The 55,454-nt window shown below is 66.3% G+C and carries 55 protein-coding genes and 1 riboswitch (1 of these 56 running past the window's edge); of the genes, 20 read left to right on the top strand and 35 right to left on the bottom strand.

From position 1 onward, the window contains the following. Window positions 1-202, top strand: partial view of a polysaccharide deacetylase family protein gene (locus AC3A4M_RS21650; protein ID WP_498738539.1) — the 3' portion only. 680 nt of this gene lie to the left of the window's left edge; 202 of the gene's 882 nt are visible here — the last part of the coding sequence; its start codon lies off the left edge, out of view; the stop codon is at window positions 200-202. 38 nt (window positions 203-240) lie between these two features. Here AC3A4M_RS21650 and AC3A4M_RS21645 read toward each other — a convergent pair whose 3' ends face one another. The 5 genes from AC3A4M_RS21645 to AC3A4M_RS21625 all read right to left on the bottom strand — a co-directional run bounded on the left by AC3A4M_RS21645 (window position 241) and on the right by AC3A4M_RS21625 (window position 2,726). After that, window positions 241-705 (bottom strand): hypothetical protein, encoded by a 465-nt coding sequence (locus AC3A4M_RS21645; protein WP_498738537.1) that lies wholly within the window; start codon window positions 703-705, stop codon window positions 241-243. A 132-nt stretch (window positions 706-837) separates the two neighbouring features. Beyond that, on the bottom strand, window positions 838-1,185 hold the full coding sequence (locus AC3A4M_RS21640) for a GNAT family N-acetyltransferase (protein ID WP_498738535.1): 348 nt from the start codon (window positions 1,183-1,185) through the stop codon (window positions 838-840). Between the two features lie 98 nt (window positions 1,186-1,283). Continuing rightward, window positions 1,284-1,682 (bottom strand): hypothetical protein, encoded by a 399-nt coding sequence (locus tag AC3A4M_RS21635; protein WP_498738534.1) that lies wholly within the window; start codon window positions 1,680-1,682, stop codon window positions 1,284-1,286. A 33-nt stretch (window positions 1,683-1,715) separates the two neighbouring features. Next, window positions 1,716-2,144, bottom strand: a complete 429-nt coding sequence (locus AC3A4M_RS21630; protein WP_498738533.1) for a DnaJ domain-containing protein — start codon at window positions 2,142-2,144, stop codon at window positions 1,716-1,718. A gap of 159 nt (window positions 2,145-2,303) precedes the next feature. Beyond that, window positions 2,304-2,726, bottom strand: a complete 423-nt coding sequence (locus AC3A4M_RS21625) for an Hsp20/alpha crystallin family protein (RefSeq protein WP_498738532.1) — start codon at window positions 2,724-2,726, stop codon at window positions 2,304-2,306. Window positions 2,727-2,836: 110 nt separating this feature from the next. Between AC3A4M_RS21625 and AC3A4M_RS21620 the strand changes: the two genes are divergently transcribed. Further along, the gene (locus AC3A4M_RS21620; protein WP_498738531.1) at window positions 2,837-3,172 is read left to right on the top strand and encodes a MerR family transcriptional regulator; all 336 of its coding nucleotides are present in this window, start codon (window positions 2,837-2,839) and stop codon (window positions 3,170-3,172) included. A gap of 24 nt (window positions 3,173-3,196) precedes the next feature. Here AC3A4M_RS21620 and AC3A4M_RS21615 read toward each other — a convergent pair whose 3' ends face one another. Genes AC3A4M_RS21615 through AC3A4M_RS21600 form a run of 4 tightly spaced genes read right to left on the bottom strand, consistent with a single transcriptional unit; the run spans window position 3,197 to window position 9,829 of the window. Beyond that, window positions 3,197-4,261: an MBL fold metallo-hydrolase gene (locus AC3A4M_RS21615; protein WP_498738530.1), complete on the bottom strand. Its 1,065-nt coding sequence runs from the start codon at window positions 4,259-4,261 to the stop codon at window positions 3,197-3,199. A gap of 14 nt (window positions 4,262-4,275) precedes the next feature. After that, window positions 4,276-7,581, bottom strand: a complete 3,306-nt coding sequence (locus tag AC3A4M_RS21610) for an ATP-binding protein (protein WP_498738528.1) — start codon at window positions 7,579-7,581, stop codon at window positions 4,276-4,278. Continuing rightward, window positions 7,578-8,354 carry a DUF4194 domain-containing protein gene (locus tag AC3A4M_RS21605; RefSeq protein WP_498738526.1) on the bottom strand — a complete coding sequence of 259 codons (777 nt, stop codon included), beginning with the start codon at window positions 8,352-8,354 and terminating at the stop codon, window positions 7,578-7,580. The genes AC3A4M_RS21610 and AC3A4M_RS21605 overlap by 4 nt, the downstream gene beginning before the upstream one ends. Beyond that, window positions 8,351-9,829: a DUF3375 domain-containing protein gene (locus AC3A4M_RS21600; RefSeq protein WP_498738524.1), complete on the bottom strand. Its 1,479-nt coding sequence runs from the start codon at window positions 9,827-9,829 to the stop codon at window positions 8,351-8,353. Before AC3A4M_RS21600 ends, AC3A4M_RS21605 begins: the two co-directional genes overlap by 4 nt. Before the next feature lie 81 nt (window positions 9,830-9,910). On the opposite strand from AC3A4M_RS21600, the gene AC3A4M_RS21595 reads away from it, so the two are divergent. Then, window positions 9,911-10,489 carry a dihydrofolate reductase family protein gene (locus AC3A4M_RS21595; protein ID WP_498738522.1) on the top strand — a complete coding sequence of 193 codons (579 nt, stop codon included), beginning with the start codon at window positions 9,911-9,913 and terminating at the stop codon, window positions 10,487-10,489. A gap of 6 nt (window positions 10,490-10,495) precedes the next feature. Here AC3A4M_RS21595 and AC3A4M_RS21590 read toward each other — a convergent pair whose 3' ends face one another. The 4 genes from AC3A4M_RS21590 to AC3A4M_RS21575 form a co-directional block, all read right to left on the bottom strand. Further along, window positions 10,496-11,341, bottom strand: coding sequence for an ABC transporter permease (locus tag AC3A4M_RS21590; protein ID WP_498738520.1), 846 nt, complete (start codon window positions 11,339-11,341; stop codon window positions 10,496-10,498). Next, entirely contained in the window at window positions 11,338-12,366 is a 1,029-nt protein-coding gene (locus AC3A4M_RS21585; protein WP_498738518.1) for an ATP-binding cassette domain-containing protein, read from the bottom strand. The genes AC3A4M_RS21590 and AC3A4M_RS21585 overlap by 4 nt, the downstream gene beginning before the upstream one ends. Before the next feature lie 170 nt (window positions 12,367-12,536). Next, window positions 12,537-14,147 (bottom strand): MDR family MFS transporter, encoded by a 1,611-nt coding sequence (locus AC3A4M_RS21580; protein ID WP_498738566.1) that lies wholly within the window; start codon window positions 14,145-14,147, stop codon window positions 12,537-12,539. A 214-nt stretch (window positions 14,148-14,361) separates the two neighbouring features. Then, window positions 14,362-15,246 (bottom strand): C40 family peptidase, encoded by an 885-nt coding sequence (locus AC3A4M_RS21575; protein WP_498738517.1) that lies wholly within the window; start codon window positions 15,244-15,246, stop codon window positions 14,362-14,364. Between the two features lie 4 nt (window positions 15,247-15,250). Beyond that, a riboswitch (cyclic di-AMP (ydaO/yuaA leader) is annotated at window positions 15,251-15,426 on the bottom strand. 200 nt (window positions 15,427-15,626) lie between these two features. Between AC3A4M_RS21575 and AC3A4M_RS21570 the strand changes: the two genes are divergently transcribed. Next, entirely contained in the window at window positions 15,627-16,016 is a 390-nt protein-coding gene (locus tag AC3A4M_RS21570) for a hypothetical protein (RefSeq protein WP_498738516.1), read from the top strand. A gap of 15 nt (window positions 16,017-16,031) precedes the next feature. Here the strand turns inward: AC3A4M_RS21570 and bioD are convergent, their stop codons facing one another. The 7 genes from bioD to AC3A4M_RS21535 all read right to left on the bottom strand — a co-directional run bounded on the left by bioD (window position 16,032) and on the right by AC3A4M_RS21535 (window position 24,426). Next, window positions 16,032-16,814 (bottom strand): dethiobiotin synthase, encoded by a 783-nt coding sequence (gene bioD / locus AC3A4M_RS21565; RefSeq protein ID WP_498738514.1) that lies wholly within the window; start codon window positions 16,812-16,814, stop codon window positions 16,032-16,034. Continuing rightward, window positions 16,811-17,929, bottom strand: a complete 1,119-nt coding sequence (locus AC3A4M_RS21560; protein ID WP_498738513.1) for a cytochrome P450 family protein — start codon at window positions 17,927-17,929, stop codon at window positions 16,811-16,813. The genes bioD and AC3A4M_RS21560 overlap by 4 nt, the downstream gene beginning before the upstream one ends. Then, entirely contained in the window at window positions 17,926-19,146 is a 1,221-nt protein-coding gene (locus AC3A4M_RS21555) for an aminotransferase class I/II-fold pyridoxal phosphate-dependent enzyme (RefSeq protein ID WP_498738512.1), read from the bottom strand. Before AC3A4M_RS21555 ends, AC3A4M_RS21560 begins: the two co-directional genes overlap by 4 nt. Then, window positions 19,146-20,570, bottom strand: coding sequence for an adenosylmethionine--8-amino-7-oxononanoate transaminase (locus AC3A4M_RS21550; protein ID WP_498738511.1), 1,425 nt, complete (start codon window positions 20,568-20,570; stop codon window positions 19,146-19,148). The genes AC3A4M_RS21555 and AC3A4M_RS21550 overlap by 1 nt, the downstream gene beginning before the upstream one ends. Beyond that, window positions 20,563-21,711 carry a biotin synthase BioB gene (gene bioB / locus AC3A4M_RS21545; protein ID WP_498738509.1) on the bottom strand — a complete coding sequence of 383 codons (1,149 nt, stop codon included), beginning with the start codon at window positions 21,709-21,711 and terminating at the stop codon, window positions 20,563-20,565. The genes AC3A4M_RS21550 and bioB overlap by 8 nt, the downstream gene beginning before the upstream one ends. 133 nt (window positions 21,712-21,844) lie before the next feature. Continuing rightward, entirely contained in the window at window positions 21,845-22,570 is a 726-nt protein-coding gene (locus AC3A4M_RS21540) for a FadR/GntR family transcriptional regulator (protein ID WP_498738508.1), read from the bottom strand. Between the two features lie 74 nt (window positions 22,571-22,644). After that, window positions 22,645-24,426, bottom strand: coding sequence for an L-lactate permease (locus AC3A4M_RS21535; protein WP_498738506.1), 1,782 nt, complete (start codon window positions 24,424-24,426; stop codon window positions 22,645-22,647). Window positions 24,427-24,678: 252 nt separating this feature from the next. Here AC3A4M_RS21535 and AC3A4M_RS21530 point away from each other — a divergent pair, with 252 nt between their 5' ends. Further along, complete coding sequence (locus AC3A4M_RS21530; RefSeq protein WP_498738504.1) at window positions 24,679-25,242, top strand: TetR/AcrR family transcriptional regulator C-terminal domain-containing protein; 564 nt, start codon at window positions 24,679-24,681, stop codon at window positions 25,240-25,242. 6 nt (window positions 25,243-25,248) lie between these two features. Here AC3A4M_RS21530 and glsA read toward each other — a convergent pair whose 3' ends face one another. From glsA to AC3A4M_RS21505, 5 genes are all read right to left on the bottom strand, one after another. Then, on the bottom strand, window positions 25,249-27,063 hold the full coding sequence (gene glsA, locus AC3A4M_RS21525; RefSeq protein WP_498738503.1) for a glutaminase A: 1,815 nt from the start codon (window positions 27,061-27,063) through the stop codon (window positions 25,249-25,251). A gap of 182 nt (window positions 27,064-27,245) precedes the next feature. Next, on the bottom strand, window positions 27,246-28,901 hold the full coding sequence (locus AC3A4M_RS21520; RefSeq protein ID WP_498738501.1) for a BCCT family transporter: 1,656 nt from the start codon (window positions 28,899-28,901) through the stop codon (window positions 27,246-27,248). Then, the gene (locus AC3A4M_RS21515) at window positions 28,882-29,667 is read right to left on the bottom strand and encodes a creatininase (protein ID WP_498738500.1); all 786 of its coding nucleotides are present in this window, start codon (window positions 29,665-29,667) and stop codon (window positions 28,882-28,884) included. The genes AC3A4M_RS21520 and AC3A4M_RS21515 overlap by 20 nt, the downstream gene beginning before the upstream one ends. Window positions 29,668-29,835: 168 nt before the next feature. Then, complete coding sequence (locus AC3A4M_RS21510) at window positions 29,836-31,092, bottom strand: aminopeptidase P family protein (protein ID WP_498738498.1); 1,257 nt, start codon at window positions 31,090-31,092, stop codon at window positions 29,836-29,838. 220 nt (window positions 31,093-31,312) lie between these two features. Continuing rightward, entirely contained in the window at window positions 31,313-32,203 is an 891-nt protein-coding gene (locus AC3A4M_RS21505; protein ID WP_498738497.1) for a DMT family transporter, read from the bottom strand. 94 nt (window positions 32,204-32,297) lie between these two features. Here AC3A4M_RS21505 and AC3A4M_RS21500 point away from each other — a divergent pair, with 94 nt between their 5' ends. Both AC3A4M_RS21500 and AC3A4M_RS21495 read left to right on the top strand, forming a co-directional pair. Continuing rightward, on the top strand, window positions 32,298-33,065 hold the full coding sequence (locus AC3A4M_RS21500; protein WP_498738496.1) for an SDR family oxidoreductase: 768 nt from the start codon (window positions 32,298-32,300) through the stop codon (window positions 33,063-33,065). A 97-nt stretch (window positions 33,066-33,162) separates the two neighbouring features. Beyond that, the gene (locus AC3A4M_RS21495) at window positions 33,163-34,302 is read left to right on the top strand and encodes a zinc-binding dehydrogenase (protein WP_498738494.1); all 1,140 of its coding nucleotides are present in this window, start codon (window positions 33,163-33,165) and stop codon (window positions 34,300-34,302) included. Between the two features lie 7 nt (window positions 34,303-34,309). Here the strand turns inward: AC3A4M_RS21495 and AC3A4M_RS21490 are convergent, their stop codons facing one another. Together AC3A4M_RS21490 and AC3A4M_RS21485 are read right to left on the bottom strand one after the other, a co-directional pair. Continuing rightward, a complete protein-coding gene (locus AC3A4M_RS21490; protein WP_498738492.1) occupies window positions 34,310-35,554 on the bottom strand; it encodes a MinD/ParA family ATP-binding protein in 1,245 nt (414 codons plus the stop codon). Window positions 35,555-35,693: 139 nt separating this feature from the next. Further along, entirely contained in the window at window positions 35,694-36,461 is a 768-nt protein-coding gene (locus AC3A4M_RS21485; protein ID WP_498738490.1) for a GNAT family N-acetyltransferase, read from the bottom strand. A gap of 284 nt (window positions 36,462-36,745) precedes the next feature. Here AC3A4M_RS21485 and AC3A4M_RS21480 point away from each other — a divergent pair, with 284 nt between their 5' ends. Further along, the gene (locus AC3A4M_RS21480; RefSeq protein ID WP_498730645.1) at window positions 36,746-37,138 is read left to right on the top strand and encodes a VOC family protein; all 393 of its coding nucleotides are present in this window, start codon (window positions 36,746-36,748) and stop codon (window positions 37,136-37,138) included. A gap of 56 nt (window positions 37,139-37,194) precedes the next feature. Further along, on the top strand, window positions 37,195-37,749 hold the full coding sequence (locus AC3A4M_RS21475) for a GNAT family N-acetyltransferase (RefSeq protein WP_498738489.1): 555 nt from the start codon (window positions 37,195-37,197) through the stop codon (window positions 37,747-37,749). Here AC3A4M_RS21475 and AC3A4M_RS21470 read toward each other — a convergent pair. After that, the gene (locus AC3A4M_RS21470; protein WP_498738488.1) at window positions 37,746-38,189 is read right to left on the bottom strand and encodes a hypothetical protein; all 444 of its coding nucleotides are present in this window, start codon (window positions 38,187-38,189) and stop codon (window positions 37,746-37,748) included. The two genes, AC3A4M_RS21475 and AC3A4M_RS21470, sit on opposite strands and share 4 nt — an antisense overlap. Before the next feature lie 93 nt (window positions 38,190-38,282). Beyond that, window positions 38,283-39,290, bottom strand: a complete 1,008-nt coding sequence (locus AC3A4M_RS21465; RefSeq protein WP_498730640.1) for an ABC transporter substrate-binding protein — start codon at window positions 39,288-39,290, stop codon at window positions 38,283-38,285. 135 nt (window positions 39,291-39,425) lie between these two features. Between AC3A4M_RS21465 and AC3A4M_RS21460 the strand changes: the two genes are divergently transcribed. The 3 genes from AC3A4M_RS21460 to AC3A4M_RS21450 are packed head-to-tail and all read left to right on the top strand — an operon-like array spanning window position 39,426 to window position 42,384. Beyond that, a complete protein-coding gene (locus tag AC3A4M_RS21460) occupies window positions 39,426-40,496 on the top strand; it encodes a FecCD family ABC transporter permease (protein ID WP_498738564.1) in 1,071 nt (356 codons plus the stop codon). Continuing rightward, complete coding sequence (locus AC3A4M_RS21455; protein WP_498738485.1) at window positions 40,493-41,584, top strand: FecCD family ABC transporter permease; 1,092 nt, start codon at window positions 40,493-40,495, stop codon at window positions 41,582-41,584. Before AC3A4M_RS21460 ends, AC3A4M_RS21455 begins: the two co-directional genes overlap by 4 nt. Beyond that, complete coding sequence (locus AC3A4M_RS21450) at window positions 41,581-42,384, top strand: ABC transporter ATP-binding protein (protein WP_498738483.1); 804 nt, start codon at window positions 41,581-41,583, stop codon at window positions 42,382-42,384. The genes AC3A4M_RS21455 and AC3A4M_RS21450 overlap by 4 nt, the downstream gene beginning before the upstream one ends. 58 nt (window positions 42,385-42,442) lie before the next feature. Here the strand turns inward: AC3A4M_RS21450 and AC3A4M_RS21445 are convergent, their stop codons facing one another. Beyond that, window positions 42,443-43,213 (bottom strand): GntR family transcriptional regulator, encoded by a 771-nt coding sequence (locus tag AC3A4M_RS21445; RefSeq protein WP_498738482.1) that lies wholly within the window; start codon window positions 43,211-43,213, stop codon window positions 42,443-42,445. A gap of 63 nt (window positions 43,214-43,276) precedes the next feature. On the opposite strand from AC3A4M_RS21445, the gene AC3A4M_RS21440 reads away from it, so the two are divergent. From AC3A4M_RS21440 to AC3A4M_RS21430, 3 genes are read left to right on the top strand one after another with little or no spacing between them, the layout of a single operon-like run. Beyond that, entirely contained in the window at window positions 43,277-44,017 is a 741-nt protein-coding gene (locus AC3A4M_RS21440; RefSeq protein WP_498738481.1) for a DsbA family protein, read from the top strand. Continuing rightward, window positions 44,017-44,886: a cytochrome c biogenesis CcdA family protein gene (locus AC3A4M_RS21435; protein WP_498738479.1), complete on the top strand. Its 870-nt coding sequence runs from the start codon at window positions 44,017-44,019 to the stop codon at window positions 44,884-44,886. The genes AC3A4M_RS21440 and AC3A4M_RS21435 overlap by 1 nt, the downstream gene beginning before the upstream one ends. Continuing rightward, on the top strand, window positions 44,883-45,383 hold the full coding sequence (locus AC3A4M_RS21430) for a hypothetical protein (protein ID WP_498738478.1): 501 nt from the start codon (window positions 44,883-44,885) through the stop codon (window positions 45,381-45,383). The genes AC3A4M_RS21435 and AC3A4M_RS21430 overlap by 4 nt, the downstream gene beginning before the upstream one ends. Window positions 45,384-45,400: 17 nt before the next feature. On the opposite strand, the gene AC3A4M_RS21425 is transcribed toward AC3A4M_RS21430, so the two are convergent. Beyond that, a complete protein-coding gene (locus AC3A4M_RS21425) occupies window positions 45,401-45,601 on the bottom strand; it encodes a hypothetical protein (RefSeq protein ID WP_498738476.1) in 201 nt (66 codons plus the stop codon). 142 nt (window positions 45,602-45,743) lie between these two features. Between AC3A4M_RS21425 and AC3A4M_RS21420 the strand changes: the two genes are divergently transcribed. Further along, window positions 45,744-46,133: a DsrE family protein gene (locus tag AC3A4M_RS21420; protein ID WP_498738475.1), complete on the top strand. Its 390-nt coding sequence runs from the start codon at window positions 45,744-45,746 to the stop codon at window positions 46,131-46,133. A 7-nt stretch (window positions 46,134-46,140) separates the two neighbouring features. Here AC3A4M_RS21420 and AC3A4M_RS21415 read toward each other — a convergent pair whose 3' ends face one another. From AC3A4M_RS21415 to AC3A4M_RS21405, 3 genes are all read right to left on the bottom strand, one after another. After that, entirely contained in the window at window positions 46,141-47,214 is a 1,074-nt protein-coding gene (locus tag AC3A4M_RS21415; protein WP_498738473.1) for an alkene reductase, read from the bottom strand. A 74-nt stretch (window positions 47,215-47,288) separates the two neighbouring features. Further along, on the bottom strand, window positions 47,289-47,996 hold the full coding sequence (locus tag AC3A4M_RS21410; RefSeq protein ID WP_498738471.1) for a GAF and ANTAR domain-containing protein: 708 nt from the start codon (window positions 47,994-47,996) through the stop codon (window positions 47,289-47,291). 200 nt (window positions 47,997-48,196) lie between these two features. Beyond that, on the bottom strand, window positions 48,197-49,537 hold the full coding sequence (locus AC3A4M_RS21405; protein WP_498738469.1) for an alpha-amylase family glycosyl hydrolase: 1,341 nt from the start codon (window positions 49,535-49,537) through the stop codon (window positions 48,197-48,199). A gap of 156 nt (window positions 49,538-49,693) precedes the next feature. Between AC3A4M_RS21405 and AC3A4M_RS21400 the strand changes: the two genes are divergently transcribed. The 3 genes from AC3A4M_RS21400 (at window position 49,694) to AC3A4M_RS21390 (ending at window position 52,863) form a co-directional block, all read left to right on the top strand. Further along, window positions 49,694-50,776, top strand: a complete 1,083-nt coding sequence (locus tag AC3A4M_RS21400; protein ID WP_498738467.1) for a ferredoxin reductase — start codon at window positions 49,694-49,696, stop codon at window positions 50,774-50,776. A gap of 11 nt (window positions 50,777-50,787) precedes the next feature. After that, a complete protein-coding gene (locus AC3A4M_RS21395; RefSeq protein ID WP_498738465.1) occupies window positions 50,788-51,942 on the top strand; it encodes a fatty acid desaturase family protein in 1,155 nt (384 codons plus the stop codon). Between the two features lie 153 nt (window positions 51,943-52,095). After that, window positions 52,096-52,863: a DUF4386 domain-containing protein gene (locus AC3A4M_RS21390; RefSeq protein WP_498738463.1), complete on the top strand. Its 768-nt coding sequence runs from the start codon at window positions 52,096-52,098 to the stop codon at window positions 52,861-52,863. Between the two features lie 12 nt (window positions 52,864-52,875). Here the strand turns inward: AC3A4M_RS21390 and AC3A4M_RS21385 are convergent, their stop codons facing one another. After that, the gene (locus tag AC3A4M_RS21385; protein WP_498738462.1) at window positions 52,876-53,451 is read right to left on the bottom strand and encodes a hemerythrin domain-containing protein; all 576 of its coding nucleotides are present in this window, start codon (window positions 53,449-53,451) and stop codon (window positions 52,876-52,878) included. A 174-nt stretch (window positions 53,452-53,625) separates the two neighbouring features. Here AC3A4M_RS21385 and AC3A4M_RS21380 point away from each other — a divergent pair, with 174 nt between their 5' ends. Continuing rightward, window positions 53,626-55,029 (top strand): sugar porter family MFS transporter, encoded by a 1,404-nt coding sequence (locus tag AC3A4M_RS21380; RefSeq protein ID WP_498738461.1) that lies wholly within the window; start codon window positions 53,626-53,628, stop codon window positions 55,027-55,029. Window positions 55,030-55,454 lie beyond the last annotated feature (425 nt).

Raw genomic sequence — 55,454 nt, 5'->3', positions numbered from 1 at the left:
TGACCAGTTCGACTGGGTCTACCGGGAATGCGACTACGCCGCTTTCACCATGACCATCCACCCGGATGTTTCGGGCCGGCCGCAGGTGCTGCTTATGCTGGAGCGGCTGATCGAACACATCAGCGGCCAGGACGGGGTCAGGTGGGCGGACTTCCACACGATAGCCGAGGATTTCAAGGCACGCAGTTCGCGGGCGAAGTAGCGTTCGAAAGTAGCGGGCGGAGACAGCCGGAAGTGAAGTCACGCGCTTCCGGCGACCGTTGCCGGGTCAGCCGGCTGGCCGAAGGCATGGACCAGCCATGCACCGAGGTGGTCCTGCCAGACGAGAGTGACTACGGGGCCCTCGTCGGCCGAACGGCCGCTGTATGGCACGCTTCCTGCCGCCCCCGCCGGGAAGATCCGGACGTACGCCACTGCCGGATTTCCTGCAGCAGGCTCGGCTACCGGGGCAGCGTCCCAGTCCGGGACATACTGCAGCTTCCGGGCAGCGACGCCGAAATCTCCCCAGTACTCCCGGGATTCGGGTGTCACCAGGCTTTCGAGCGTGTTCCGGAAATGGGCGGGATCCATCAGGGCCCCGCAAAACAGCCGCGCGACTTCCGCTGCGTCCTGCAGATTTCCTGCGGGTGCCGCCGGTCCGGCTCCGGCCTCCGAAGCGCGGGTGCGGTGGATCCAACGGCTCTGCGGCGGCTGATCTTTGTTCATGCTTTCAGCCTAGGACCCGGCCCCGACCGGATAGCGTTCATTTTGCACCGCATTGCCAACCTCGCCCAAAAAAGAGGCGCTGGGAGTTTGCGGGCGCAAGCGGGCTACATTGCCAGCTCGCGGATGCGTCCGTTATGCAACCGGATGGCGGAGCGTCTGGTTTACGGCGGGATGACGGCCGTGCCGGGCCGGCGCATGGGGGCGGCGCGGCAGCAGGTGCAAGTACTCGGGATGCTCGTACATCGTCTTTTTGACCAGCGCGTCCATGGGACGCACCATCAGCTGCCGGCGGTGGACACTGTCCAGGGCGCTGATGATCAGGGCGGTGTCCAGCTGCTGGTTTCTGAAGCCCCGATCGATGGTGGTTTTGAGGAACCAGATTTCTGCACCCTTGATGCGGTAGGTCAGGGTCCCGGCTACGGATCCGTCCGAGAAAATGATGAACTGGGAGTGCGTGGGGTCATCGCGAACGGCAGGCATCAGAGTCTCCTCTTGCTTCCGATGGTGCGCAAGGCGCGCGCCAGTTACTGCATGAGACGCAAAGACCCCGTTGAAGGTTCAGATGCAGAGGAAATTATTTACGACGGCGGCTGCTTCCCTTCTGGCCCGAAGAGGAACTCCTCGGCATGGGCCACGGCTTTCTTGAAGGAATCATTGCGGAGGGCCAGCTGCGTGACGTCGTCCTGGGTTTCTGTTTCGATGTACTGCGTGAAACCGGGCCGCAGAACCCAGATGCCGCCGGCGGGTGGCAGATAGAAAACGGCGAAGGACCGGTGCTTGCGGTCATCCTCCCAAATAGGGACGACGGCGACGGCGGCGCCGGTGTCCACGTTGATCCATTGGGCACGGGGACGGGGCTGGTCCTCGTCGAAAACACTGGGATTCAGGAACGGGGCTGTGCCTTCGCCCCAGCGTTCCTCGAAGCGCTCATGGAAGATGGGAAAGAGGGTTGAATCGTAGCGCCGCCAGTTCGACACTTTGCAGTCCTTTCTCGTGATTATCGGGTCACGCTAGCCCAGGAACCAGCGCCGGACCAGCAGATCAAACACGTCCCGCGGAGGGCGGAGCGGTGAGACCGGAGGGAACAGCCAGACCGTATCTTCCGGGGACGCCGTCCAGCCCAGGACCACCGGTTCCTGATCCTGCACTGTTACCGCCACGTGGCGTCCGCGTGACCTCGGCTGCGTGTCCGGAAGGGTGGACGCGCGGTGCCGTCCGCGGTTGTCGTAGGCAGCCCGGCGCCGCGGGTCGCCCAGCACGCCGTAGGCATCCAGGATGCGGGCCATCCGGCGGGCTGCCGCTCTGGCTGCTTCCGGATCTGCAGAGAGCTGGAGGTCGGGGTGATACCGGCGCAGCAGCAGACGATAGGCTCGGCGGATCTGTTCCTGGTCTGCGTCGCGGTCCACCTCCAGGACCGCGTAAAGATCCTGGTCTTCCATCTCGGTTCTCCTCTGCCGGACTGCCGTCCGCGGAACGAGGATGCTCGCAAGGTGATCAAGGCAGGAAGGGTTGCCCTGCAGCCAGGCAGGGCAACCACAGATCCTGCTTCGGTTGTCAGCCTCCTTGCGTACCTCCGTATTCCTTGGGATTACTAGGGATTAGGCGTTGATCTGCTGCTGTGTGTCGCTGCTCTGGATCTCGATCTTGCGAGGCTTGGCCTGCTCACGGATGGGGATCCGCAGAGCCAGCACACCGGCGTCGTAATTGGCTGTGACTTTATCCATGTCCAAGGTGTCGCCAAGGATGAGCTGCCGGCTGAAGGTGCCGACCGGGCGCTCAGCGGCCACTACTTCCTTGTCGTCATCCAGCCGGGACTTGCGCTCGGCGGCAACGGTGAGAACGTTGCGTTCGACATCCAGATCAATGGTTGCGGGATCGACGCCGGGCAGGTCGAGTTCCACGACGAACTCGTCGCCCTCGCGCCACGCGTCCATCGGCATAGCAGCGGGGCGGGTCTGCGATCCGAAGACCTGCTGGGTCAGCCGGTCGAGCTCCCGGAACGGATCAGTTCGCATCAACATGGTTGCCTCCTTCAGTTCTTCTGTCTTATTTCGGCAGATTATCTATGTCTGCCGACACAGATATTATGACGCTGCGCTACAATATTTTGCAAGAAGTTCGGAGGAAGAAATTGGGCAAGGACGACGAGCAGCGGCTGCGGGCGGAGCAAGGCGTCTACGGCATCTCCGTCGCCGCGGACCTGGTTGGTGTGGGCCAGCAGACTCTCCGGCTCTACGAGCGCAAAGGGCTGGTGGAACCGGAGCGCACCGAGGGCGGCACGCGCCGCTACAGCGAGAACGACGTGGAGCGGATGCGCCGGATCGGTGAGCTGGTGGACGACGGGCTGAACCTGGCCGGCGTCGACAAAGTCCTGCGGCTTGAGGAGATCAACGCCGCGCTGCAGCGGGAACTGGACGTGGCGAAGGATCAGGACCGGCGCCAGAAGCGGTCCGCGAAGCAGGGCTGAGCGTCTGCGGCGCCCGGCCAGCTGTCAGCGGACGCTATCGGTAGCGACGGCGGCGGCCGGCTCGGGGAAATCGACGGCGATGTCCACTTCGTGCCCCAGCGACGCCAGATACACCAGGTGGCTGGCGGTTTCCGCCAAGGCGAGCCGCAGCGAGAACCCGTTCAGGGACGCCCAACCGCGGGACCAGGTCAGCTCGCGCGCGACCTCCCAGACCGAGGCGGAAGCCTGCTCCTGCAGAACCAGCCGGACCTCATCCGAACGGGCCTGATTGTGGCGTGCCAGTTGGGCCACCCGGCTTGACAGACCGGTGAAGCGGTACTCGTGCGCCGGACAGACTTCGACGTCGTCGCCCAGATCAATGGCGGCGAGCGAGTCGAAGTAATCGGCCAGGGGGTTGGACAGGCCCTCGTGTTCGAGGGAGATGTGCGGGGAAATCCGCGGCAGGACGTGGTCGCCGCTGAAGACCAGCCCGTTGTCCTCATCGACCAGGCAGAGGTGGCCCGGGGTGTGCCCCGGGGTGGAGACGGCGCGGACCTGCAGCCCGGCGACGGGAAGCATCTCGCCGGAGGCCAGCGGGAGATCAGGCGGCAGCAGCCGCGGACGGTCGGTGCGGCGGGAAAAGGTCAGCTCCTCGAGCCGGTCCTGCGGCACACCCCAGTGGCTGAGGCGGAACATGTCCGCCTCACGGACTTCGTCCGCATCGCGGGACGGATCCGGAATCCACTCGTCTCCGCCCATGGCCAGCCAGGCGCCTGAAGCGTCTTTCAACCGGGCCGTCATGCCGTGGTGGTCCGGATGATAGTGGGTGACCACAATACCCGTCAGGTCCCCGGGGGTTATGCCGGCCTGCTCCAGCCCGGCCACCAGGTGCTGCCAGCCGTCGTCGCTGTCCCAACCCGGATCGATGAGCACGGATGCTCCGCTGCCGAGCAGCAAGTAGCTGATCGTGTAACGCAGCGGATTGCCCGGGAACGGCACCGGAATAGACCAGACGTTGGAACGCAGCTGTTCCACCGGCGGGAATTCCTTGGCGTGCCACGCCCTGTACTGCTCGTGACCCGTGACGGTGATGACTGGTTCTTCTGGCATCCGACCAGTCTAGGTCAGCGCAGCACAATCGCCGTGGCCGTTGCCGGCGAGGCCCCCGTTTCCACGAAGCCGGAAACGTTCGCGTCCGGATGCTTGATGATGTCGGTAATGGAGCCGAGGTGCCGGGACAGGTCCACCTTGTCCTCCGGCGCGGCGAGCAGCAGCTGGAAGCCGAATTCCTGCAGCGCATTGATCCCGGCGCCTGCATACTCGGAGTTCGCCTGGATGAAGGCCTCGTCAATCATCACCGTGCCGTAGGTGCTGTAACCCTGGCTGGCAATGCCCAGCTGGTAGGCCAGGGCGGCGCCCATGATGAAGGAGGTGAATCGCTGGCCTTCGCCGCCGGAGAGCGTGCCCGGTTCCAGCCCGGTCTCGATCTCCCCGTTGGGCCGGTGCTCGTTGCAGCTGATGGTGACATGCTGGCGCACATCCAGCACGGTGTCCCGCCAGTGCTGTTTCGCCGGATCGTTCAGCGCGTCCACCAGGCGCTCCAGAGCCTTATAGCTGGCGGCCATCTGCTCCGGGGTCTGCTTGATGTAGGCGTTGCCCAGCGCGTTCTTCAGATTCGTGCGGAAGGTGCGCGCTTCCTCCGGAACGCTGGTCCGGACCTCGAGCTTGAGGTGGCTGCCGTTGTCGAAGGGGACATCGTCCAGGATCTGGTTCAGCGGCAGGATCCGCTCCTCGATGGCACGGCGTTCCTCCTCCAGCATCTGGAGCAGATCCGAAAAGCGCTCGTAGGAGCGGTTGTTGAAGTACTCGCGGAACTCCTCTTCGCGCTGCGGCAGGCCCTCGGAAATGATGTCGTGGTAGAGCTGCTCATACTGCGCGGCGCTTTCGACGCCGGTGCCAAAGGAAGCGCTCAGATGCTCGCCCCAGTCGCGGGCAAAGAATTTGAAGGTATCCGTCAGTGCCGTCTCGGTCTTGTGGAGCTCATCGCTGAGGGTGGCAGCGGCGTCCTTGAGCTCCAGGGCGAGGCGGTGGAAGGCGGTTTCCAGTTCCTCCAGCCCCGTGGGTTCGCCCAGCGGTTCAAGGTAGCGGCCGATGGCCTCGGCTGCCCAGTCCGCCGGTGGGTTTTCTTCGGCCCGGCGGGCTGTGTTGTCCCGGGCGGTTTCGGCATTGCGGAGCTGCTTGTCCAGCTCCTCGAGGTCGTGGCGGAGCACGGCGAGCCGGCCCACGCTGGCCTCCAGTTCGGACTTGGCGGCCTTGAGCTCGGCATGGATTTCCGCGAGGGTGGCGCTGCTGTCCACCGCTTCGCGCAGCCGGTCCTGCAGACCCTCCAGCACCTCGCGCTGGGCACTGCTGTCGACGTCGGACCATGCACGGGTGTCGGCGGCCACCCGATGCAGCGCGTCCAGCCGTCCGGCGAGCACATCCTTGGCCTTGCTCCGCTGGTCCGCCAGCTCGGCGGCGTCCGCATGTTCCTGCAGAATGCGCTCGGCCTGTGCCTCGAGCAGGGCGATTTTGTCCGTGTTGTTGAAGCCGAGCAGGTAGTCGCCCGGATTGACCTTCCGGGTGTCCCGTTCAAAGGTGTTCTTGTTCAGCTTGAGGGTGCCGGCGAGGCTGATCGCCTTGTCCTCGTGGTGCAGTTCGGCGTCGGAATCCACGCAGGTGAAGGCATAGTCGCTGGTGATTTTTTGCTGCAGCCAGTCGCCGGCCTCGGAGTTCTTGAACTCGAGCTTGCCGACCAGATCACGGTCTCCGGCGGTTCCGGGCCGCGGGGGAGTGGCGATGTTGATCCAGCGCAGCTTGCCATGGCTGTCCAGCGCATCGATCGCCTTGGTCACAGTGCGGATATCCTCGCCGCGGATCAGCAGCGTGGTGGCCAGCGACCGCAGCGCCTTTTCGGCGGCAGGCCGCCACGGCAAATGCTCCGGGGCAATGTCCACCAGCTCGCCTGCGAACGGCATGTCCTCAGGCGCGATGCCGGTTTCGGCGCTGATCTGCCGCCGGGCGGCTGCGCTGGCGCCGTCGATATTGTTGCCGCGCCGGGCATAGGACGCGATTTCGGCGCGGAGCTTCCTCTCCCGGTCCTTGGCGTTGATGCTTGCGGCCACGGCCTCGTATTCGAGGGTCTTGGCGGCAGCGGCCTCGGCGGTAAGTTCTTCGACGGCTGCGGCGGCCTGCAGACGGGCAGACTCCAGACCGTCGGCGGACCACTCGAGCTGCAACCCGGCGTCGTCAATGTCTTGCTGCACCTGGGTCCGGACGCGCTCGCGCTGCTGAAGTTCCACCGAGGCAGCGCGGATGTCCCGCTCCAAGGCTTCGATGGCGCGGCCGCCGTGGCTGGCATGCCGTTCGTCCAGCCGCTGGACCTGCGACTCCAGGCTCTCCTTCGCGGCGGCTTCCGCCTGGATCCTCAGGGTCTTGGTCTCGCGTTGACCGGCGAGCCGGGCCGTCTCGGTTTCCAGGAGCCCGGCCGCCAACTGCTGGCGCACCCGGGGCAGCTGCACCTCGGCCAGTTCGCGGTTCCGCTCCAGCTGTTCGCGCAGTTCCCGGTAGCGCAGGTGCTGCGCCGGTACCTTCGCCAGGGCGTCGCGCTGGCCGGTGGCCTCTTCCAGCTGGCGGTAGATCCCGCGCAGGTGGCTGAAGTCCTCGATGGCTCCCGCGGCCGCCTTGAGCGTGGACGGGATGTCCAGCACCTCGTAGCGGAAGAACTTGTTCACACCCTTGTCCAGACCCTTGCCGTTCTGCAGGGTCCGCAGCAGACTAAAGGCCTTGTCATTATCGATCCCCAACCGGCGGCGGAAGCGCTCGGCGAAGGCCTTGTGCACGTCGAACGCCTCGCAGCCGGGCAGCGCGGCGTGAAGGGAGGTGGGTGAGAAGCGCCGGCCGCCGTGGTTTTCCAATGCCTCGGTGTCCAGAGGCTTGTTATGGATGACGTAGTGCTTGCCCACCTGGCCTTCGAGCCCGTTGGCCGGCAGATCGAAGAGAGCGGAGAGGGTGACCTGGCGGCCGAGGCCGTCGTCGAAGACCAGCGCGACGGCGGACCAGGTGGCGCTGGGCCGCTGGTAGGTGGTGCCCGCAGCGGTTTTGGCCTTCCGCCCGCGCATGTAGCTGAAGGTGGTGCGGCGGTCCTTTCGGTTGCTGGCCTCGTTGGCGGACTCGTTCAGCCGGGGCGCGGCGTAGAAGATGTGCTGGATGCCGTCGAAGAGCGTGGACTTGCCGACGCCGGGATGGCCGGTGAGCAGCGTGCCGGCGCGGTCCACGTACATGGTGTGCCGGCCGTGGAACGTGCCCCAGTTGATCACCTGGATTTTGCTCAGCCGGTACTGGCCGGGGTTGATCTCCTCGCCGAGCGGGAGCGTCTGGGCAATGCTCACAGTTCCACCTCGCTTGCGGCGGTGTTGTCAGGGACGGTGCTGCCGGAAGCGTGGCCTTCGGCCTCCGGGGCGGGCAGCTCAGGATCCAGCATCTCCGGATCGAGTGCTTCAGCATCCAGCAGGTCGGGGTCGATCAGTTCGTGGGCGTCGCTGCGGGCCAGTGCCTCGATGTAGGCCGGGATCTGGTCGATGCTGTCGAACGGCAGCGCCATGGCCAGCGCGTTGCTGACCCGGTACACGCTGGCCAGCTCAGTGGGCAGCAGCAGCTTCAACGCCAGCAGGCGGGAGATGGAGGCGTCGGTCAGCTCTTCCAACCGCTTGTCATCCACCGTGCCCGGCTGCCGGTGTTCTTCGAGGATTTCCCGGGCGGCGGAGCGCGAAATGGTGGCGTCGGTACCTGAGCCGGCGTGCCGGTCGAGCAGCAGCCGCAGCCGCAGGGCCAGCAGCGTCTCCTCGCGCCGCAGCGGCTTGCGCGGCTGGACGGCGGTGGTGTGCGGGGCGTCTACTTCGGCCGGGGTGAGCATGGCGATTTTCCGGTCCGGATCCACGCTGAGGACCAGGAAGATCTCGCACAGGTAGTCGGCGATGACCTGCCGGTTGTCCAGCACGGTGGTCCACAGCCGTGGGTCGGCAACGCCGTCGATGTACGGCCCGCGCAGCAGGCGCACAATCGTCTGGCGCAGCTGCAGCGGGAAGGTGCCGGTGTCGCCGTCGAACAGTTGCCGCTCCGCGCGATACCCGCTTGCAGCGATGTCAGCCTCGGTCTCGGTCATTTGCTCTCATCCTTGAAACCCGTTGAATCTTTGGTGAACGTGACAAGCGGGAGGTAGGCGGTGCGCTCGACGCCGTCGATCTGTTTGTAGGTGAGGACTTCGAACCGGTCGCCGATGTCCTGGTCCGTGTGGCGGGCCGTGAGCACCAGCCCACGGATGGAGTTGATGTGGCGGTGCTCGGGCGGCAGCAGTCCGAACGCCGCGCCCAGCGTGGCCTTGCCGTCCTTCGCCGCAACGGTAGCTGCGGTGATCGCCTGGCGGATGGCACCGGCGTCGGCCTTTGGCGTATTGGGCGTGCGATGGATGTCCGCGTCGCTGAGCGCCGGCGGCTCCGCAAGCCGCGGCGGCGGGATATGGTCCTCGGGGTTGAAGATCCCGATGCCGGCCAGCGTTTCGAACTCCGGCAGGTACAGGTTGACGGGAGCTGCCGGCGTCCTGGTCTTCAGGTCCGGCGAGTGGGCCACGGCCAGCTCGGCCGAGCGGATGGCCTTGCGCAGCAGCATGGACTCGCGGAACTCGTCGCTCTGGACGTAGGTGTGCAGGCTCTCGGAGAGACGGCCATAGATGGCATGGACTTCGGAGGCCTGGCGGCGCAGCTCCCGCACCAGATTGGCCAGGGTGTTGCGCTCGTCGGAGCTCAGATCGGACACGAAATCGCGCTCGAGCACTTCGCGGACAGCTTGGCGGAAGCGGGCCTGCTGCTGCGGATTGTTCAGGAACTCCGTGAAGCCGCGGAAAGTCTCGCCCTCGGCGGTGCTGCGCAGCTGGCGGTCGCCCTCGAGGACCTGGCCGACGGCCACGCCCTTGGCCACGCTGGACTCCATGATTTCCTGCCGGATGGTGTGCAGCATGGCCTCCACGCCGTCGCGCATCCGCTTGAAGTCCGCCGGCAGGGTGGAGGCCAGGTCGAGGATGCTCCGGGCCGCGGCAACGGAGGTTTCGTGCGGGAGGACCGCGGGTTCCTGGCCGGTTTCCAGCGCCTGGATCTGCGCCTGCCGTTCGGCGATTTCCGCCTTGAGCTGGCTGATCCTGGCGGCCGGATCCGGGTCCGACTCATGGGCGAGCGATTCGATGCTGTTCAACAGCGCGCTCAGCCGGGAGCTGTTGAGGTTGGTCCGCTCCTGTGTGAAACCGTCGATGAAGTTCAGCACCCGCTGGGTCTGCGCGGTGGGCTCGTAGACAAACTGGCCGTCCACCATCGGCCGGGCGAGGAACTGGTTGCGCACCCAGGAATCGGCGTAATTGGCCGCCTGCCACTGCTCGTTGACATTCAGGTTCTCGTGCCGGAGTTCCTTCAGGAAGGCAGCCAGTGCCGCGTGGAATTCCTCGAGCGCAATCCGCGGCCGGTTCGGCGTGAACTCGGCCCGGAAGAAGGCGATGGTCCACGGTGCCGCGGAGAGCAGCTTCCAGGCAGGGCTGAGCCTGAAGTCCTTCTGGGTGTGCCAGTTGGAGACAGCTTGTTCAGTGGAGCGCATCAAGAACTTTCTGCCAGTGCCTGGCTGCGAAGGGGACCCATTGATCTTAAGGGATGCAGCTCCGGGTGGCAGAATTGCGCCATGGCCAAGTTGATCTACTCCGGCATCACCTCGTTGGACGGCTACATCGCGGACGCGGAGGGCAAGTTCGACTGGAGCATGCCGGACGAGGAAATGCACGCCTTTGTGAACGACCTGACGCGCCCGATCGGCACCTACCTTTTAGGTCGCCGGATGTATGAGGTGATGGTGGTGTGGGAGGAGCTGGCGGATGATCCGGACCTGCCGCCCGTGGAGCAGGACTTCGCCCGGATCTGGCTGAACGCGGACAAGGTTGTCTACTCCACCACCCTGGAAACCGCACCATCGGCCAGGACGCGGATTGAACGCAGCTTCGACCCGGAGGAGATCCGGCGGATGAAGGCGTCGGCCCAGCGGGACCTGATAGTCGACGGAGCCGAACTTGCCGCGCACGCGCTCAGGGCCGGGCTGGTCGACGAGTGCCACCTGTTGGTCTCGCCGGTGATGGTGGGCGGCGGCAAGCGGTTCCTGCCCGACGGTCTCCGGATGCAGCTCGAACTGCTGGAGGAGCGCCGTTTCGGCAACGGGGTAGTGTTCCTGCGCTACCGCACGATGGATGGGGTGGTCACCGGGAACTAGGAGCCGTCACCGGGAGCTGATGGACTCGAACTTCCGGATGGCCAGCGGCACGAACACCAGCAGCATCACGGCGATGCCGATGAACACGGTGACGAACGGGTGCTGCAGTGTCCACGCGGTGGGCTCCGGGAATTCCGCATAAGTGTTGCCGAACAGTTGGCGTGCCGAGGCTACCAGTGCGGAGACCGGGTTCCACTCGGCGATGATGCGCAGGATATCCGGCATGGTGTGGATGGGCACGAAGGCGTTGGAGATGAACGTCAGCGGGAACAGGATCATGAACGAGGCATTGTTGATGATTTCCGGGCTGCGGACGCTCATGCCCAGCAGCGCCATGACCCAGCTGAAGGAGTAGGAGAACAGCAGCAGTATGGCGACGCCGCCGACGAAACCCCAGAACGACGTCGTCACCCGCCAGCCGACCGCCCAGCCGGTTGCCATCATGATCAGCATGGAGATGGAGTTGATGGCCAGGTCGCCGTTGGTGCGTCCCACCAGGACCGCGGCCGGGCTCATGGGCAGGGTTCGGAAGCGGTCGATGATCCCGTCCTTGAGGTCCTGCGCCATCGCCGCGCCGGAGAACGTGGAGCCGAAGATGACCGTTTGGGCGAAAATGCCGGCCATCAGGAACAGCGTGTAGTTGTCGATGGCCATGGCGCCGCCGTAGACCTGGCTGAAGAGCAGCACGAACATGATCGGCTGCAGGATGGTGAACACCAGGATTTCCGGCACGCGCTTGATCTTGACCAGGTTCCGGCGCGTGGCGATCCAGCCGTCGGAGACGAACTGGCCGAAGCTGCTGCCGGTGCTGGCCAGTGCGGGCGAGGATTCCGGGCGAGTGAGGGTGGTCATTTCGCGTTCTCCAGTTCCGTCTTATCGCGACGTGAGCCGGCGCTGGTGCCCGCACCGCCGTCGTCGTCTGCGTCGGTTTCCGCCTTGCGGCCGGTGAGTTTGAGGAAGACATCGTCCAGCGTGGGGCGGCGCATGCCGGCGTCGTGCAGTTGGATGTTGGCCTCGCCGAGGTCCGCGAGCACATACTGCAGCGCGCGGGGCCCGTCGGTCACCGGCACTTCCACCACGCGGCCGTCGCCGGAGACCTGGGCCTCGCCCTCGCCGTGCCGGGCGAGAATGCCGGAGGCCGCGCCGGCGTCCGCCTCATACACCAGCGTGACAACCACACGGTGGCCGCCGATCTGCGCCTTGAGCTCATCCGCGGTGCCCTCGGCAATGACCCTGCCGCCGTCGATCACGGCTATGTCGTCCGAAAGCTGATCCGCCTCCTCGAGGTACTGCGTGGTCAGCAGCAGGGTGGTGCCCTCGGCCACGAGGTTCTTGATCACACCCCAGAGCGCGAGCCGGCTGCGCGGATCCAGCCCGGTGGTCGGCTCGTCCAGGAACAGGATCTTGGGGTTGATCACCAGGGCGCCGGCGAGGTCGATCCGGCGCCGCATGCCGCCGGAAAACCCCTTGACCGGACGGTTACCGGCTTCGGTCAGTTCGAACTGGTCGATCAGTTCCTGCGCCCGGCGCCGGGCCGTCTTAGCGCCGAGATGGTAGAGCCGGCCGACCATTTCCAGGTTCTCGAAGCCGGTCAGGTTTTCATCAACCGCCGCGTACTGCCCGGCGACGCCGATGATCCGGCGCACTTCCTTCGGCGCGGCAGCGACGTCGATCCCGTCGATATGCGCGGTGCCCCGGTCCGGCTTGATGAGCGTGGTCAGGACCTTGACGGCCGTGGTCTTGCCGGCACCGTTGGGCCCGAGCAGGGCCTTGACCGTGCCGCGCGGGACGGAAAGATCCAGCCCGTCCAAGGCATGGACTGCACCGGTTTTCGTCTTGTAGATCTTGGTCAGGCCGCGGGCCTCGATGATCGTCATGGTGGCATCTTAGAAAAGGCCGGGCGGCTTCGGAAAGGGAATTGAGGACAGCTCCGGTCCTCATGCCGACCGGAATCAGTGGTGACGCCGCCGCACTATCGTGCGGCCCGCCGTCGTACGCCCTTGCTCTTTCTACGGGCTGCCGGTCAGCGGAGCCTACGGAGCAGACCTCAGCGGCCGTCGGCCAACGCGCCCGCGGACTCCGCCGGTGACTCGGTTTGGCTGTGCGGCGTCCGGCTGTCCGTTGCCTGATGATCCGCTGCCACATGGTCCTCGGCCTGGTTGTCCGCGGGCTTGCGGACGAAGAAGGCTGCCGCCACGGCGAAGACGGAGATGATCGCGCCGGCCAGGAACGCGGCACGCACTCCGCCGGCCACCGCCACGGTACCCGCCGCACCGTCTGCGGCCAGGGCGGCGGACTGGATGGACATCACGGTCACGAACAAGGCGGTCCCGACGGCACCCGCCACTTGCTGGACCGTGCCGATGATTGCGCTGCCGTGCGAGTACAGTTCCGGCTTCACCGCGCCCAGTCCCGCGGTGAACAGCGGGGTGAAGAGCAGGGCCAGGCCGATGCTCAGGACGATGTGCGCGGCCAGCAGCGTGAACGGGGAGGTGTTTTCGGTGAGCGTGGACAGGAACCACAGCACCGCGCTGACCAGCAGGGTTCCCGGCACCAGCAGGACGGTCGGCCCGAACTTGTCGTAAAGCCGGCCCACAAACGGCGCCAGCAGACCCATGAGGAGGCCGCCGGGCAGCAGCATCAGGCCGATCTGGAACGGTTCGAGCGCAAGCACCTGCTGCATATAGATCGGGAGCAGGATGATGGTGCCGAACAGGGCGGCCATGCTGATGACCATCAGGCTCACGGTGACCGAGAAGGTGCTGGAGCGGAAGGTGCGCAGATCCAGCAGCGCGCGGTCCCGCCGCTGGAGCCTCAGCTGGCGCAGGATGAAGGCTGACAGGGCCACGAGCCCCACGGTGAAGGAGATCCACATCGGCACGGCGGAAACAGCCTGGCCGGCCTCGCCGGAGCCCTGGCCGACCAGGCTCAAGCCATAGATCAGGCCGCCGAAGCCGAACGCGGAGAGCACCACGGAGAACAGGTCCAGCGGCACAGGCCTCGGTTCGGTGACGTTGTCCACCCGCCGGTTGCCGATGATCAGCATGGCGACGGCGATCGGCAGCACCAGCCAGAACATCCACCGCCAGGACAGGGCGTTGAGGATGATGCCGGAGATGGTCGGTCCGATGGCCGGCGCGACGGAGATGACAATCGAGACGTTGCCCATGGTCTTGCCGCGCTCGGCCGGAGCCACCAGGGTCATCAGGGTGGTCATCAGCAGCGGCATCATGATGGCGGTGCCGGTGGCTTGGACAATCCGGCCCAGCAGCAGAAGTTCGAATCCGGGCGCCATAGCGGCGATCAGCGTGCCGGCGGAGAAGAGCGACATGGCCGCGGTGAAGACCGGCCGGGTGTTGAAGCGCTGCAGGAGGAAGCCGGTGATCGGAATGACCACCGCCATGGTCAGCATGAACGCCGTGGTCAGCCATTGGGCGGCGCGCGCGGTGATGCCGAGGTCGTCCATCAGCTCGGTCAGGGCGACGCTCATGATCGTCTCGTTGAGGATGACCACAAACGAGGCGGCCAGCAGCAACCGGATGACCCTGTTGTTCCGGCGCCTATGGTCGGCGCCGTCGCTTCCCGGTCCGGATACTGGCGCCGCGCCGGAATTTACGACGGCGGGTTCGGCCGGGGACTGTTGGCTCACGGAAGGTATCCTCAATGGTTTTGGGGGGAAGTGGTGCCTGCGCGAGGCGCCGACAGCAAGACTAACCAGCATAGTGGAAGCAGTATTCCCGCGGGCCCCAAAAAGGGGTAGGCCCCACATAAGATGGCCCACTTAACGCGGTATGCACCGCCGGAAAGTCCGACGGTGCATACCTATATAGGAGCATGCCTACATATAGTGTGCCGCTGTGCGGCCGCAGGGCTTACTTGGTGAAGTAGCCGTCTACGGGCATCCAGCTGGTGGGGTGCACCTTGGTGCCCTCGCCCGGGTTCAGGGCGCTGATCATCTGGCCGTCGCCGAGGTAGATGCCGATGTGGCTTCCACCGTTCTGGAGAACCAGGTCGCCCGGCTTCGGGTTGCTGGTCGGGGTCAGTGCACCGGCCTGTGCGGTGGTGACGCGGGGCAGGTCGATGCCGTGCTGGGCGTAGACCCACTGCACGAAGCCGGAGCAGTCCCAGCCGCTGGTCGAGGTGCCGCCCCAGACGTACGGGGTGCCGATCATGGACTTGGCGGTGGCGACGATGCCCGAGGTGCTGGCCGTGCTGACGGAAGCGGGCTCGATGTTGGCGCTTGCAGCGGCAACGGTGAAGTCTTCTTCCTGCGGCGCGGCCTGGGTCGCCGGTGCCTCGACCGGAGCAGCATGCGCAGCGTGGTCGGCCGGAGCCTGTGCGGCGCCGGCGAGCTGGATGACGTCGCCCGGGTAGATGACCGATTCCCAGCCGAGGCCGTTGGCGGCGAAGACGTCGTTCAGCTCAATGCCGTGCTGCGCGGCAATGTTGCCGAGGGTGTCGCCAGCCTTGACGGTGTGGGTTGCAGCGTCCTCCGAGGAGGCCGGTGCGGGCGCCGGGGCTGCGGCCGGAGCGGCAACAGTCTCAGCCTGGGCCGATGCGGCGAAGTCGCTGGAGGATACGTCCGATGCTGCGTTGGCAGGCAGGCCGGCACCGAGCATCAGGCCACCGGCAGCGGTGACAACTGCGGCACTGCGGCCAACGGTACCTGCGTGGGACGATACGGCCTTCGAAACTCCGCTGAACGGGTTGCTGTGGACCGGGGTGGCACGATGGCGTGCGGAATTGATCTTGAACAAGGTTGTAGCCTCTCCCAATGCCTGCGAGGTAAGCTGTCGGGTTCGGATGGGAGTCACCCGGCCGCGTTCCACCTCGGAAAATCGCTCCGTGGTGAACTGCGGCTTAACCCCAAGGGCTCTGGAGGGAGCCCGGTAAACGTGGGTCCCCCGCCTCTGCCATCTGTCTAGCGAACGGACTCGGAACGGTGGCAGAGTTAGGCAAAGCCATTCCGAGGGGGCCGGCCCAGGAAGCGCCGACGTGGTTGCCACCCTACATAACGGATTGATAACTCCGCAAAACGGACACGCCGCCAATGGCAGGTTTCGGGGTGGTTTAGTGCTAGTGGACGGCCGGTGGATTGCGTTCGGGTGGTGGTGCCGTTCCGTAGTAATCTTGCCGGATGATCCGTCGAAGCTTTGCCCTCGTTTTTGTAATGTTTGCCCTGCTCATCACGGGGTGCAGCCAAGTTGAGCAGGCCGCCACTGATGCGGCCAATGACGCCGTTTCCGGCGCCAAGGATGCTGCCAGTCAGGCCGCCTCTGATGCTGTGTCAGGAATCACATCGGCGGCCGTCGACGAAGTGCTCCAGCAGGTCTGCAAACCTGTGGCAGACGGCACGATCAGCGCAGGGGAGAAGCAACTGCTTTCCGGCCTCGTCGATGCCGCTGAACAGGCCGGCGTGCCAGCCGAAATTACGACGCCGATGGGTGACATTGCGCAGTCCGGAGACCAGGTGCCGGCCGAGTCTGTAAGCGCCCTGCAGGACGCCTGCGCCAACGCCACCAGCTAGCGCCAACGCCGGCTGCTAGCGCTGGCGCAGTCGGAACCACTCCCGTGCGCCGGCCTGGAACCTGGTTGGGTGAAGGCCTGCGGCGTCCTGCGGAATGGCGCCGAGGAACGGCACGTCCAGATTCTGCAGGTACCGCAGGTTGTCCTCTTCCACCGCGTTTGGTTCCGCCGGCCAGGAGCCGACAACCAGTCCGGCGGCTGTGAGGTTGCGGACTTTGATGGCCTCGAGCGTAAGCAGGGTGTGGTTCAGCGTGCCCAGTCCGCTGCGGCAGACAACGACGACGCCGGCACTGCAGCCGCCGGAGCTGCGGCCGTCGGCACTGCTGGCACCGGCACTGCCGAAACTGGAGTTCTCCACCCGGGCCGCGAGGTCTGCGAGGGTCCTGCCCTCGCCATCGAGTTCCACCAGGAGCCCACCGGCGCCTTCCACCAGGACATGGTCCGATCCCGCAGCGAGCTTCCCGATGTGCCGGACGTGGTCCGCGAGGGGAGGCAGTGCGGCGTCTTGCCGCGCGGCAGCTGCCGCCGGGGCCATCGGCTCGAGCAGCCGGATGCCTTCGGACACCGCGGTCACGCCGGAGAGGCGGCGCACTTCGTCCGCGTCGCCCGGTTCACCGTCGGCAACCCCGGTCTGCGCCGGCTTGTAGACCGAAACCGTGCCCGGTAAAGCGGTGGCGAGCGCCGCCGTCGTTATCGTCTTGCCGACCCCGGTGTCGGTGCCGGTGACGAAGATGACCCGCGGCAGTTCGGTGGGACTGGCCGGACCGGCCAGGCTGGCCAGGGCGGAATCCTCGGTCACTGTTCCTCCTGTTCCACCGTTACGGTGAGCGGGGTTTGGAAGGACAGCAGGCGCAACCAGTCCGGCTCCGGCCCGGTGAGCCGTACCGCCGGCAGTGCCCGGGCCGTCTCCCCAAGCACCAGCACGGTTTCGAGCTCGGCCAGTTTGGCGCCCAGGCAGCGGTGCAGGCCGTGCCCGAACGCCAGCGAATAGGCGGTTCCGCCGGTGTCCGGGGGATGGTTGCCGCTGAGCTCGAGCAGGATTTCCGCGCCGGCGGGCAGCTCGGTGCCGCCCAGTCGCGTATCGCGGGGGACGGCCCGCCGCCAGGTATGCACGGAGGATTCGGTGGCCAGCACCTGCCGCACGAAGGACGCGGCTCCGGTGGTAGCCGCAGGGGCGACTCCGTTCCCGGTCTCGGCTCCGGCCCCTGCCCCGGTGCCGGCCGCGAGCTGATGCCAGCGTCCCGGTTCCTGCAAGGCGCGGTAGAAGGACGTCCCGATCAGCTGCGCGGTGGTTTCCTGCCCCGCGATGACCAGGAAATAGCCCAGCGAGCAGATTTCCGACGGCGTGAGCCCGGCGGCGTCGAGCACGCCGAAGAGTGACGCGGTGCCGCGGCTGGCGGCCACTTCGCCGCGCAACCAGCCGTAGAACTCCGCGGCGCTCTCCGCCAGGACCGGCTGGCGGTCCTCGGCCGGCCAGCCCCAGAACAGCTCGAGCGAGTCCCGGCTCCAGCGTTTGAGGATGTCCAGGTCAGGGCATGGGATACCGGTCAGCTCCGCCATGATGACCGGCGGAATGTGCTTGGCCACCGCGTCGGCCAGATCTACCGGCCCGTGATGCAGCAGCTCGGCGGTCGCAGCGGTGCGTACCCGGGTCAACTCCCGCACCTGCGGCCCGATAGCAGCCACTTTCGCGGGGGTGAAAAAACCCGCCACCAGTTTGCGGACGTGGCGGTGCTTGGCGCCGGTAGCCGACGCCAGCACCGGCGGCAGGGCAAAGCGGGCGCGGCTGAGGATGCGCAGGGCGGCCGGGGCCAGGGGCACCACGGAGGTCAGCGCGTTCGTCGGCAGGAAATCCTCGGTCCGGCGCATCACCTCGCGCACCTCCGCCGGATCCGAAACCACGTGGAAGCTCATCGCGCTGCCATCCTTGCAGCGTCCAATCCGTCTGCCTTTTCTGACACCATTCCTGGCTCCAATCCGGCCACCATGCCGGAGACCAACCCGGCGGCCTGCCGCACCTGTTCCGGCGCCAGATCCCCGCGGGCCGTCAGCCGCAGCCGCGAGATGCCGTCCGGCACGCTCGGCGGCCGGAAGCATCCGACCAGGACCCCGGCATCCTCGAGTCGGACGGCGAGTTGAGCGGCGTCTTCCGGCCGGCCCGCGGGAACGGACTGCACGGCGCCGGCTGCCTGCTCGATTCCGCACACCTGCGCAATGATGGCCGCATTGCCGAGCAGGGCCCGCGCCAGCGAAGGTTCGGCGGCGATGATCCGGCAGGCTTCAGCCGCGGCGGCGGCTGCGGCCGGGGCCAGCCCGGTATCGAAAATGAAGCTGCGGGCAGTGTTGACCAGGTGCGCGCGCAGGGCGGCCGGACCGAGTACCGCGCCGCCTTGGGCACCGAGCGCCTTGGACAAGGTCACCGTGAGCACCACATGCTCCGCGCCCGCCAGGCCGGCCGCGTGGACGGCCCCCCGTCCGCCGCCGGCGACGCCGATTCCGTGCGCCTCGTCCACCACCAGCAGGGCGTCGTGTCTGGCGCAGATGCGCGCGGTTTCCGTCAGATCACTGGCGTCGCCGAGTACCGAGTAGACCGATTCAACAACGACGACGGCGCGCGGCTGGCTTCGGCCTGCCAGCAACCCGTCCAGCGCGGCGAGATTGCCATGGGCAAACACCTCGACGGGGGAGCGGGAGAGCCGGGCGCCGTCGATCAGTGACGCGTGGCAGTGTTCATCCTGGACGATCAGCGTGCCGGGGCCGCCGAGCGCGGTGAGGATGCCGAGGTTCGCGGCGTAGCCGCTGGAGAACGCCAGGGCAGCGGGCTGGCCGGTCAGCCCGCAGAGTTCTGCTTCGAGCTCCGCGTGCACCGGCTGCGTGCCGGTGACCACCCGGGAAGCCCGGGCGCCAGTGCCGTAGCGCCCGATAGCATCGACGGCAGCGGCCTTGAGCCGGGGATCGGTGGACAGGCCCAGATAATCGTTGGAGGCCAGGTCCAGCAGTGCGTCATGAACGCCCGAGTCCCTGGCGGCCGAGTTACGCTCGGTAATGTTTCGGGCGGTTGTGCTCCGCACCGTGCCGCGCCGGGTCCGCACGTGGGCCTGGTCCGTGAGCCACTGCTGCATGGCGCCCATCAGCCGTGGACCTGGGCGACGGCGGCGGTGATCCCGGCGCCGATGGTGGCGATATCCTGGGCCGAGGAGATGTAGGGCGGCATGGTGTAGATCAGGTCGCGGAAGGGCCGCACCCACACACCGTGCTCCAGCGCGGCGCGGGTGATCGCGGGAATGTCCACCGGCCGGTCCAGCTGGACCACCCCGACGGCGCCAATCACACGGACGTCGCAGACGGAAGCCAAGCCGGCAGCCGGTGCCAGCGCGGCGGACAATCCTTGCTGGACGTGCTGCACCTGCTTCCGCCAGTCCGCGGCGTGCAGCAGTTCCAGGGATGCCGTGGCCACCGCACAGGCCAGCGGGTTGGCCATGAAAGTGGGACCGTGCAGCAGCGCGCGGAACTCTGAGGCCGTGATGGCGGCAGCCACCTCGCCGGAGCAGAGCAGCGCGGCGAGGGTCAGGTAGCCGCCGGTCAGTGCCTTGCCCACGCACATCACGTCCGGCACGACACCGGCCCATTCGGACGCGAAAAGCCGGCCCGTGCGGCCGAAGCCGGTGGCGATCTCGTCGAAAATCAGCAACAGTCCGTACTCGTCCGCCACCCGGCGCAGGGCCTGCAGGCATTCAGGGGCGTAGCTGTACATGCCGCCGGCGCCCTGCAGCACCGGCTCCACGATGATGCCGGCCAGCCCACCGGCATGCCGCGCCGCAGTCTCTTCCAGGTGGGCGATCCAGCCGGATACCTCGGACGCATCGGCGACCAGTTCGCCGTCGTTGTTCAGCCGCGCCGCGGGCGGACGCGGCAGGAAATGCTGCTGCGCGACGAGGCCGGGGAACGCCGCGTGCATGCCGTCCACCGGATCGCACACGCTCATCGCCGCGAACGTGTCGCCGTGGTAACCGCCGCGCAGGGCCAGGAACTGCTGGCGGCCGGGCCGGCCCACGGCTGCCTGGTACTGCACCGCCAGCTTCAGGGCCACCTCCACCGAAACGGAGCCGGAGTCCGCGAAAAACACGTGCTCCAGCGGATCCGGCGCCAGATCCACCAGCTGCTCGGCGAGCCGGACAGCCGGTTCGTGGGTGAGGCCGCCGAACATGACATGGCTGAACTGCTCTGTCTGCCGCCGGACCGCCTCGTCCAGGACCGGGTGCCGGTAGCCATGGATGGCAGACCACCAGGAACTCATCGCGTCCACCGCCTCGAAGCGCTCGCCGTCCGCAGCCTGAAGCCGGAGCCGGATCCCCGACGCTCCCGTGACGGCGTAGGGATCCGGCCCGTCCAACGGGGCATAGGGATGCCAGAGCAGTCCGCGGTCGCGGGCGATGAGCGACGGCGCAGCGGAGGCTGTCTTGTCCAGAGTGCGGGCAGCTGCGGGTGTTCCGGCCGGAATTTCCGCCGGGCCCGCAGGCGACGGGGCCGCGGGGGCGAGGGCAGTCTCAGACATTGGGGGCGAGTTCCGTACCGGCGCCGCGGCGGCGGATGGTGACCTGGCCTGCGGAAGCCTGGGCACCGCCGTCGTTGGTTGCCTGCAGGTTGCTGGAGACGGCGGACGCAGCGGCAGCAGCCGACACAGCGGACCCGAGGGACCCGAGCGAAGAATCCGGGCCGGCGCCCAGGACCACGAAGCCGTTGTCGGCGATCATGTCCAGGTCCGCCTTGGCCTTCTGGCCCTCGCTCGTAAGGTAGTCGCCCAGGAACAGCGAGTTGGCGACCTGCAGGGCCAGCGGCTGCAGCGAACGAAGATGCATCTCGCGGCCGCCGGCCATGCGCAGTTCGGTGGCGGGGCAGGCGAAGCGGATCATCGCGAGGATGCGCAGGCAATGGGCCGGCGTCAGCAGCCAGGTGCCTTCCAATGGCGTGCCCTCGAACGGCATCAGGAAGTTGACCGGGATCGAGTCGCTGTCCAGCTCGCGTAAGGCGAAGACCGCATCGATCAGCTCATCGTCGGTCTCGCCCATGCCCACGATCAGGCCGGAGCAGGGGGAGAGGCCAGCGTCCTTGGCATGCTCAACAGTGCGAACGCGGTCGGCGTATTCGTGCGTGGTGCAGATGTCGGCGTAGTTGGACTCGCTGGTGTTGAGGTTGTGGTTGTAGGCGTCGACGCCGGCGTCCTTGAGCTTGGAGGCCTGGCCGTCCTTGAGGATGCCGAGGCAGGCGCAGACCTCCACCTGCGGGTGCTCGTCCTTGAGCCCCTCCACCATGGAAGCCACGCGGTCGACATCCCGGTCGGTGGGGCCCTTGCCGCTGGCCACGAGGCAGACGCGGGAGGCGCCGGCGCGGATACCGGTGGCGGCCTGCTGCACGGCTTCTTCAGGCTTGAGCCAGGTGTACTTGAGGATCTGGGCGGCGGAACCGAGCCGCTGGGAACAGTAGGTGCAGTCCTCGGGACACAGGCCCGATTTGAGGTTCACCAGGTAGTTGACCTTGACGGTGTTGGCGAAGTGCGCGCGGCGTAGCCGGCCCGCGGCGGCCACCACGTCGAGGAGCTGCTCGTCGGGGGCGTGCAGGACGGCGAGGGCTTCCTCGCGGGTCAGGGTGCCGCCGGCCAGTTGCCGGTCGGCCAGGTCTTGAAAGTAATTGAACACCGTTCAAGTGTGTAGAGGCGCGGAAGCTGTGTCAACAGTATTGAACAGTGTTCAGGATTGTGACGTGCCGCTTGGCGTGCGTCCACGAGCCGCGGAACCTACGTCTTGTCCGGCCCTTGCCGACGCCGGAGTCTCAGCGCTGGGTTTCGGCGTAGAACCATTCGATGTGCTCGCGGAGCAGCTGGGAGGCCCGCTTGCCCTCGCCTGCCGACACCGCAGCCAAGATGCCGTGATGTTGGCCGCGGAGCACGTCGGCGACAGGTTCCCACGCCTCGTCGCTGCGGATCGACTCCGCAACGTAGTCACTGATGGACAGGCGCAGCGACTCCATCATCGCCTCGATGACCGCATTGCCGGCGAGCGAGGAAAGCAGCACATGGAAGCGGGCATCGAGCGCATGGAAGTCCGCTCGGGCGAGCTTCGGGTTGTCCATCAACTCCAGCAGTTCCGCGGCCTCGTCAAGCTTGGCCCGGGTCGCCTCGTTCTCAGGATCGATGGTGGCGGCCTCGGCAGCCCCGGTCTCGAGCAGGATGCGTGTCTGCACGATCTCGCCGACAGTCAACTGGCGGGTTGCCACATGCAACCGCAGTGCGGCGGCCAGCCCGGAGGCAGGCTGGGATACGATGACCGCGCCTGCGTTGGGGCCGGAACCGGTGGAAGTGCGCACCACCCCGAGTACGTCCAGGATGCGGATGGCATCGCGTACGGAGGCCCGGGACAGCCCGTGTTTCTCGGCCAGCGTCCGTTCGCCGGGTAGCTGATCGCCGAGCTTGAGCGCCCCGGAGCGCAGCTCCGCCTCGATGCTTTGGAGCACCGCCTCGTAGGCGCGCGGTGCGGGTTTAGCTATCTTGCTGGTCACGGCTTTATCTTCGCATGCGCACGCGGCCGGGCACGCCTTGCGGGGCATGCCCGGCCGCCGGTGGACTCGGCGTCCTAAGGCAGCATCCAGCCCAGGACCGGTGTCGACTGCAGGTAGACGACGATGCAGAGCACCAGCAACATGCCCACGCTCCAGCCAACGACCTTGCGCAGGATGAGGGACTCCTGCCCGTCGAGCCGGACTGCGGTGGCGGCAATGGCCAGGTTCTGGGGACTGATCAGCTTGCCGACCACACCACCGGAAGTGTTGGCGGCCACGAGCAGGTTGGGGTCAATCCCCGCCTTCAGCCCGGCGGTCTGCTGCAGCTTGGCGAACAGGGCATTGGCCGAGGTGTCGGAACCGGTGACGGCGGTGCCGATCCAGCCCAGCATCGGAGACAGGAAAGCGAAGAACGCGCCGGTCCCTGCCAGCCAGGTGCCGATGGAGACGGTCTGCCCGGACAGGTTCATTACGTAGGCCAGGGCAAGCACGGTGAGGATGGTCAAACTGGCCCAGCGCATGCGGTGGATCGTGCGCGGGATTTCGGCCAGCGCCGTTCCCACCCGGAGCGGGTAGCGGCCGGCGCCGTCGAAACGTGAATAGACGACGGCGACGAGCAGTCCGGCAATGAGCAGCAGCGTGCCCGGGTTGGACAGCCAGGTGAACTTGTAGATTGTGGAAGACACCGGTTCGCCGGCGGCGTCGACGATGTTGCCGTACAGCAGCGGCCAAGGCACCGCGATGTCGGTGGAGGCCAGCCATCCCGGGATGTCCACGCCGAATGTCCACAGTTTGGCTACACCGAAGACCACGATGACGAGGAAGTACGGAAAGAGTGCGAGCCAGGTGCGGACCGGGGTCAGCCGTTCGGCGGCAGCGTCTGTCCCGGTGGCGCCGGAACCGCCACCCTGTCCGCCGGAACCGCCACGCTGTACGCCGGAACCGCCACCCTGCATGCCACTTCCAGCGACCGGCACGCCGCTCGCGCCGACCGGAACCTCGGCGCAGATGCGTTCACGGGCAGCCGTCCTGCCGCGCGGTTCCCAGACCCGGAGGAACGCCACGGCTGCACCCATGGCGACCAGTGCGGCCACCACATCGGTGAGTTCGTAGGAGAAGTAGTTCGAGCAAAGGAACTGCGCAATGCCGAACGAGGAGCCGATGACCAGGGCGGCGGGCCAGCAGTCCTTGAGCCCCCGCTTCCCGTCCAGGATCAGCAACAGGATCAGGGGAACGACGAACGCCAGGAGCGGGGCCTGGCGGCCGACTACGGCGCCGATGTGGTCGGCATCCAGCCCGGTCAGTCCCGCGGCGGTGGTGATCGGGATCGCCACCGCACCGAAGGCGACGGGGGCGGTGTTGGCGACCAGCACGGCGGCGGCGGCGCGCAGCGGAGCCATGCCCAGCGCGAGCAGCATCGTGGCGGTAATCGCGACGGGCGCCCCGAACCCGGCGAGCGCCTCGAGCAGGCCACCGAAGCAGAAGGCGATGAGGATGGACTGCAGCCTGACGTCGCCGCGGCCGATCACATCAAAGACCCGCCGCAGGTCTTCGAAACGGCCGCTGATGACCGTAACTTGGTACAGCCACACGGCCATCACGACGATCCAGACGACGGGGAACGCGCCGAAGACCGCTCCGAGTCCACCGGACATCAGGGCCAGACCGGAGGGCATCTGGAAGGCCAGAATGGCGACCAGCAGTGCCACGAGCAGGGACACCAGCCCGGCCACGTGCGACTTCGTCTTGACGACGGCGAGCAGCACAAAGAAGGTCAGCAGCGGTAGCAGCGAGACTACAGCCGAAAGCGCGACGCTGCCGGCTAGTGGATCAGTGGTGGGGGTAAATGTCTCCACAGGTTTTCCTTCGCATGGTGGGGCACGGAACCGGGGTGGTGGTCGGACCACTATGGTCTGACCACGCAACAATAGCGCATTTTGGTGGATTTTGTGAGGGGTGTCACGAAAAAGGGCTGTGACCTGCGACGTTGGACGGGAAGCATGGGCAATGACAGTAAAGGGGCAGCGGTGCCCACCGGTCAGCGGCCGTTACGGCATGATGGAACAGGACTGTCTTTTTGACTTCGGCGTATGGATCAGGAGGAATGGATGAGCCTCACCCGGCGGCAGATTGTGGATGCAGCCATGGACATCCTGCGCAATTACGGCCTGGGCGACCTGTCCATGCGGCGGCTGGCCCGTGATCTGGGTGTCCAGCCCGGGGCGCTGTATTGGCACGTGAAGAACAAGCAGGACCTGCTGGGCGTGCTGGCCGAACAGATTTTGGCGCAGGTGGACGCGGATGCGGTTGACCCCGCGGCGGCGGACGGCGATCCGGTCCGCCGGCTGGCCGCGGACATCCGCGCCGCGCTGCTGGCCGTTCGGGACGGTGCCGACGTGGTGTCGCTGGCACATGCGCTGAACCCGGAGGCGCTTCCGGCGATCGCCACCCTGCGCACGCTTCTGCAAGACACCGACCTGACCGAGCAGCAGACGCGCTGGGGCGCACGCACGCTGACCCATTTCATTCTTGGCGCCGTGGCGGAGGAGCAGACCCACGCCGATCTGGCCGCAGCCGGATTGCTGCCCGAAAACGTACGCCAGGACAACGACGACGACGAGGCCTTCCTCTTCGGCGTGGATGCGGTCCTGGCCGGACTGCGCGCCCGCTAGGAGCAGTCAGTCCCGGATGCGGACGGCGGTTTCGCGCAGGTACTGGTCCACCCGGATGTAGGCATCGCGGGTCAGCGCCTTCCATAACTCGAGGGCCAGCCGCGCATCGTCCTCTTCGAGCGCGAGGATTTTGTCGGCGCTGAGCACCATCAGCTCCACGGGGCCCACGGCCTTGACCGTGGTTTCCTGCCGGTTCTCGCTGCCCAGGGCCAGTTCGCCGAAGGTCATGCCCGCGGAGAGGGTGCTGAGTTTGACCCGCGTTCCGTTCGGCCCGGGCACGGACGTGGTGATCTTGCCCGACACAATGAAGAACACGCCGCCGAACCGCTGCCCCACGCGGCGGATCACGTCGCCGTCGTCGTACGTTTTGGGTTCCATCCGCTGCTCGAGCGCCCCAGCATCGTCCTTGCTGAGGGAGCTGAGGGCGGGGCTGTCCGCCGGCCGCACCGCATCCGGGAGCTCAAGGTCGCCGCCGTACCTGGCGATGAGCTGGTTTTCGGACCACTCCACGGCGGCGCTGCGGGTGGTGAAGGTCGGGACTTCGCCGTCGACCTCCATAAACGACGCCGCCAGCGTGCCTTCGCCGTCGATCAGCACCAGCTGGCGCCCGGCAGCCGTGAGCTGTTCGCGCACGTCGGCGAGCATGCGCAGTGCCACGGCGGCCACCTCGTCCACGCGGCGCAGGTCCAGAATGACGTGTTCGACGTCGTCGCTCAAGGCGCTGAGTTCGCGCACCACGGATTCGGAGCCGGCAAAGAGCAGGTCCCCGTTCAGTTCGATGACCATGGCGCGGTGGCCGTGCTCGCGCAGTACATCCGCGGCCTCGTCGGTGCGGCGGATGCCGGAGGGGGAGTCCGTGATGTCGTAGCCGGCGCGGATGGCGGACTTTCCGGTGCGGCCGGCCCGGACAAAGTGCAGTTCCATGTCGTCCGAGAGCCGCTGGCAGGTTTCGATGCCGCGCACGCTGGTGCCGTGCGCGTCCAGCGGCGGCGAGTACACCGCCAGCCCCACCTGGCCCGGCAGCACGGCCAGGATGCCGCCAGCCACCCCGGACTTGGCCGGCATACCCACCGAGCTCATCCACGCCCCGGCGTCGTCGTACATCCCGCAGGTGGTCATGACCGACAGCACGCGCTCCACCTCGCCGATCTCGAGCAGGTCCTCGCCGGTCAGCGGGTTGGTGCCGCTGTTCGCCAGCGTGGCCGCCATGATGGACAGATCGCGGCAGTTCACCAGCACCGAGCATTGCCGGAAATAGTCCTCCACCACCGGGTCCGGGTCGGTTTCGATGATGTTGAACGAGCGCAGCAGGTAGGCCAGTGCCTTGTTCCGGTGCCCGTGCGCCAGCTCCGATTTGTACACGCGCTCGCTGACGGCCAGGTCGCGCCCGGCGAAGTCGGAGAACATGTTCAGGATCCGGCGGGAACGCGAGTACGGTCCGGCGCTTTTAACTAACGACGTCGCCGCCAGCGCCCCGGCGTTGATCATCGCGTTGGAGGGCCGGCCGCTGCCCTCGGCCAGGGAAATCTCGTTGTAGGCATCGCCGGAAGGTTCGACGTCGATTTTCTCGTCCACCGCCGCCATGCCGCGGTCCGACAGCGCCAGCCCGTAGGTGAACGGCTTGGAGATGGACTGGATGGTGAACTCTTCGCGCGTATCGCCGACTTCATAGACGTAGCCGTCCACCGTGGCCAGGCAGATGCCGTAGTTGTCCGGATCCACGTCCGCCAGCGCGGGAATGTAGCTGGCGGGTTGGCCGTCCTTAATGCGCGCGATCTCCTCGTGGATGTGCGTCAGGTAGCGCTGGATAGGGGAGTCCATACCGCCAGCCTATGTGCCCGGCCGCTGTTCCCCGATATCGCCACCTCGCCGTCCAGGTTCAGCACGGTGCGCCGGTGGGCGCGCCTCGTCAACTGCCCTGGCTCCGACGGCCGGCAGACAGGAGGGGCTGCCGCGACAGCCCCTCCTGGTGTCAGTGTTGGCCGGTCAAGCTGACGGCACCGCTATTTGGTTGACTGCTCCTCGATTGGTTGCTCCGCCGCTGCTGCCTCAACCTGTGCGCTTTCGCGGTTTCGTAACCGCTTCACGAAGTTGACCACCATGATGATGATGACAAAGGCGAACGGGAACGCGCCGATGATCGTGCCGGTTTGGACGGTATCGATCACGGAGGTGCCGCCCAGGGTCAGCAGCGCCACGGTGATGGCCACGATGCTCGCCACCAATACCACCCGGAAGAGCTTGCTCGGCGTCCGCCCCGAGGAAACGAATTCCGCCAGGGCGTGCACGCCTGAATCCAGGGAGGTGATGTAGTACGTCGCCACGAGGATGGTCGCCACGACCAGCAGGATGGTGCCCACAGCGGGGATGTACTCGAGCATCACAAACAGCCCCTGCGAAGTGTCTTCGGCAACCGCAGCCGCGATGGACCCGTTCGTCCCGTTGTCGTAGTACAGGGCGGCGCCGCCGATGATGCCGATCCAGATCATCACGATCAGGGACGGAACAACGGTGACGCCCAGGATGAATTCCCCGATGGTCCGGCCCCGCGAGATGCGGGCGATAAAAGCCCCCACAAACGGGGAGAACGCGATGACCCAGCACCAGATGAAGACCGTCCACCAACCATTCCAGCTGTCCTGCCAGGAACCGATTCCTTCGGCCGCGACGCCGGAATCCGTCCAGAGGCTCATCGCCAGGAAGTTCTGGAAAAATGCGCCGAAGGTCTGCGACAAGGTGGACGCAAGGTAGATGATCGGGCCGAACGCGAACACGGCGACCAGGAGCACGATGCTCAGCACGGAGTTGATCTCGCTGATCCGCTTCATGCCCTTGCTGATGCCGAAGAATACCGATCCTGCCGTGAGGGCCCCCAGTGCCACGATGATCGCAATCCACAGCGGGGCGCTGGCATGGATGCCCGTGATGGCGCTGATGCCGGAGGTGAACTGCAGCGTGGCAAAACCAAACGAGGTAGAGAGGCCGAGCACCGTGGCGAGGATCGCGAGCAACTCGATGACCATGCCGGCGCCGCGGCGGGACTTGCGCGGGAAGATATCGACGACGGCGTCGCGGAACGTTAGCTTCTTGCCCAGGTTGTGGTGCGAGTAGGCCAGGCAAATCGCCACAATGCCGTACATCGCCCAGGCCGTCAGGCCCCAGTGGAAGTAGGACCAGGCCATCGCCCCGTCCGCCGGGCTGGCAGAACCAGCCGGGAACAGCGGATTCTCGTCTTTGAGCATGATCGGTTCGGCAACCGACCAGAAGATCAGTCCAATGCCCTGGCCGCAAGCGAAGAGCATGGAATACCAGGCAAACTTGCCATACTCGGGCTTGGCATCCGGGCCGCCAAGGCGGATGTGGCGGAACCGGCCGAATGCCAGCCAACCGCAAACGCCCAGCGCCAGCGCGGAGAAGGCGACGAAAAACCACGTGAAGTATTCGGTGACAAAGGTCCGTGCCGCGCCGATGGCCGTGGCAGTTCCATCCGGAACGGCCACGGCGAACGTGAGAATTGAAACCACCAGGACGATGGCGGCGGCCTTGATGACAACGTCGTCGACGCGCCGCTTCTTCTCTTCCTGAGGCTCCGGCGGGTTCAGGTCAGCGCGGTATTCCACCGGCGCTGCCGGCCTTGTCTCATTTTTGCTCAACGTCATTGTCGATCACATCCTCGAATTCGGCATCGAGGGCGGCCGACATGGCGACGCTTGCACGCTTGAGCAGGATTTCGCCTTTGTTTGCGGTGGCCTGGGCTGCGGAGGACAGGCATCCGGACGCCGGCGTCAGCTCGGGACGAACCGGCAGGACGTCGTAGTTCGGCAGCACAGCCGGCGGCAGATCTTCGACCTTGTCCATCTCCACCTTTTCCGGGTACAGGTGAAGCATGAGTGATGTTTCGAGGACTCCGCCGTGTTCCAGATCCCAGCCGGTGAAGCCGTCGGGGTACAGTTCGGCAATCGTTGCCTCGTCGACGAAATCCCAGTAGGACAGCAGCATGACCTTCACATCGTCGATCCCGGCCCGCTGCAGTTCGGTGACGGCCAGATCAACACCTTCATACAAGAACTGGTAGTTCTCGAAATGGCCGTTGATGAAAGCGATTTTCCGCACGCCGTGCCGGGCGAATTCGAGGGTCAGCGTCCGGGCAATGGAAATGACGGTGGACGCATCCAGGCTGGTGGTGCCGGGGATGTGGTTTCCGCCGCCCGAACGCTGCTGGGACTTGTAGCCGTAGGTGATGGGGGCCGCGACCAGTCCGCCAACGGCTTCGGCTACACCGCCTGCCATGGCGCGGGAGAGCAGGACGTCCACGTTGAGCGGCATGTGCGGTCCATGCTGTTCGATGGAGCCGACAGGGACGAGGACGGCCGCCTTGCCGTCCGAAATCTTTTCGCGGTAGGTGAAGGAGTCCAACTCCTCCATGTAAACACTGTTGCGCATCGTCTCTCCGATTCGTTGCAAGCTGACAGGATGCCCGCCCCCTAAACGTCGCTGCCCGCGTGGAATACACGCGGGCAGCCACGTTTACGGGGCGAGGATCTGGGTGCGAAGGGGCGGTGCCGGTCCGGGACCGGCACCGCCCGACGCAGGCTAGGCGTTGATGATGTTGTTTTCGGGGCCGAAGCCGAATTTGGTGATGTTCTCGACGGCGCCGTCTTCGCCGATGACGAGGATGTCGTGTTCGCGGTAGCCGCCGGCGCCGGGTTCGCCGTCTTGGACGGTGATCATGGGTTCCATGGAGACGACCATGCCGGGTTCGAGGACGGTGTCGATGTCTTCGCGTAGTTCCAGGCCTGCTTCGCGGCCGTAGTAGTGGGAGAGGACGCCGAAGGAGTGGCCGTAGCCGAAGGTGCGGTTCGGGAGCAGGCCGTGGCCGATGTAGATTTCGTTGAGTTCGGCGGCGATGTCCTTGCAGACCGCGCCGGGCTTGATCAGTTCCAGGCCGCGGCGGTGGACTTCGACGTTGACGTTCCACAGTTGCAGGGAGCGTTCGTCGGGCTGGCCGAGGAAGAGGGTGCGTTCGAGGGCGGTGTAGTAGCCGGAGGTCATCGGGAAGCAGTTCAGCGAGAGGATGTCTCCTTGCTGGAGTTTGCGGGTGGTGGCCCAGTTGTGGGCGCCGTCGGTGTTGATGCCGGATTGGAACCAGACCCAGGTGTCGCGGACTTCCTGTTCGGGGAAGGTGCGGGCGATTTCGTGGACCATGGCTTCGGTGCCGATGAGGGCGACTTCGTATTCGGTGATGCCGTCGCGGATGGCGGCTTTGATGGCTTCGCCGCCGAGGTCGCCGATGCGGGCGCCGTGTTTGATGACTTCGATTTCTTCGGCGGATTTGATCATGCGCTGGCGCATGGCGTCCTGGGAGACGTCGAGCAGTTGGGCGCCGTCGAACGCGGCCTGGATCTTTTCGCGGGTCAGTACGGGCAGGGCGTCGTCTTCGACGCCGAGGCGGCGGGCGGTGACGCCGCGCTGGCGCAGGGCTTCCTGGAGGCCGTAGTAGAAGTTGTCGCGGCGCCAGTCGGTGTAGACGATGTTTTCGCCGTAGCTGGTGCGCCAGGGCATGCCGGCGTCGATGTTCGCGGTGATGGTGACGGAGTCCTCGGCGGTGACGACGAGGGCGTAGTTGCGGCCGAAGGTGGTGTAGAGGAAGTCGGAGTAGTACTTGATGCCGTGGTAGCTGGTGAGGATGACGGCGTCGAGTTCCTTCGCGGCCATGATCTGGCGCAGCCCGGTCAGGCGGCGTTCGAACTCGGCGTCGGAGAACGTCAGCTTCTGCTTGGTCCCGTTATGCAGGACCTTCAGGCGCTCGAGTCCGGCGACGGAATTGGCGGGAGCAGCTGCAATGGTCATTGAATCTCCTAAAGAATTACGAATTGCGGTACCTAAGCGACTGACAGACAGGTGCAGTCGAAAGGTGATTGTGGGAGGCAACCGCGAAACTGCGATGTGTTTCCGCTGCCCTTACGGACTAGATTATGTGCCCTGCATCACAAAAAATATGGGTAGAACGTCAAGGGATTAAGGGAAAGCAGTAGACGGTTTGTAAAGGACTTTGTCCCCGCCGTCGAAATCAGCTCCCGGCAGCAGCCCGCTTCGCCCGGGTGGTGAACAGGACGCCCGCAATCACCAGGCCCGCGCCGAGGATCTGCATCGCCGTGATCGTCTCGCCGAGCAGGAAGTAGGCGCCCAGCATCGTGCCTACCGGCAGGAAGTTCAGGTACACGGAGGCCTGCGAAGCACCCAGGATTGCCACGGCGCGGTTATAGAGAATCAGCGCCACCACGGAGGGGAAGACGCCCAGATAGATCAGCCCCCACCAATGGCCGCTGCTGTCCAGATCCGGCACCCCCAGGATCAGCCACTCGCCCACCATGAACGGGAGCAGCATCAGCACGGACAGCCCGGTCATGACCAGTACCGAGCCGTAGGACGGGAACAGGTGCAGGTACTTGCGCACCCCGATCGAGTACAACGCCCAACTGGCCACGGCTCCGACCATTAGCGCGTCGCCGGCATTCCAGCCCAGATCGCCGAGCCGGAAGACCTGCCCTTCCAGTACTACCCAGACCGATCCGAAGAGCGAAAGCGCCACCCCGAAAAGCTGGATCCACCGCAGTTTCTCCCGCAGCAGCCAGGCACTGAGCGCCACCGTCACCGCCGGGATGGCCGCCTCCAGCACCGAAACGTTGGTGGCCGAGGTGAACTGCAGCGCGGCATACAGGAAGGTGGTGAAGGCGGCCACCCCGGTGACCGTCATGAACAGCAGCGGCTTGAAATGCTGCCGGAACAGCGGCGCGGCCTGCCGTGCGCCGCGGTACCCGAACGGCAGCAGGACCACGAACGCAATAGCCACCCGCAGGAACGCGATGGTGAAGGGCGGCAGGTCGGCCAGCGCCTTGCCCACGAGAATGTTGCCCGAGTAAATAACCACCACGAGAATGCACATCAGGTAGGCGCGCATCACGGGTCCTCTATGATCAGCAGCAAGGGGCAACCTCAGCATCGCCCGTTGCCGCCGTCCGCGCCAAATCGTTCACCAGGAAGGAGCCTGACCAGTGGCATCAGTACTGCTGACCGGCGGAACAGGAGCCCTCGGCCGTGCCGTCGAACCCGCCTTGCTCGAGCGAGGCCACACGGTCCGCATCCTCAGCCGCCACGAGCAGCCGGCCGGACGCGGCCCGGGCACCTGGGCACGCGGCGACCTGCAAACCGGGGACGGCATCGACGCGGCGGTCGACGGCGTCGACACGATCATCCACTGTGCAACTTCCAACGGCCGCGGCGATATCACCGGCACCGAAAACCTCATCGCGGCGGCCCGCAACGCCGGCAACCCGCACCTGATCTACGTCTCGATCGTCGGCGTGGACAGCATCCCGATGCTCTACTACCGGGCCAAATTCGAAGCCGAGCAGCGGATCGAAACCTCCGCGCTGCCGTGGACCATCCTGCGCGCCACCCAGTTCCACAAGCTCGTCTTCGCTCTGTTCGCCGCCCAACGCCGGCTGCCGCTGGTCATCGCCCCGGACCTCCGCTTCCAGCCCATCGACGTCCGCGATGTCGCAACGCACCTGACGGAACTGGCAGCCGCCGGTCCCGCGGGCAGGGCACCCGACGTCGGCGGGCCGCAAATACTCTCCGCCGAAGAAATCGCCCGCCTGACCCTCGAATCCCTTGGCGTACGACGGCGGGTGGTTCCGACGCGATTCCCCGGCAAGATGTTCGCCGCGTACAAGGCGGGCAACCACCTCGTCCCCGGCAATCCAGTAGGAAAGCGGACCTTCGCCCAGTTCGCTGCCGAAGAGACCAGCGGCGGACGATGACCGCGACGCCTGCCGCGGATCTAACCCGCGGCGCCCGCCGCGAACGTAGCACCCACCGTCCGGAGTCTGCCAGTCCTGATCTACCCGAAGGAGAATGATGATCGCCGCCATCCTGCACTCAGCCATGCCAACAGGAGAGCCCGGACAAGCCGGGCCAACCCGCTATGCCGAGTCCAAACCCCTGGTCATCGAAGAACTGGAGCGGCCCGAACCGCGCGCCGGCGAGCTGGGCGTGTCCATTACGTATTCCAGCCTCTGCCACTCGGATCTTTCCGTCGTCGATGGCTCCCGCGTCCGCCCGCTGCCGATGGCGCTGGGGCATGAGGCCGTCGGGCGGGTAATTACTGTGGGGGAGGGCGTCAACGACGTCAAAGAGGGAGACCACGTGGTGCTGGTTTTTGTCCCCAGCTGCGGAAGCTGCCGCGCCTGTGCCGCCGCCCGGCCCGCCCTCTGCCACCGCGCCGCCGAGACGAACGGCTCCGGCGACCTGCTGCACGGCGAAGCCTTGCTGAAAACCGCCGAGGGGAAGCGGATCAACCACCATCTGGGCGTGTCCGCCTTCGCCGATTACGCCGTGGTTGCCCGCGAATCCGTCGTCGTCATCAACGATGATGTGCCGGACACCGTGGCGGCCATGTTCGGCTGCGCAGTGCTGACGGGCATGGGCGCGGTGCTCAATACTGCAGCGGTCCAGGCCGGGCAGTCTGTTGCCGTGTTCGGCCTCGGCGCCGTGGGCCTCTCGGCCGTCATGGCGGCCAGCCTGGCCGGGGCGAGCGACATCATTGCCATTGATCCGAATCCGGGCAAGCACCAGCTGGCCTTGGACTGCGGGGCCACCGCCGTGGGAACGCCGGATGACGCCGGGGCGCTGATCGCCGAGGCGACCGGCGACGGCGTCGACGTCGTGGTGGAAGCGGTGGGATCCGCCAAGGTCATCGCCTCGTGCCTGGAGCATGTCACCCGCGGCGGCGCCGTGGTCTCCGTCGGACTGCCGCACCCCTCGGCCGAGCTGACGGTCCCGGCCCTGCAGTTCGCCGGAGCGGGCAAACGCCTGCTCGGGTCCTACATGGGCGATGCGGTGCCGGAGCGCGACATTCCGCTGTACCTGGAGCACTGGCGGGCGGGAAAGCTGCCCGTGGAGCTGCTGTATACGGACACCAAACCGCTGCGCGAGATCAACGAGGGACTGGACGCGCTGGCATCGGGGCAGGTGGTCCGCCGCCTCTTCCAGGCGTGACCGCTGCCTAGAAACCCCTCGCTACTGCGGCGGCCGCGCGGAGCCAGGCACGCTGGGTCTCCGGCTGCAGGGCGTTGAACCGGATGGGCCCGTTGACCAGCGCCGGGTCGTACGGAATGCGGACTACCTCGCGCACGAATTCGCGGAAACCGGTCTCGATCCGGTCCGCCTCGATCTTCGCGCGCTTGCGGGTCTCGCCGGTCATGCCGCGGCCGGCGTCGGTCGACTCGGACACAATAACGACGGCGTTGCGCGCCAGTTCCGCTTCATGGTCGCCGCGCGCCGCGAGGGTCTGCAGGGTGAGCCGCGCGGCCTCGGCCCGGTCTTCCATCGCGGTCACCGGCACCACCAGCTGGTTGGTGTGGTCGATCATCCGGCGCCAGTTGGCGGAGCGGGAAGTGTTCCCCGAGTCCATGACGATCAGCCGGTAGTACTTGCAGGCGACCCGGTGCGCGATGTCCACTTCCTCCGCGGTCACCTCGTGGTCGCCTTCCTCATTCTCGTCCGAACGCAGCACATCGAACTTGTCCGCAGCCTGGTGGTGGACGTAGTGGGCAAGATCGGCCGCATTGGATTCGGGGGAGAGGAGCTTGCTGGACGAGTCCACCAGATCCAGCACGCTCGAGGCATGCGGGCCCTGCTCGGTGCGCCAGCCCAGCGTGCCCTGCGATTCGTTGTTGTCCCACGCGAGCACCGGTCCGCCGCCGTAGCGGGCCAGAATGGCGCTGAGCATGACCACTGTCGGTGTCTTGTTGGCCCCGCCCTTGCGATTGACGACGGCGACGGTGCGCGGCCCCGGCCAATGCTGGCTGACGAGCTGTATGTCCGCCCGCTCGGCGAGCTCCTCCTTGGACGGTTCCACCCGCATGCCCATTTTCGCCAGCACGCCGCGCCAGCCCTTGGTGGCCGGCTCCTTGGCCGAACCGGTGACCAGGAAAGACGTCTCGCGAAGATCCCGCCGGCGCCGGGCCTGCACGCCCTCCTGCGGCTGGGGCTCCTGCGTGCTGCCCGCGGCCCGAGGCTCGGCGGCCGCACCATCTGCTTGTTTCACCCCGGCTGCCGGGGGCGAGGTCTGCAGGTAGCCCGCCTCCCGGGAGGACACCGGTTCGCCGTCGTTCTGTTGCCTGCGCAACCGTCGGCTGGGCGGCTGGAACTCGTCGACGCCGGTTGTGTCCGGATCGGAACGTTCTCCGGCGTCGTTGATCCGATTGGCAGCAGCAGCTGCCGGAAAGTCCGGAATTTGCCTGGTCATAGCCGTCCTATCATCCGGGGAGGTGAAATGATTTACTACTGATCATCTCCGGCCAGCTTCAGATGAACAAATGAAAACGGCACCAATGCAGCATTTGTGGATAGTTCTGCCCATGAAGGGCCCGGCGGGTCTGCGGCGCTTACTGCCCGTTGTCGCCGAGTTCATAGCGGTACGTGCGGGCGCGCATGCCGTCCCGGGTGGGATGCTCGTCCACCGCGCTCCAGTTGAGGCGTTCATAGAAGGGCGCTGCATTGCCCTCGCCAAGCAGCGTGACCAGCTCCGCCCGCGTGGCGCCTGCAGTGCGCGCATCTTCCAGGAATCGGTTGAGGAGTTCCTGGCCGGCGCCGGTGCCCCGTGCAGCGGAGTCAACGGCAATGGCAGTAACGACGGCGATCTGCCCGCCGGCCGCAGCGTTGGCCACAGCCCCGGTGGCTGCACGGGACGCAGCACTGGACTGAGGGCGCGCAACACTGGACTCGGTGCCGGCGGCCGGTCCGGCGGCGGGGGTGCGGCGCCACTTCGGGGTGAGGATGCGCTTGAGGTAGGCCCGTCCGCGGGTACGGATGAAGTGGGCGCCGAGCCGGGGCCGTTGGGCCAAAGCCAGCAACCCTGCCAAGGCAAGACGGAGGCGGTGGCGGCGAACGACGTCGTCAATATGGCGGAACTGATCGGTAGAGCCCACGAGGAAGCCGACGGCCTGCGTGCCCCGGGCATCAACGTGTTCGGCAACCAGCGCAATGCCAAAGGGCGAGTCGAGGAAACTCGCATGCCAGCGGCGGACAAAGCGTTCGCCCATCTGCGGGAACAGCCCGTCGGGCACGTAACGGCACTGCCAAGCCGCCATGGTGGTGAGGTCGGTCGGCGTGGCCGGGCGCACGGTTACGCTCGGAACGTCTGGGGCAGGCAAATCAACTCCTGGGACGGGGAGGTGGCCAGCACCGAACGCGGTTGTATCAATTGTCGACTGCAGACGGCCCACTCCTCTTTCTTTGATGACGTCTCATCTAATGTCTGTGCACAGTGTAAACGACCAACCTTTCCGCAAACTGACAGGCTGGGCAAGGCGGCCGTACCCTGGCTCCGCACACCCCTCCCCAAGCGGCGCGTCCACTCCTAGACTTAACGCTTGGGGCGTGGACCGCCCGCGCCTTTCAGTAATCGGGTTCATTTACCAGAATGCAGGTGAGCGCAATGACTGGACGTGTAGTGCATTTCGAGATTCCCGCGGAAGACGAGGAACGGGCAAGGAGCTTTTACAACGCGGCCTTCGGCTGGAACATCCAGCCCATGCCGGAGCTGAATTACAACATGGTCATGACTACGCCGACGGATGACCAGGGCATGCCGAGCGAACCGGGCGCGATCAACGGCGGTATGTTCCGGCGCGAAGGTGAGCTGAAGACACCTATTATTACACTCGACGTCGAGGACATCGATGCTGCACTGGAGAAGGTGGGCAGCCTGGGCGGGTCCACGGTGGAGGCCAAAATGGCCGTCGGCGACATGGGGTTCGCGGCCTATTTCCGGGACAGCGAGGGGAATCTGATGGGCCTGTGGCAAACTGCCGCACCCTCCGGCGGATAGGGGGCAATCCGGCCGTTGCTCTTGCGGGAACTGCCATGAATGGCAGAATCGCACTCATGAAGCTCCACCTGCCGCTCGCATGGCCTGCGTCGCCGCCATCGCACGCCGGCGTGGTGCTCCGCCCGTTCCGCGACTCCGACGCGCACCTCGCCGCCGAGCTCACGCAGGATCCGTACATTCGACTGATCAGCACCCTTCCGGCCAGGCCCACCGCGGAAGAAGCAATGGAGTGGATCCTGCACCAGAACGGACGATTCACCGAGGGGATGGGCTACTCCTTCGCCATCGCCGACGCCGCGACCGACCGGGCGCTCGGCCAGATCGGCATGTGGCTGAAGGCGATAGAAACAGGAAGAGCGACGGCGGGATACCTGGTTGCGCCGCCGGCTCGCGGCCACGGCGTGGCCGCCGCGGCATTGTCAGCACTCACCGCCTTCGCCTGGACCCTGCCCGTCCTGCACCGGGTGGAGCTGTACATCGAACCGTGGAACACCGGTTCCATCCGCACGGCCGAAGCCGCCGGCTACCAGCGCGAAGGACTGCTGCGCAGCCACCAGAGCATCGGCGGCGAGCGTCGGGACATGCTGCTCTACGCCGCCATCCGGCCCTAGCGCGGGCGTGCCTCGTGGTGGGCTCGCCCATGGGAGCGCCGGTCCTCTTTCATTTCGGCCTCGAACAGGTGCCGCTTACCCTCGGCGAGTTCATCCCGGGCGGCCTGCTCCACTGACTTGAACGCGGCGTAGTAGTTGTCGTCGTAGTCTTCGACGATTTGGAACGTCCACCGTCCAGCAATCACATTCCGCCCCACGACGTCCTGCTCGACCCGGTCGGCCAGCTCGCCGTGTCCGGCCTTGCGCAGGAGCTCCGCGGCCTCACCCAGGGCGAGGTCGGCCTTGCCGGTCAGGCGGTGGAAGCCGTAGAGATAGCCGCGGGCGTGTTCGACGACTTCCAGCGCCTCGGACAGCTTGCCCAGCGCTTCAACCGTTGCGTCACTCGTGCCCTCGGGGCGGCGGTGGGAATGGTCAGGACCGTCATGCGGAAGGCTCGTCATGGGGAAATTATTACCGTTGGATCCGCAAAGCGCGACGCCGGCGCCCAACTTGGCACCGACGTCGCACTTGGTTTTTTGGTTTCGCTGGAGGGACTACGGCAGCTGCGGGTCCACGCCGTAGTGCTCGGCCAGGTCGGTGATCACGGCGTGCGCGCCCTGGATGCTGACGGAGGCGACGAAGGTTTCGTCGTCGACGTGGACAACGTCGCCCTTCAGGCGCTCCCACAGCGGGTTGGACTCGAAGGTCTTCTGCTGTTCGCGGGAGGCATCGCCCTCGGCGCCCGACGGTGTCCAGGCGCTGACCATGACCAGGCCGGCGTCGGCCTTGAGGATCTGCTCCTCGGAGAGCGGGACGAAGATGGACTCGGTGGTATCCGGCGCACCTTCCGGGCGGGGGATGTTCATGTCGGCCATGATCTCGCCGATGAACGAATCGGTGGAGTACAGGCGCGCGGTGTCCTCGCCGGCGAAGCGCAGCAGGGAGTAGGTGGCTTCGGGGTTCTTGGCGAGAATTTCCTCGCCGACCTTCTTGGCACGCTCCTCATAGCCGGCCACGAGCTCTTCGGCCTTGTCCTTCTTGCCCAGCGCCTCGCCGAGGAAGACCACGTTTTCCTTCCAGGTGGGGCCGGTGCTGACCGAGAAGATGGTCGGCGCGATCTTGGAGAGCTGGTCGTAGAGCGCCTCGTGGCGGACCTGCGCGGAGACGATGACGTCCGGCTCCAGCTCGAGGATCTTCTCCAGGTTCGGCTCGGCGAGGGTGCCGACGTTGACCGCGTCAGCGGTGGCTTCGTCGACGTCGCCAAGGTAGTCGGCAAACGGATCGCCCGGATCCTGCCGGTACTGGACGTAGCCGACCAGATCGGCCTCAAGCAGCAGGGCGGCATCGATGTAGCTCGGGTCCAGCGCGACGACGCGCTTCGGCTCGGATTCGATGGTGGTTGAACCCATGGCATGTTCCATGGTCAGCGGGTAGCCGGAGCCGCCCGCGGGAGCGGAAGCGGCGCTGTCTTCGGTGGCGGCCGGTGCGCCGCAGGCAGCGGTGCCCAGGAGCGAGGCGCCGGCGACCAGTGCCAGCAATTTGGTCAGAACGGGTGTTTTCATGCGAGTCTCTTTCACGGTCCGAACGGCCTTAGCCGCGTCACTTAGGTAAGGCTAAGCTTGTCCCCGTCGTAGACTGTAGCAGTCGAAAAGACCGACGCTCCAAACCTCCCGTAATAGAAGGCGCTCTTGAAAACTGTGGATGCACCGGCCACGGGCACAGACTCCATTCCGGCTGCCGGGCTGCGCGAAACCGCGCTGCGGCTGCCCGTGCGCAGCGGAAAGGTGCGGCTGCGCTGGTTGGCCGCGGCCGTCGTCGTACTTTGCGCCGCCGTGGTGGCCAGTGTTTGCATCGGCAGCCAGCCCTCGTCGCTTGCGCAGGCGTGGCATGCGGTGGTGACGCCCACGGGAACCAACATGGACGTCACCATCCTGCAGCTGCGCTGGCCCCGGACATTGACCGGTATTGCCGCCGGCATTTGCCTCGGCGTGGCCGGAACGCTCTCGCAGGGGCATACCCGTAATGCCGTGGCGGATCCGGGTCTGTTGGGCATCAACCAGGGGGCGGCGCTGGCCATCGTGGCCGCGACCGCTATCGCTGGGACAATGCTCCCGCTGACCCAGGCCGTGCTGGCGTTCTGCGGCGCGCTGCTGGCGAGCGTGTTCGTGTTCCTGATCGGTACCGCCGCCCGGCACGGGTCCACGCCGATCACGCTGGTGCTGGCCGGCGCCGCGGTCACCGCGCTGTGTACGGGGCTGGTGACCGGGATCGTGCTGCTGAACGAGGCGGCCCTGGACACCCTGCGCTTCTGGCAGGTGGGCTCCATCGCCGGGCGCAACGACATCCTGCCGGCCATCTGGCCCTTCCTGCTGGCGGGCCTGATGCTGGCGGCGATGAACATTCCGGCGCTGAACGCGCTGGCGCTGGGCGAAGACGCCGCCCGGTCCCTGGGCATCTCGGTGCTGTGGGCGCGCTGCGCCGGCATCGCCGCGATCACGCTGCTGGCCGGATCCGCCGTGACCATGGCCGGCCCGATCGCGTTCGCCGGGCTGCTGGTTCCGCATATCGCCCGGGCGATGGTGGGGGCCGACTACCGCTGGCTGCTGCCGGCTTCCGCGGTGACCGGCGCCGCGCTGCTGCTCCTGGCGGATACCGCCGGACGGGTCATCGCGCGTCCGGGTGAACTGTCCGTGGGCGTGGTGCTGGCCGTTATCGGCGCCCCCTTCTTCGTGTTCCTGGCCCGCCGCCGCAAGTTGGTGACCGTATGAGCACCGTGACCCGCAACGGCGGCAACCCGGTCCGTTCACTGCGCGTGCTGCGGGCCGGACCGGTCTCGATCCGGGTCAGCCCGCGCGGGCTCTCCGTGGGCGGAGTGCTGATCCTGGTGCTGGTGATGGCCATGGCCGTCCACGTGGCCAACGGCGGCGCCCCGCTCGCACTGCTGGACGTGCTGCGCGCGCTGCTCGGCGACACGTCCGACTCGAAGGTCCATCTGGCCGTGACCGAGTTCCGCGCACCGCGGATGGTCGCCGGCGTCGTCGCCGGTGCCTGCCTCGCCGCCGCCGGAGCCATCACGCAGACCGTGGCCAGGAATCCGCTGGCAAGTCCGGATGTGCTGGGCGTGACCGCCGGGGCCTCGCTCGGCGCCGTCACCGTACTGGTGGTCGCCGGCGGCGGGAATGCCGGCCTGAGCGGACTGGCCGCAACGCTGGGCATGCCGCTGGCTGCCTTCGGCGCGGGCGTGCTCAGCGGGGTCGCGGTCTACTTGCTGGCCTACCGGGCCGGGATCGACAGCTACCGGCTGGTCCTGGTGGGGCTGGGCATCAACGGTTTTGCCGTCAGCCTGACTACCTGGCTGCTCACCCTGGGCGACGTCAGCAGCGCCGCCCAGGCGCTGACCTGGATGACGGGTTCGCTCAACGGCAAGGACTGGGCGCTGGTGCAGCCGATGGGGGCCATCGCCGTGGTACTGGTGCTGGCCGCCGTCTTCTGCGGGCGGTGGCTGCTGCTGACCAGCCTGGGCGAGGACACCGCCGTCGGACTTGGAACCCGGGTTGGCACGGTGCGGCTGACGGCCCTGACTATCGCCGTGCTGCTGGCCTCGGTGGGCACCGTGGTCGCCGGGCCGCTGGTGTTCGTGGCACTCGCCAGCCCGCAGATTGCGCGCATCTTGACCGGTGCCGTGGTGCCGCCGGTGGCAGTTTCCGCATTGGTGGGCGCCGTGTTTGTGCTGCTGGCCGATACCGTCTCCGCCAACGCCCTGAGCGTGGCGCTGCCGGTGGGTGTTGCCACCGCCGTCGTCGGCGCACCCTATTTGATCTACCTGATTCTGCGCTACCAACGGAGGCTCACATGAGCGCGTACAGTACCGGCGGGCGGCTGCGCGCCGACGCCCTGACCCTCGGCTACGACGGCCCCGACATTGTCCGGGAACTGTCGCTGACCGTGCCCGATGCCGCCATCACCGCCGTGATCGGGCCCAACGGCTGCGGCAAGTCCACCCTGCTGCGCGGGCTCGGCCGGCTGCTGGCGCCCCGGTCCGGAGCGGTGACGCTCGACGGCGAACCCTTGGCGAAGCTGTCCACCCGCCATGTTGCCACCCAGTTGAGCGTGCTGCCGCAGACGCCGACCGCGCCGTCCGGACTGACCGTGGCGGACCTGGTTTCGCGCGGGCGGCACCCGCGGCAGAAGTGGTACCAGCAGTTCTCCGTGTCGGACGAGGCCGTGGTGCTCGACGCGCTGGCGGCCACGGACAGTCTGGAATTGGCGGACAAGCCGCTGGAGGATCTGTCCGGCGGCCAGCGGCAGCGCGCCTGGATCTCGATGACGCTGGCCCAGGAGACCGATATCCTGCTGCTGGACGAACCCACCACCTACCTTGACCTGGCGCACCAGGTGGAGGTCCTGGAGCTGGTCCGTCGGCTCAACCGGGACCGCGGCCGCACCGTGGTGATGGTGCTGCACGACATTTCGCTCGCCGCGCGCTACAGCGACCACATGGTTGCCATGAAGGACGGCCGGATCGTCGCGCAGGGAACCCCGGCTGAAGTCGTCACGCCCGAACTGCTGCTCGAGATCTTCGGGCTGGCCGCCCAGGTGGTGCAGGAACCGACCGCCGGACGGCCGCACGTCATCCCCTTGGGCGCCGGCGTCTAACCACACTCAACCGCAACGCCCCGTCGGATCCGGAGCGCCAGCCGCCCGTACGGATTCCCTATGGCGTCAGCGCGCCGAAGGAAGTGGAGACTGCGAAGTCCCCGCCGACAATGTAGCTGCGGCGGTACTCGATCGGGCGGCCTCCCGCATAACCCACGCGGTCGATCAGGAGCAGAGCCGTATCCGCCGCGCATTGCAGCGACCGAGCCTGTTCCTCCGTGGCGATGACGGCGGTGAGCCGTTCTTCGCCGCCGTCCAGCGAGATCCCGCACGCTTCCTCGAGCTCCTGGTACAGGGCGGTGTTGGAAAAGTCCCGCTCCAGCAGCGGTCCGACCTGTTCGGCGGGCAGCCAGACGTCATCCAGCGCCAGCGGAACGCCGTCGGCATAACGCCGTCGCGAGAGGTGGAACAGCGGTTCCTCCGCCGGAAGCATCAGCCGCTGGGCTACCGCTTCGTTTTGCTCCACCTCCTGGGCCAGGACGTCACTGTAGTGCTCCATTCCTGCTTCCTGCAGGGTGGCGAAGAGGCTGTACACGGGACCATAGGCTGTGCTTTTTCCGGCAACCACCTGCGGCAGGGCAACCGGCTTGCGGCCGCGTTGCGCGGTAACCAGCCCGGCCTCGCGCAGAGGGCGCAAGGCAGCGCGGATGCTGCCGCGGCTGGCACCGTATTCGTTGGCCAGGGCCAGCTCGCCGGGAAAACCAGTGCTGAATTCGCCCTTCTGCAGCCGGCGGTGCAGATCCCGGCTGATGGCTTCCCAGAGCGGAGTTCCGGGCGGGGTGCTGCCAGGCTCGGCAGCCGAAGGTTTTGCCTGGTCCTGCCCGGTCACGTAGCCTCCATTGGAGAAATGTATAAACATTTGCGGTCATTTCGGCCGCAACGAGGAGCCTGAATGCCGTCGCATAAGCCAACTGACCCAGCCAGCACCCCCCGCAACCGCAACTTTACCGTGACGGCCACGGTCCTTGGCGTGGCCGTGCTCCTGCTGTTCGTCGGCATCTTTGCCTACCAAGGGGGTAAATCGCAGCAGGCGGCCAGCGCCGGACAGAAAGCCCAGCAGGACAGCGCAGGCGAACTGGACATGTCCCGGCGGATAGCCGACGACCCCACAGCCCTGGGCGCCGTGGACGCCCCGGTGGTCATGGTCGAATACTCGGACTACCGCTGCCCCTTCTGCGGCCTCTTCGCCCGCGACACGCTGCCCGCCCTGGTGGAGAAGTACGTCGACAGCGGAGACCTGCGCATCGAGTGGCGCGACCTGCCGGTCTTCGGGGACGAGTCCATGGAAGCAGCACTGGCGGGGCGTGCCGCGGGGCAGCAGGGCAAATTCTGGGAGTTCAACACGGCCGTCTATGCCGCCGCACCTGAACGCGGGCACGCGGACCTGAACCGGGAGCGCCTGATCGGGTTCGCCGAGCAGGCAGGGGTGCCGGACATGAAGAAATTCGAGGCGGACCTGGACTCGAAGCAACTGCGTGAAGCGGTGGTCAAAGACGCGCAGGAAGCGGCCTCCCTCGGTGCCACCGGAACACCGACATTCCTGGTCAACGACACTCCCTTTGTCGGTGCCCAGCCGCTGGAGGCGTTTGAAAAGGCGATCGACGCCGAGCTGAACGAAGCGGGAAACAAGTAATGGAAATCGGATACGCCGGCGCCTTCCTCGGCGGAGTCCTCACGCTGCTCAGCCCGTGTTCGGCCTTGCTGCTTCCGGCGTTTTTCGCCTATGCCTTTTCCACCAAGACGCGGCTGGTCGCCCGGACGGCGCTGTTCTACGCGGGACTCCTCTCTACCCTGGTGCCGCTGGGGGTCTTCGCCGGTGCGCTCGGATCCCTGGTCACCCAGCACCGCCACGTCCTGGTGGCGGTGGCGGCCACGCTGGTCATCCTGCTCGGGGCGGCGCAGATCCTCGGCCTCCGGCTGCCCGCCGCCATCCGGAACAATGCGCAAGCAGGCTCTTCCGGTCTGTCTGTCTTTGTCCTCGGGACGGTCTACGGCGTCGCCGGGGTCTGCACCGGTCCGATCCTCGGCTCCATCCTGACCGTGGCAGCCGTCGGCAGCAATGCCATGTACGGAGGCATCCTGCTGGCGATTTATGCGCTCGGCATGGCGCTGCCGCTGTTCGCGCTGGCGCTGGTCTGGGACAGGCTGGGAATCAGCGGGCGACGCTGGCTGCGTCCGCGCCCGCTGGCAATCGGCCGCTGGTCCAACTCCTGGATCATGGTCATTTCCGGGATCCTCTCCATCGGCATCGGAGTCCTGTTGCTGTTGACGGACGGAACGGCCGGGCTCGGAGGCGTGCTCAGCGTCGGAGACCAGTTCCGGCTGGAAACCACGGTCAACGGCGCGGCGGCAGGCGTCTCCAATGCGGTCTTCGCCCTGATCGCGGCGGCGGTACTGGCTGTCGCCGTCGTGCTTTATCTCAGGAGCCAGCGGACCCAGCGTGCAAGTGGCGACTTCGCCTCGGTCAGCCCCGCGGCCCGGGACGACGAGGAAGAGCGATGAGGAGCGGCCTCGCGGCACTGAAGGCCGCGCTTGTGCTGTGGCCGCGCCGGCGCTGGCTGGCCGCGCTCGCCGCCGCCGCCGCCACGTATGTAGTGGTGGCCGTCCCGACCGATCTGATCGACACGCCGTTTTTCGTCCGGGAGGTTCCGCCGACCTGGTGGGCCTTCCCGGTCCTGGCCCTCACGGCCGCGCTGGCCGGTTTGGTGGCCGCGACCTACGTGGCACCACTGACAGGGGTGCCACCGGAGCGCGGGCAGCGGTTCGGCCTCACGGGCGCCATCGTCTCGTTCTTCGCCGTCGGCTGCCCGGTCTGCAACAAATTGGTGCTCCTGGCCCTGGGCACCTCCGGCGCCATGCAGTATTTCGAGCCGGTCCAGCCGCTGCTGGCAGTGGTGTCGATCGGACTCCTGAGCTGGGCGTTCTACCGGCGCGCAACGTCCGAAAACCGCTGCGCGGTGCCGCAGAAAACAACGACGGCGGCACTCACCGGCCGCTGAACCTCCGGCGTCGGAACCTATCCCGGACCGCCCTGCTTTTCAGGGACGGCGATGGCATAGACAGTCCGCTCCTTCGTCCGGAACAGGGCGGTGCCATCGGCCAGCATGGACACCGGGAGGACAAAGTCGCCGGTGTCCGGAATGGCGCCGGAGCGCGGGTGGCCGATCTCTACCCGCTGCGCGGTGGGCAAAGTGGTGTCGGGGGAGCAGGCTGTCACACCGAGCAAGGCAACAAGGACAAGGCTTGCAGCGGTTCGCCGTCGTGAATGTCTATACATTTCGATGGCCACGCTACCATGCACAGGGAAGGCTTTTCCCGCCCGCGCATCGCGCCGGCTCAGCACGGACCGAGGAGGAACCATGCCCACAGCGGACAGCCCCATGCAAGATGCCCGCGCCGCATCCAAGGCGGTGGGCCTGCTGGTTCACGGGGCAGGGCAGGGCGCCCAGGACTGGCTGCCGGGGGTGCTGCGCAGCGCAACCAACGCGGCAGACGCGCTGCCGGCGGGGACCGCCATCGAAGTAGTCATCCAAGGCCCCGGGGTGGCCCTGCTATCTGACGGATCCGGGTTCGCAGCCGAAATCACCGCCGCGCTGGACCGGCAAATCCGCGTTCTGGCGTGCGGAAACAGCCTGCGTTCAGCGGCCGTGCCGTCCGACCAGCTGCTGCCCGGCGTCGCCGCAGTTCCGGCCGCCATCGCCCACCTGGCTGGCAGGCAATGGGCAGGCTGGGCCTACGTCCGGCTCTAGGAGCAGCCTAGTTCGCCAGGTACGGGTAGTCGGTGTAGCCGGGGGCGCCGTCGGTGTAGAAAGTCCTCGAGTCCGGATCGTTCAGCGGGAGGTTTTCCTGCCAGCGGCGGACAAGATCCGGATTCGCGATGGCGGGGCGGCCCACCACAACGCCGTCGGCCAGGCCGTCGTCGAGGATGGCCAGTGCTTCTTCGCGGGTGGTAATGACGCCGAAGCCGTTGTTGAGCAGCACCGGACCGCCGAAGCGTGCGCGCAGTTCCTGGACCAGTGAGCCGGCCGGCTCCTTGTGCAGGATGCTCAGGTAGGCCAGGCCCAGCGGGGCCAGCCCGTCCATCAGCGCGGCATAGGTTGCCCGGGTCTCTTCAGCATCCAGCTCCAGGGCGCCCTGGACATTGTGTTCGGGGGAGATGCGGATGCCCACCCGGTCCGCACCGATCTCGGCGGCAACGGCGGCGGCAACCTCGATGACAAACCGTGCGCGGTTCTCCGGCGATCCGCCGTACTGATCGGTGCGCTGGTTCGAGCTCGGGGCGAGGAACTCATGCAGCAGGTAGCCGTTGGCCGAGTGCAGTTCCACTCCGTCCAGATCCGCTTCCACGGCATTCCGCGAAGCCAGCACGAACTCGTCGATGATGCCCGGCAACTCATCGGTGTCCAGTGCGCGGGGAACCGGGAACGGCTTTTTGCCGTCATAGGTGCGGGTTTCGCCGTCGATGGCAATGGCGCTGGGCGCAACAACTTCGTGGCCGCCGGTGGTGGCCTCGTGCGTGACACGGCCGGCGTGCATGACCTGGGCGACGATCCGTCCGCCGTCGTGGTGGACAGCGTCCGCCACAGCCCGCCAACCGTCGATCTGTTCCGGCGTGACCAGGCCCGGCTGGCGCTGGAAGCCCTGTCCCGCGTAGCTGGGGTAGGCGCCCTCGGTGACGATCAGGCCCAAGGACGCGCGCTGCCGGTAGTGCTCGACAACCAGCGGGCCCGGAACGCCGTCCACGCCGGAGCGCATGCGGGTCAGCGGCGCCATGATGAGGCGGTTGGAGAGGTCAAGGGCGCCGACGGACAGCGGGGTAAACAGGCTCACAAAAGTCCTTCTTCTCAGTAATACTTCCGCAGGAGGCAACCGAGCGGGCCGAAAAGTTATTCCGCCCCGGCCGCCTAATCCTCGTAGAAGGTCTTCGCCGGCCCCTGGTCCAACGAGGTTACGATTCCCGCCGCGACCTCGCGCAGCTTGATGTTCCGGGTGCTGGACGCCGTCTTCAGGATTTCGACGGCGGACTCCTGGCTGCACCGGTTCTGCGCCATGATGATGCCCACGGCAACATCGATGTCCGTCCGGGAGACCAGCGCAGCCTTCAGATTGTCTGCGGTTTCGGCAAGGTGGGCGAGGCGGACCGCCAGCATGAGGCCCAATGACGTCTGCCGCACGAACTGCTCGACCAGCTCAACGGACTTCTCGTCGAACCGTCCGGGCCGGTGGGAGTAGAGGTTGAGGGCGGCCTTGGTGTCTTCCTGAAGATGGAACGGAACGGCAAGGATGGATCGCACGCCATGCTGGAGCACCGCCGTCGTATATTGCGGCCACCGCTCTTCCGTCTGGAGATCGGGGACGAGGACGTTGACCTGGTCACGCGAGGCGGTCATGCAGGGGCCGTCGCCAAACGCGTACTGGATCTCGTCCATGGCCTGCGCGTCTTCGCTGCTGCTGGCCACGGTGGCGGACCTCTTGTGCCGGAGCAGGGTGATGCCAGTGAGGACCTCGTCGCCCGGGGTGGAGAGGCTGGAGGAGGACAGGCGCGCCAGCCCGTCGAGGAATTCCCCGACGTCGGTGCTGTTGAGAACCAGCTCCTGAAGGTGCTGGCTCAAGTGGGTATCCGCCTTAGCGGTGGGCTCAGTGCTCAAGAACGTTGGCGCCGTTTCACTCATGCACTGCGCGGGCCCATCCAGCCCGTCGAAGAGCAATCCAAAGCGGCCCGCTGCTGAACCGTACCGAAAAAGTATAGGCCAACGGCAACGCTTCCGGCGGCATGCTGCCCCGTGGCGGGAGTAATGCCGGACACATGCGCTTAGTCGTCGCCGCTCGCGAGCACAGCCCAGGCGAAGGAGCCTAGCTCCAGCCCACCGCCGCGCACCTGAACGTCGCCGCCGTTGGCCAGAACCGCGCGGCTACCAGGCGCATCGATGCTCACGTGACTGCCGGCGAGGTTTAGCGCCACCGTCAGGGAATGCCCGTCGGCCGCCGCTTCATACACAAGGTGTGCGTTGGCCAGGGCCAGAACCCGGGTGCGCGCCCGGTGCAGCCAGGGATGACGACGCCGGACGCCGATCAGCTCCTGGTGCAGCCGGTAAATGTCCGCGCCCAGGCTGCTGAGCTCCGCCGGGCTGTCAGGGAAAGCCGGGCGGACGGCGTCGTCCCCGCCGGCGCGGTCCTCCTTCACGCCGCGGAACGCCTGCTCGTCGCCGGCGTAGATGGAAGGCGTGCCTCCCAGCGTCAGGAAAATAACGACGGCGTGGGGCAGCAGCGCCGTGTTGTCCAGCCGACTCGCAAGCCGGGTGACGTCATGGTTGCCCACGAAGGTCAGGGGCGCGAAGGACTCGAGGAAGCCATTGTGCCGGTCCAACGCGGCGGACAGTTCGTAAAGGTTGACGTCGTTGAGCGAACTCCAGACGGCCTTCCACAGCTCGTACTGGGTCACCGAGTCGAGCCCTCCTTCCGCCACCGCGGCGGCGTAGTCCCCGTGGATGAACTCGCCGACGATGTACGCGTCCGGATAGTCGACGCGGACCGCGTCCAGCACCGGTGCCCAGAACGACGGCGGAACCGCGTACGCCGCATCCAGCCGCCAGCCATCCGCGCCGCGGGCCAGCCAGTACTTCATCACCTCGACGACGAAATCGCGCACCTGCGGTTCCGCGTGGTTCAGGGCGACCAGGTGGTGGTGCCCCTCGAAGTCCTCGTAGTCCGGTTCGGTGCCCGGACTCCATCGCCCCTCAGGCCAGGAGAGCTTGAACCAAGACGACGACGGCGCTGCCGGCCCCTCCCGGAGAACCTGCTGGAACCGGCCAAAGCTGCGGCCCACATGGTTGAAGACACCGTCCAACAGGACCCGCAGCCCGCGTGAATGGGCCGCGGCAATGAAGTCCTCGAAGTCGGCTTCGTCGCCGAGGCGCGGATCGATGCGGAAGTAGTCGGTGGTGTCGTAACCATGGGTTTCGGCGGCAAAAACCGGTCCGAGCGCAATTCCGGAAGCGCCCAGCTCCACCACATAGTCCAGCCACGCGGTCAGCCGCGGCAGCCGGTGCTGAACCCGGCTGCCGGTCGCGGGAGCGTCCCGTTCCGCCCCGACGAATCCCAACGGGTAGACCTGCCACCATATGACGTTTTCGACCCAAGCCGGCCCGGCCATTGAATGCCTCTTTCCGCTGAAGGATGCTACTGCCGGTATTGTGTCAGCAATTGGACACAAAGACTCCCAAAAGTTCTTCCCACACGGTAGTTTCAGGAGTACGATCGTAGGTCCCGCGAGGAGAATTATGGCTCAATCCGTCATAAGGCCGACGGCATGATCCGGCTCCGGCAGCTGGCGCAAGCCGCGTCCGTTCTGACAACCCCATTGGCGCCCGAAGATATTCTGTCCCTGTTCAACCCGGTATTCTCGGCCCGCCAGCTGCGCGGCGTAGTGACCCGGGTCGTACCGGAGACAGCCGGGTCAGCCACCATTTATTTCCGCCCCGGCCCCGGCTGGCAAGCCCACCAGGCTGGCCAATGGGCGCGTATCGGCGTCGAACTGGACGGCGTGCGCCACTGGCGGTCCTATTCGCTGAGCACTGCCGCCGGCGAGGACCCGGCCATCACCGTGACCGACATCGGGGCGGTCTCCGGTGCCTTGGTGCGCAAGGTCAAACCCGGCGATGTGCTGTTCCTGGCCGCGCCGCAGGGTGACTTTGTCCTGCCGGAACAGCCCCGGCCGCTGCTGATGCTCACCGCCGGCAGCGGCATCACTCCGGTCATGTCCATGATCCGCACGTTGGTGCCGGCCCGTCCGGACGCAGACGTGGTGCTCATCCACTCCGTCCGGACCCCGGAGGACAGCATCTTCGGGGAGGAACTGCATGAGCTGGCCGACCAGTTCCCGCGCCTGCACGTCCTCCACTGGTTCACCGGGGAACACGGCCGGTTCGATTTCAGCTCGCCCGCGGAGCTGGACCGGCTCTGCCCGGACTGGCGGGAACGCGCCGCCTACGCCTGCGGCCCCGAAGGCTTCCTCGATGAGGCCGAAGCGCTCTGGGCGCGCGAAGCGGCTGTCTCCAAAACCGGCGTTCCTGCGGTTACCGGCGCCCTGACCATTGAACGCTTCAGTACCGGCCTTGCCGGCGGCGAAGGGCACGACGGCGGTCTGGTCACTTTCGAGGCGTCCGACCGCGAAATCGAGGCGGACGGAAATACCCCGCTGCTCGACGTCGGCGAAGAGGCCGGTATCCTGATGCCCAGTGGCTGCCGGATGGGGATCTGCCAAAGCTGCCTCGCACCACTACGCGCCGGGCAAGTCCGCGACCTGCGCACCGGGGAAGTCCTCGGCGAACCAGGCCAACTCATCCAGACATGCATTACGGCAGCCGCCGGACCCGTCAACCTGGATCTCTAAGGAGGAAAATTATGGAAAGCGTCTCCACTACGGCCACAGTCCGCAGAACCGGTGCGCTCGCCGCATCAGGGCATCCACTGGTCCGCCCGCCGGCGGCCGCCCATCTCTCCGATGAGCAAGTTGCCGAACTCGGACGCGAGCTGGACGCCATCCGCGACGAAGTCATCGCCGAGCGCGGTGCCTCGGATGCCGCCTACATCCGGCGGGTGATCAAGGTCCAGCGCGGACTCGAGATCGCCGGCCGCGCCGCACTCCTTGCCGGGCGCAACAAGACCGCGTGGGTCACCGGCACCACCCTCCTGAGCTTCGCGAAGATCCTGGAGAACATGGAGATCGGCCACAACGTGCTCCACGGCCAGTGGGACTGGATGCGCGATCCGGACATCCACTCCACTACCTGGGAATGGGACTTCGTCACCCCGGCCCGATCCTGGCAGCACACCCACAACGACCTGCACCACCGCTGGACCAACGTCATCGGCAAGGACAAGGACGTCGGTTACAACCTGCTGCGCATGTCCCCGGACCAGCCATGGCGGCCCTTCAACCTGGGCAACCCCCTGTGGAACGCGATCCTGGCGCCCGTGTTCGAATGGGGGATCGCCATCTACGACCTGGAACTGGTGGATTACCGCGAAGGCACGAAGTCCAAGGCCGCTCTCGTCAGGGACCTCAAGGCCATGGGCCGCAAGGCCCTGCGCCAGTTCACCAAGGACTACGCCGCAACGCCGATCGTGGCCATGGTTACCGGCTCCGGCAAGCAGGCGCTCTGGGGAACCCTGGCCGCCAACGCCGTCCGCAACGTCTGGGCGCATGCGGTCATCTTTTGCGGCCACTTTCCGGACGGTGCGGATACCTTTACCGAGGAAATGGTCGACGGCGAAACCCGCGGCGACTGGTACGTGCGCCAGATGATCGGTTCGGCGAACATCTCCGGTTCCAGGTTCATGCATTTGATGACCGGAAACCTGTCCCACCAGATCGAACATCACCTGTTCCCCGATCTGCCCTCCAACCGCTACATTGAAGTGGCCCCGAAAGTACGCGACATCTGCCGCCGCTACGGATTGCCCTACAACTCCGGCCCCCTGTTCAAGCAGGTCGGGTCCTCTTGGGCGAAGGTCTTCAAGTACGCGCTCCCGGACAAGGCTGCGCCGGCTTCCTGACATAAGCTTCCTGACATCGGCTCCGCGTTTTCCTGACATTCCTCTCCACTTCTTGACTTTCCTTCCCAGCAAGATCAGTGTTTGTGCAGCGCTAGAAAAGCCGCAGCGTATAAACCTGCAGCAATGGGTTGCGCTGGGGAAGTGCGGAGCGTCATGGAATCCACCGGTAGGGGGCCAGACACGGAGTTGGGCAGGCAGGCCGGCGGAGCCATCCGCCGGGTGACCGGAGGGTTGTTCATCATCAGCGCCCTGACATTCGCCGGGGCGGCCACAGTCCTATCGGCGACGTTCGAATGGCCGGATATCCTGCGCGAGCCGGCCGCCGTAGTTCTGCCTGCGTTCTCCGCCGGTGGCCAAGGGTTGGTCTGGACCTGGTTTGCGACCGCCTGGACGTACGGCATTCTTGCCGTTCCGATTCTGCTGCTGCCTTCCGCCCTGGGCCGGCGCGAGGACCCGGTGATGCAAGCGGCAACCTATTTTGGCGCCACATCCGTGGTGCTGTCACTGATCGGATTTCTGCGCTGGGTCTTCGTCGTTCCGCAGCTGGCCGAAGCCTACGTCGGGGGCGACGCCGCCGCCAGGACCGCGGTGGACGCAGCCTGGACTGCCCAGCACCAGTTCGGCGGGGCGCTGCTCGGCGAGCACCTGGGCCAGCTGCTGGTCATCGCCTGGACCGTCGCACTCAGCTCAGTGATCCTGCGCAGCCGTGTTCTGCCGCGCTGGCTCGGCGCCGCAGGCCTTGTTACGAGTGTCCTTTATCTGCTCAACCAGGGCGACATCCTGGCCACCGCCGTGCCCGGTTTCCCTATCTGGGATCTCGCAGGGCTGATCGGGAGCTCAACATGGGGACTGTGGGTTGCCGCCCTCGGCGCCGTCCTCCTGCTCAAACGAACGACGCCGCCGGCTCCAATCCCACAGTAAGCACGACCGCAATCAGCCGGTGTGCCGCCCTGTGAGCTTGTCGCGGAGCCGGTCGACCATGCCCACGCCGGGGCCGACGGTCTTGTGGAACAGCTCGGAGTGCGGCGCATGCGGATGCGGTCGGGTCGGTGCCAGTTTCTTGGCGTTCTGCACCTTTTCGCCCAGATCGACGAGTTTCTCGGCTGGGATGTGGGCGCGTAGCTGGGGGAATTGCTCGGACTCCTCGTCCTTCGCGTGGTGACGCAACTTCGCCTCCAGCTCGCGGATGAGTTCCATGAATTCCGGATCAGCGGCGTCGACGTCTTCAACCTGCTTCATCAGGCGGACTATCTCGTCGTGCTCCTTCTTGTCGTGCTCGACCTCTTTGGCGCCGTTCGGCACGTGTTCTTCTACCGCCGGGTAGACGAACATCTCTTCGGCGACGGCGTGACGCATCACCTCTGCGATCACGGTGTCGGCCAGATCCCGGCGCTGGCTGGGATCGGCTGTGCGCTCGATCCGTCCGATCAGCGCGACCATCTCCTGATGGTCGGTCGTGAGAATATCGACGACATCCGTGCTTGTTCCACCACTACTGGACTCGGTCATGAGACGTCCCTCCTTTGGGTCGTTGCTCCCGTACGTTCGGCAGGAACCGCCAACGTACCACCGCCTAACGGCAAGATCCATGGCCTGCCCGGAGTTTGGAGGATTGCCGGCGTTCTCTTGCCAAAGTGAGCACACCCGGCAACCATCAGCATGCTGAGCAGTAGGCTGAGTTCCATGCAGAAGCCCCTGGTCCACGAAAAGACTCCGCTCAAAGTCGTCATGGTCGCCATCGTTGCGGCGCTCGGCGGCTTCCTGTTCGGCTTCGATAGCGCCGTGATCAACGGTGCCGTCGACGCGGTGCAGCAGCAGTTCGGACTGGGCAGTGTACTGCTCGGTTTTACTGTCTCCTGCGCACTGCTCGGCGCAATGATCGGTGCCTGGCTCTCGGGCCCGCTGGCTGATCGCCAGGGGCGGGTCCGGGCGATGCTGGTGGCTTCCGTCCTCTTTACGATCTCGGCCGTCGGTTCCGGCCTCGCCTTCGGCGTGACCGACCTGATCATCTGGCGCTTCATCGGCGGCATCGGCGTCGGCATGGCCTCGGTTCTTGCCCCGGCCTATATTGCAGAGGTCTCGCCCGCGCACAGCCGCGGTCGCCTCGGTTCGCTGCAGCAGTTGGCCATCGTGCTCGGTATTTTTGTGGCATTGCTGACGGATGCGTTCCTGGCCGCAGTGGCCGGCGGGGCGGGGGAGCCGATGTGGTTCGGGCTGGAGGCCTGGCGCTGGATGTTCCTAGCCGAAACCGTACCCGCCGTGCTGTACGGGCTGCTGGCCCTGCAGGTACCAGAGTCGCCTCGGTATTTGGTGGCTAAAGACGAACTGGTTGGCGCCGCCAAGGTGCTGCGCGACGTCGTTGGTCTTAACGGCAAGCAGGCGGTGCAGGACAAGATCCAGGCCATCCGCGAAACGATCCACAGTGAGGAACGGCAGGGACTCAAAGACCTGATGGGCGGCAAGGGCTGGCTGCTGCCGATCGTGTGGGTCGGCATCTTCCTGTCTGTCTTCCAGCAGTTCGTTGGCATCAATGTGATCTTCTACTACTCCACGAGCCTGTGGAGGTCCGTGGGCTTCAACGAGTCCGACTCCTTCAGCATTACAGTCATTACCTCGGTGACCAACATCATGGTGACCGTGGTGGCCATCATGCTGGTGGACAAGGTGGGGCGCAAGCCGCTGCTGGTGGCCGGCTCGATCGGCATGTTGCTCTCGCTTGGCGTGATGGCGCTGTGTTTCAGCCAGGCCATCGGGACCGGCGAAGACGTCACCCTGCCGCAGCCGTGGGGCGTGGTGGCGCTGATCGCGGCCAACCTGTTTGTGGTCTCTTTCGGCGCCACCTGGGGTCCGGTGGTTTGGGTCTTGCTGGGGGAGATGTTCCCCAACAGGATCCGTGCCGTGGCGCTCTCCGTCGCCGCGGCCGCTCAGTGGCTGGCCAACTTCGCGATCACTACAACCTTCCCGTTCCTCGCAGATGTAGACCTGACTCTGGCCTACGGACTGTATGCGTTCTTCGCGCTGTTGTCCCTGGTGTTCGTCTGGAAGTTCGTGCCTGAAACCAAGGGCAAGGAACTCGAGGCCATGTAGCCGTGCCCGGTACTTCACCAGGGTTGTTTATTCGGCTGAAGCGGCCAGTGATCGAATGGCCGGTTCCAGTCTTCATGACCGCCCTGCAACGGCTTGTCGGCCTGTACGGCCTTCTTGGCGCCTTCGGATACGGCGGGTATTTGGGCCGATTCGAGCGGCGTAGCACTATACGGTGATTGGGAATGAGCCGATGTCGTGGCGCTGTCAGCCGCGATGAGTGGCAGCAATGTTTCTACCTGTTGGCCAGGGGCCCGGGCATTGGTATCAGTGAGAGTTCTGCCGGTTGTGGTGGGGGTTCCGGGTCGGTCCCGTTCTTAACGCGCGGGGTCTGGGCCGGGGCGCGGGGCGGGGGTGTGCCGGCGAGTCGGTATCGGTTGCGGCGGGGTTTTTGGTCTGGGTCGATGTAGCGGGGCGGGATGAACCAG

Source organism: Arthrobacter sp. Soil_C_60 (genome assembly GCF_057656375.1).
Note: the sequence above shows the minus strand (reverse complement) of the source record. Positions and strands in the feature narration are given on the sequence as shown.

Excerpts from the sequence above, each read along its gene's own strand:
- AC3A4M_RS21645 (WP_498738537.1), bottom strand. The coding sequence starts at position 705 with ATGAACAAAGATCAGCCGCCGCAGAGCCGTTGGATCCACCGCACCCGC.
- AC3A4M_RS21640 (WP_498738535.1), bottom strand. The coding sequence starts at position 1,185 with ATGCCTGCCGTTCGCGATGACCCCACGCACTCCCAGTTCATCATTTTC.
- AC3A4M_RS21630 (WP_498738533.1), bottom strand. The coding sequence starts at position 2,144 with ATGGAAGACCAGGATCTTTACGCGGTCCTGGAGGTGGACCGCGACGCA.
- AC3A4M_RS21625 (WP_498738532.1), bottom strand. The coding sequence starts at position 2,726 with ATGTTGATGCGAACTGATCCGTTCCGGGAGCTCGACCGGCTGACCCAG.
- AC3A4M_RS21615 (WP_498738530.1), bottom strand. The coding sequence starts at position 4,261 with ATGCCAGAAGAACCAGTCATCACCGTCACGGGTCACGAGCAGTACAGG.
- AC3A4M_RS21605 (WP_498738526.1), bottom strand. The coding sequence starts at position 8,354 with ATGACCGAGACCGAGGCTGACATCGCTGCAAGCGGGTATCGCGCGGAG.
- AC3A4M_RS21600 (WP_498738524.1), bottom strand. The coding sequence starts at position 9,829 with ATGCGCTCCACTGAACAAGCTGTCTCCAACTGGCACACCCAGAAGGAC.
- AC3A4M_RS21595 (WP_498738522.1), top strand. The coding sequence starts at position 9,911 with ATGGCCAAGTTGATCTACTCCGGCATCACCTCGTTGGACGGCTACATC.
- AC3A4M_RS21590 (WP_498738520.1), bottom strand. The coding sequence starts at position 11,341 with ATGACCACCCTCACTCGCCCGGAATCCTCGCCCGCACTGGCCAGCACC.
- AC3A4M_RS21585 (WP_498738518.1), bottom strand. The coding sequence starts at position 12,366 with ATGACGATCATCGAGGCCCGCGGCCTGACCAAGATCTACAAGACGAAA.
- AC3A4M_RS21570 (WP_498738516.1), top strand. The coding sequence starts at position 15,627 with ATGATCCGTCGAAGCTTTGCCCTCGTTTTTGTAATGTTTGCCCTGCTC.
- AC3A4M_RS21560 (WP_498738513.1), bottom strand. The coding sequence starts at position 17,929 with ATGAGCTTCCACGTGGTTTCGGATCCGGCGGAGGTGCGCGAGGTGATG.
- AC3A4M_RS21555 (WP_498738512.1), bottom strand. The coding sequence starts at position 19,146 with ATGGGCGCCATGCAGCAGTGGCTCACGGACCAGGCCCACGTGCGGACC.
- AC3A4M_RS21550 (WP_498738511.1), bottom strand. The coding sequence starts at position 20,570 with ATGTCTGAGACTGCCCTCGCCCCCGCGGCCCCGTCGCCTGCGGGCCCG.
- AC3A4M_RS21530 (WP_498738504.1), top strand. The coding sequence starts at position 24,679 with ATGAGCCTCACCCGGCGGCAGATTGTGGATGCAGCCATGGACATCCTG.
- glsA (WP_498738503.1), bottom strand. The coding sequence starts at position 27,063 with ATGGACTCCCCTATCCAGCGCTACCTGACGCACATCCACGAGGAGATC.
- AC3A4M_RS21520 (WP_498738501.1), bottom strand. The coding sequence starts at position 28,901 with ATGACGTTGAGCAAAAATGAGACAAGGCCGGCAGCGCCGGTGGAATAC.
- AC3A4M_RS21515 (WP_498738500.1), bottom strand. The coding sequence starts at position 29,667 with ATGGAGGAGTTGGACTCCTTCACCTACCGCGAAAAGATTTCGGACGGC.
- AC3A4M_RS21510 (WP_498738498.1), bottom strand. The coding sequence starts at position 31,092 with ATGACCATTGCAGCTGCTCCCGCCAATTCCGTCGCCGGACTCGAGCGC.
- AC3A4M_RS21505 (WP_498738497.1), bottom strand. The coding sequence starts at position 32,203 with ATGCGCGCCTACCTGATGTGCATTCTCGTGGTGGTTATTTACTCGGGC.
- AC3A4M_RS21495 (WP_498738494.1), top strand. The coding sequence starts at position 33,163 with ATGATCGCCGCCATCCTGCACTCAGCCATGCCAACAGGAGAGCCCGGA.
- AC3A4M_RS21490 (WP_498738492.1), bottom strand. The coding sequence starts at position 35,554 with ATGACCAGGCAAATTCCGGACTTTCCGGCAGCTGCTGCTGCCAATCGG.
- AC3A4M_RS21480 (WP_498730645.1), top strand. The coding sequence starts at position 36,746 with ATGACTGGACGTGTAGTGCATTTCGAGATTCCCGCGGAAGACGAGGAA.
- AC3A4M_RS21475 (WP_498738489.1), top strand. The coding sequence starts at position 37,195 with ATGAAGCTCCACCTGCCGCTCGCATGGCCTGCGTCGCCGCCATCGCAC.
- AC3A4M_RS21470 (WP_498738488.1), bottom strand. The coding sequence starts at position 38,189 with ATGACGAGCCTTCCGCATGACGGTCCTGACCATTCCCACCGCCGCCCC.
- AC3A4M_RS21465 (WP_498730640.1), bottom strand. The coding sequence starts at position 39,290 with ATGAAAACACCCGTTCTGACCAAATTGCTGGCACTGGTCGCCGGCGCC.
- AC3A4M_RS21455 (WP_498738485.1), top strand. The coding sequence starts at position 40,493 with ATGAGCACCGTGACCCGCAACGGCGGCAACCCGGTCCGTTCACTGCGC.
- AC3A4M_RS21450 (WP_498738483.1), top strand. The coding sequence starts at position 41,581 with ATGAGCGCGTACAGTACCGGCGGGCGGCTGCGCGCCGACGCCCTGACC.
- AC3A4M_RS21440 (WP_498738481.1), top strand. The coding sequence starts at position 43,277 with ATGCCGTCGCATAAGCCAACTGACCCAGCCAGCACCCCCCGCAACCGC.
- AC3A4M_RS21435 (WP_498738479.1), top strand. The coding sequence starts at position 44,017 with ATGGAAATCGGATACGCCGGCGCCTTCCTCGGCGGAGTCCTCACGCTG.
- AC3A4M_RS21430 (WP_498738478.1), top strand. The coding sequence starts at position 44,883 with ATGAGGAGCGGCCTCGCGGCACTGAAGGCCGCGCTTGTGCTGTGGCCG.
- AC3A4M_RS21420 (WP_498738475.1), top strand. The coding sequence starts at position 45,744 with ATGCCCACAGCGGACAGCCCCATGCAAGATGCCCGCGCCGCATCCAAG.
- AC3A4M_RS21405 (WP_498738469.1), bottom strand. The coding sequence starts at position 49,537 with ATGGCCGGGCCGGCTTGGGTCGAAAACGTCATATGGTGGCAGGTCTAC.
- AC3A4M_RS21400 (WP_498738467.1), top strand. The coding sequence starts at position 49,694 with ATGATCCGGCTCCGGCAGCTGGCGCAAGCCGCGTCCGTTCTGACAACC.
- AC3A4M_RS21395 (WP_498738465.1), top strand. The coding sequence starts at position 50,788 with ATGGAAAGCGTCTCCACTACGGCCACAGTCCGCAGAACCGGTGCGCTC.
- AC3A4M_RS21390 (WP_498738463.1), top strand. The coding sequence starts at position 52,096 with ATGGAATCCACCGGTAGGGGGCCAGACACGGAGTTGGGCAGGCAGGCC.
- AC3A4M_RS21385 (WP_498738462.1), bottom strand. The coding sequence starts at position 53,451 with ATGACCGAGTCCAGTAGTGGTGGAACAAGCACGGATGTCGTCGATATT.
- AC3A4M_RS21380 (WP_498738461.1), top strand. The coding sequence starts at position 53,626 with ATGCAGAAGCCCCTGGTCCACGAAAAGACTCCGCTCAAAGTCGTCATG.